56 protein-coding genes, 2 tRNA genes, 1 pseudogene and 1 riboswitch are annotated in these 49,211 nt (G+C 53.6%); of the genes and pseudogenes, 31 read left to right on the top strand and 28 right to left on the bottom strand.

Annotated features, from left to right (window positions below; translation table 11 throughout):
- Together ACK4HN_RS10600 and ACK4HN_RS10595 are read left to right on the top strand one after the other, a co-directional pair.
- A partial coding sequence (locus tag ACK4HN_RS10600; protein ID WP_409877612.1) for a helix-turn-helix domain-containing protein occupies window positions 1-210 on the top strand: 210 nt, incomplete at its 5' end.
- Window positions 211-221: 11 nt separating this feature from the next.
- Window positions 222-833 carry a hypothetical protein gene (locus ACK4HN_RS10595; protein ID WP_409877610.1) on the top strand — a complete coding sequence of 204 codons (612 nt, stop codon included), beginning with the start codon at window positions 222-224 and terminating at the stop codon, window positions 831-833.
- On the opposite strand, the gene thrC is transcribed toward ACK4HN_RS10595, so the two are convergent.
- On the bottom strand, window positions 830-1,918 hold the full coding sequence (gene thrC / locus ACK4HN_RS10590; RefSeq protein ID WP_409868497.1) for a threonine synthase: 1,089 nt from the start codon (window positions 1,916-1,918) through the stop codon (window positions 830-832). The two genes, ACK4HN_RS10595 and thrC, sit on opposite strands and share 4 nt — an antisense overlap.
- 123 nt (window positions 1,919-2,041) lie before the next feature.
- Between thrC and ACK4HN_RS10585 the strand changes: the two genes are divergently transcribed.
- Window positions 2,042-2,656, top strand: coding sequence for a histidine phosphatase family protein (locus ACK4HN_RS10585; protein WP_409868498.1), 615 nt, complete (start codon window positions 2,042-2,044; stop codon window positions 2,654-2,656).
- Window positions 2,657-3,020: 364 nt separating this feature from the next.
- Here the strand turns inward: ACK4HN_RS10585 and ACK4HN_RS10580 are convergent, their stop codons facing one another.
- Window positions 3,021-3,590 (bottom strand): hypothetical protein, encoded by a 570-nt coding sequence (locus ACK4HN_RS10580; protein ID WP_409868499.1) that lies wholly within the window; start codon window positions 3,588-3,590, stop codon window positions 3,021-3,023.
- A 156-nt stretch (window positions 3,591-3,746) separates the two neighbouring features.
- Here ACK4HN_RS10580 and ACK4HN_RS10575 point away from each other — a divergent pair, with 156 nt between their 5' ends.
- The 7 genes from ACK4HN_RS10575 to ACK4HN_RS10545 all read left to right on the top strand — a co-directional run bounded on the left by ACK4HN_RS10575 (window position 3,747) and on the right by ACK4HN_RS10545 (window position 10,073).
- The gene (locus tag ACK4HN_RS10575; RefSeq protein ID WP_409868500.1) at window positions 3,747-3,905 is read left to right on the top strand and encodes a hypothetical protein; all 159 of its coding nucleotides are present in this window, start codon (window positions 3,747-3,749) and stop codon (window positions 3,903-3,905) included.
- Entirely contained in the window at window positions 3,880-5,376 is a 1,497-nt protein-coding gene (locus ACK4HN_RS10570) for a cobyric acid synthase (protein WP_409868501.1), read from the top strand. The genes ACK4HN_RS10575 and ACK4HN_RS10570 overlap by 26 nt, the downstream gene beginning before the upstream one ends.
- Window positions 5,377-5,472: 96 nt before the next feature.
- Window positions 5,473-5,826, top strand: coding sequence for a hypothetical protein (locus ACK4HN_RS10565; RefSeq protein WP_181496244.1), 354 nt, complete (start codon window positions 5,473-5,475; stop codon window positions 5,824-5,826).
- Window positions 5,827-5,863: 37 nt separating this feature from the next.
- The gene (gene trpD / locus ACK4HN_RS10560; RefSeq protein ID WP_409868502.1) at window positions 5,864-6,883 is read left to right on the top strand and encodes an anthranilate phosphoribosyltransferase; all 1,020 of its coding nucleotides are present in this window, start codon (window positions 5,864-5,866) and stop codon (window positions 6,881-6,883) included.
- A complete protein-coding gene (nadC, locus tag ACK4HN_RS10555; RefSeq protein WP_409868503.1) occupies window positions 6,873-7,739 on the top strand; it encodes a carboxylating nicotinate-nucleotide diphosphorylase in 867 nt (288 codons plus the stop codon). Before trpD ends, nadC begins: the two co-directional genes overlap by 11 nt.
- A gap of 37 nt (window positions 7,740-7,776) precedes the next feature.
- The gene (locus ACK4HN_RS10550) at window positions 7,777-9,420 is read left to right on the top strand and encodes an ABC transporter permease (protein WP_409868504.1); all 1,644 of its coding nucleotides are present in this window, start codon (window positions 7,777-7,779) and stop codon (window positions 9,418-9,420) included.
- 71 nt (window positions 9,421-9,491) lie between these two features.
- A complete protein-coding gene (locus tag ACK4HN_RS10545; RefSeq protein WP_409868505.1) occupies window positions 9,492-10,073 on the top strand; it encodes a DUF1997 domain-containing protein in 582 nt (193 codons plus the stop codon).
- 7 nt (window positions 10,074-10,080) lie between these two features.
- Here the strand turns inward: ACK4HN_RS10545 and ACK4HN_RS10540 are convergent, their stop codons facing one another.
- Window positions 10,081-11,256 carry a hypothetical protein gene (locus tag ACK4HN_RS10540; RefSeq protein ID WP_409868506.1) on the bottom strand — a complete coding sequence of 392 codons (1,176 nt, stop codon included), beginning with the start codon at window positions 11,254-11,256 and terminating at the stop codon, window positions 10,081-10,083.
- A gap of 13 nt (window positions 11,257-11,269) precedes the next feature.
- A complete protein-coding gene (locus tag ACK4HN_RS10535; RefSeq protein WP_409849042.1) occupies window positions 11,270-11,689 on the bottom strand; it encodes a hypothetical protein in 420 nt (139 codons plus the stop codon).
- 203 nt (window positions 11,690-11,892) lie between these two features.
- Between ACK4HN_RS10535 and ACK4HN_RS10530 the strand changes: the two genes are divergently transcribed.
- On the top strand, window positions 11,893-12,795 hold the full coding sequence (locus ACK4HN_RS10530) for a polyphosphate kinase 2 family protein (protein ID WP_409868507.1): 903 nt from the start codon (window positions 11,893-11,895) through the stop codon (window positions 12,793-12,795).
- On the opposite strand, the gene radC is transcribed toward ACK4HN_RS10530, so the two are convergent.
- Complete coding sequence (gene radC / locus ACK4HN_RS10525; RefSeq protein ID WP_409868508.1) at window positions 12,792-13,541, bottom strand: RadC family protein; 750 nt, start codon at window positions 13,539-13,541, stop codon at window positions 12,792-12,794. The two genes, ACK4HN_RS10530 and radC, sit on opposite strands and share 4 nt — an antisense overlap.
- 182 nt (window positions 13,542-13,723) lie before the next feature.
- On the opposite strand from radC, the gene ACK4HN_RS10520 reads away from it, so the two are divergent.
- The 4 genes from ACK4HN_RS10520 to ACK4HN_RS10505 all read left to right on the top strand — a co-directional run bounded on the left by ACK4HN_RS10520 (window position 13,724) and on the right by ACK4HN_RS10505 (window position 17,539).
- The gene (locus ACK4HN_RS10520) at window positions 13,724-14,032 is read left to right on the top strand and encodes a hypothetical protein (RefSeq protein ID WP_409849038.1); all 309 of its coding nucleotides are present in this window, start codon (window positions 13,724-13,726) and stop codon (window positions 14,030-14,032) included.
- A complete protein-coding gene (gene rsmG, locus ACK4HN_RS10515; protein WP_409868546.1) occupies window positions 14,013-14,699 on the top strand; it encodes a 16S rRNA (guanine(527)-N(7))-methyltransferase RsmG in 687 nt (228 codons plus the stop codon). Before ACK4HN_RS10520 ends, rsmG begins: the two co-directional genes overlap by 20 nt.
- Window positions 14,700-14,873: 174 nt before the next feature.
- Window positions 14,874-15,164 carry a DUF1816 domain-containing protein gene (locus ACK4HN_RS10510; protein WP_409877609.1) on the top strand — a complete coding sequence of 97 codons (291 nt, stop codon included), beginning with the start codon at window positions 14,874-14,876 and terminating at the stop codon, window positions 15,162-15,164.
- Window positions 15,165-15,253: 89 nt separating this feature from the next.
- Window positions 15,254-17,539, top strand: a complete 2,286-nt coding sequence (locus tag ACK4HN_RS10505; protein WP_409877608.1) for a ComEC/Rec2 family competence protein — start codon at window positions 15,254-15,256, stop codon at window positions 17,537-17,539.
- A 102-nt stretch (window positions 17,540-17,641) separates the two neighbouring features.
- Here the strand turns inward: ACK4HN_RS10505 and ACK4HN_RS10500 are convergent, their stop codons facing one another.
- Both ACK4HN_RS10500 and ACK4HN_RS10495 read right to left on the bottom strand, forming a co-directional pair.
- Complete coding sequence (locus ACK4HN_RS10500) at window positions 17,642-17,917, bottom strand: DUF2973 domain-containing protein (RefSeq protein WP_409849030.1); 276 nt, start codon at window positions 17,915-17,917, stop codon at window positions 17,642-17,644.
- 36 nt (window positions 17,918-17,953) lie between these two features.
- Complete coding sequence (locus ACK4HN_RS10495) at window positions 17,954-18,277, bottom strand: DUF2605 domain-containing protein (protein WP_181496230.1); 324 nt, start codon at window positions 18,275-18,277, stop codon at window positions 17,954-17,956.
- A 185-nt stretch (window positions 18,278-18,462) separates the two neighbouring features.
- Here ACK4HN_RS10495 and ACK4HN_RS10490 point away from each other — a divergent pair, with 185 nt between their 5' ends.
- Window positions 18,463-18,999: a phycobiliprotein lyase gene (locus ACK4HN_RS10490; protein ID WP_409868510.1), complete on the top strand. Its 537-nt coding sequence runs from the start codon at window positions 18,463-18,465 to the stop codon at window positions 18,997-18,999.
- Window positions 18,999-19,352 (top strand): VOC family protein, encoded by a 354-nt coding sequence (locus ACK4HN_RS10485; protein ID WP_409877607.1) that lies wholly within the window; start codon window positions 18,999-19,001, stop codon window positions 19,350-19,352. Before ACK4HN_RS10490 ends, ACK4HN_RS10485 begins: the two co-directional genes overlap by 1 nt.
- On the opposite strand, the gene sfsA is transcribed toward ACK4HN_RS10485, so the two are convergent.
- A complete protein-coding gene (gene sfsA, locus ACK4HN_RS10480) occupies window positions 19,349-20,074 on the bottom strand; it encodes a DNA/RNA nuclease SfsA (RefSeq protein WP_409877615.1) in 726 nt (241 codons plus the stop codon). The two genes, ACK4HN_RS10485 and sfsA, sit on opposite strands and share 4 nt — an antisense overlap.
- Before the next feature lie 357 nt (window positions 20,075-20,431).
- Here sfsA and ACK4HN_RS10475 point away from each other — a divergent pair, with 357 nt between their 5' ends.
- From ACK4HN_RS10475 to ACK4HN_RS10455, 5 genes are all read left to right on the top strand, one after another.
- A complete protein-coding gene (locus tag ACK4HN_RS10475) occupies window positions 20,432-20,767 on the top strand; it encodes a rubredoxin (protein ID WP_409849023.1) in 336 nt (111 codons plus the stop codon).
- 25 nt (window positions 20,768-20,792) lie between these two features.
- Window positions 20,793-21,788 carry a photosynthesis system II assembly factor Ycf48 gene (locus ACK4HN_RS10470; RefSeq protein ID WP_409868512.1) on the top strand — a complete coding sequence of 332 codons (996 nt, stop codon included), beginning with the start codon at window positions 20,793-20,795 and terminating at the stop codon, window positions 21,786-21,788.
- Window positions 21,789-21,899: 111 nt separating this feature from the next.
- Window positions 21,900-22,973, top strand: coding sequence for a Rieske 2Fe-2S domain-containing protein (locus ACK4HN_RS10465; RefSeq protein WP_409868513.1), 1,074 nt, complete (start codon window positions 21,900-21,902; stop codon window positions 22,971-22,973).
- Between the two features lie 57 nt (window positions 22,974-23,030).
- Complete coding sequence (gene fabI / locus ACK4HN_RS10460; RefSeq protein ID WP_409868514.1) at window positions 23,031-23,810, top strand: enoyl-ACP reductase FabI; 780 nt, start codon at window positions 23,031-23,033, stop codon at window positions 23,808-23,810.
- A 46-nt stretch (window positions 23,811-23,856) separates the two neighbouring features.
- Window positions 23,857-24,702 carry a PspA/IM30 family protein gene (locus ACK4HN_RS10455; RefSeq protein ID WP_409868515.1) on the top strand — a complete coding sequence of 282 codons (846 nt, stop codon included), beginning with the start codon at window positions 23,857-23,859 and terminating at the stop codon, window positions 24,700-24,702.
- 6 nt (window positions 24,703-24,708) lie between these two features.
- Here the strand turns inward: ACK4HN_RS10455 and ACK4HN_RS10450 are convergent.
- The 8 genes from ACK4HN_RS10450 to ACK4HN_RS10415 form a co-directional block, all read right to left on the bottom strand.
- Window positions 24,709-24,780: transfer RNA gene (locus ACK4HN_RS10450), tRNA-Lys, on the bottom strand.
- A 54-nt stretch (window positions 24,781-24,834) separates the two neighbouring features.
- Window positions 24,835-25,617, bottom strand: coding sequence for an HAD family hydrolase (locus ACK4HN_RS10445; RefSeq protein WP_409868516.1), 783 nt, complete (start codon window positions 25,615-25,617; stop codon window positions 24,835-24,837).
- A gap of 17 nt (window positions 25,618-25,634) precedes the next feature.
- Window positions 25,635-25,706, bottom strand: a tRNA-Gln gene (locus ACK4HN_RS10440).
- A 70-nt stretch (window positions 25,707-25,776) separates the two neighbouring features.
- Entirely contained in the window at window positions 25,777-26,787 is a 1,011-nt protein-coding gene (locus tag ACK4HN_RS10435) for a sulfate/molybdate ABC transporter ATP-binding protein (RefSeq protein WP_409868517.1), read from the bottom strand.
- Window positions 26,788-27,080: 293 nt separating this feature from the next.
- Window positions 27,081-27,461, bottom strand: a complete 381-nt coding sequence (locus ACK4HN_RS10430) for a hypothetical protein (protein ID WP_409868518.1) — start codon at window positions 27,459-27,461, stop codon at window positions 27,081-27,083.
- A gap of 11 nt (window positions 27,462-27,472) precedes the next feature.
- Window positions 27,473-27,994: a hypothetical protein gene (locus ACK4HN_RS10425; protein WP_409868519.1), complete on the bottom strand. Its 522-nt coding sequence runs from the start codon at window positions 27,992-27,994 to the stop codon at window positions 27,473-27,475.
- A 93-nt stretch (window positions 27,995-28,087) separates the two neighbouring features.
- Window positions 28,088-28,783, bottom strand: a complete 696-nt coding sequence (locus ACK4HN_RS10420) for a ParA family protein (protein ID WP_409868520.1) — start codon at window positions 28,781-28,783, stop codon at window positions 28,088-28,090.
- On the bottom strand, window positions 28,677-29,480 hold the full coding sequence (locus ACK4HN_RS10415; protein ID WP_409868521.1) for an AAA family ATPase: 804 nt from the start codon (window positions 29,478-29,480) through the stop codon (window positions 28,677-28,679). The genes ACK4HN_RS10420 and ACK4HN_RS10415 overlap by 107 nt, the downstream gene beginning before the upstream one ends.
- A gap of 217 nt (window positions 29,481-29,697) precedes the next feature.
- Here ACK4HN_RS10415 and rpsB point away from each other — a divergent pair, with 217 nt between their 5' ends.
- Window positions 29,698-30,489 carry a 30S ribosomal protein S2 gene (gene rpsB, locus ACK4HN_RS10410; RefSeq protein WP_409868522.1) on the top strand — a complete coding sequence of 264 codons (792 nt, stop codon included), beginning with the start codon at window positions 29,698-29,700 and terminating at the stop codon, window positions 30,487-30,489.
- 17 nt (window positions 30,490-30,506) lie between these two features.
- Window positions 30,507-31,433 (top strand): translation elongation factor Ts, encoded by a 927-nt coding sequence (gene tsf, locus ACK4HN_RS10405; protein WP_409868523.1) that lies wholly within the window; start codon window positions 30,507-30,509, stop codon window positions 31,431-31,433.
- Between the two features lie 5 nt (window positions 31,434-31,438).
- Here tsf and ACK4HN_RS10400 read toward each other — a convergent pair whose 3' ends face one another.
- The 5 genes from ACK4HN_RS10400 to ACK4HN_RS10380 are packed head-to-tail and all read right to left on the bottom strand — an operon-like array spanning window position 31,439 to window position 38,255.
- The gene (locus ACK4HN_RS10400) at window positions 31,439-32,089 is read right to left on the bottom strand and encodes a riboflavin synthase (protein WP_409868524.1); all 651 of its coding nucleotides are present in this window, start codon (window positions 32,087-32,089) and stop codon (window positions 31,439-31,441) included.
- A gap of 6 nt (window positions 32,090-32,095) precedes the next feature.
- Window positions 32,096-33,946 carry a prolyl oligopeptidase family serine peptidase gene (locus tag ACK4HN_RS10395; protein WP_409868525.1) on the bottom strand — a complete coding sequence of 617 codons (1,851 nt, stop codon included), beginning with the start codon at window positions 33,944-33,946 and terminating at the stop codon, window positions 32,096-32,098.
- A complete protein-coding gene (gene purF, locus ACK4HN_RS10390; RefSeq protein ID WP_409868526.1) occupies window positions 33,943-35,391 on the bottom strand; it encodes an amidophosphoribosyltransferase in 1,449 nt (482 codons plus the stop codon). Before purF ends, ACK4HN_RS10395 begins: the two co-directional genes overlap by 4 nt.
- Entirely contained in the window at window positions 35,392-37,677 is a 2,286-nt protein-coding gene (purL, locus tag ACK4HN_RS10385; protein WP_409868548.1) for a phosphoribosylformylglycinamidine synthase subunit PurL, read from the bottom strand.
- Window positions 37,678-37,730: 53 nt separating this feature from the next.
- Complete coding sequence (locus tag ACK4HN_RS10380; RefSeq protein WP_409848996.1) at window positions 37,731-38,255, bottom strand: GNAT family N-acetyltransferase; 525 nt, start codon at window positions 38,253-38,255, stop codon at window positions 37,731-37,733.
- Window positions 38,256-38,327: 72 nt separating this feature from the next.
- On the opposite strand from ACK4HN_RS10380, the gene ACK4HN_RS10375 reads away from it, so the two are divergent.
- Entirely contained in the window at window positions 38,328-39,059 is a 732-nt protein-coding gene (locus ACK4HN_RS10375) for a hypothetical protein (RefSeq protein WP_409868527.1), read from the top strand.
- 93 nt (window positions 39,060-39,152) lie between these two features.
- A complete protein-coding gene (locus ACK4HN_RS10370; protein WP_409877606.1) occupies window positions 39,153-40,820 on the top strand; it encodes an HD domain-containing protein in 1,668 nt (555 codons plus the stop codon).
- A 25-nt stretch (window positions 40,821-40,845) separates the two neighbouring features.
- On the opposite strand, the gene ACK4HN_RS10365 is transcribed toward ACK4HN_RS10370, so the two are convergent.
- The 6 genes from ACK4HN_RS10365 to ACK4HN_RS10340 all read right to left on the bottom strand — a co-directional run bounded on the left by ACK4HN_RS10365 (window position 40,846) and on the right by ACK4HN_RS10340 (window position 43,845).
- Window positions 40,846-41,775, bottom strand: a complete 930-nt coding sequence (locus ACK4HN_RS10365) for a branched-chain amino acid ABC transporter permease (protein ID WP_409877605.1) — start codon at window positions 41,773-41,775, stop codon at window positions 40,846-40,848.
- A 6-nt stretch (window positions 41,776-41,781) separates the two neighbouring features.
- Complete coding sequence (gene gcvH, locus ACK4HN_RS10360) at window positions 41,782-42,165, bottom strand: glycine cleavage system protein GcvH (RefSeq protein WP_409848990.1); 384 nt, start codon at window positions 42,163-42,165, stop codon at window positions 41,782-41,784.
- Between the two features lie 17 nt (window positions 42,166-42,182).
- Window positions 42,183-42,395 carry a hypothetical protein gene (locus ACK4HN_RS10355; RefSeq protein WP_409848988.1) on the bottom strand — a complete coding sequence of 71 codons (213 nt, stop codon included), beginning with the start codon at window positions 42,393-42,395 and terminating at the stop codon, window positions 42,183-42,185.
- Window positions 42,396-42,401: 6 nt separating this feature from the next.
- Window positions 42,402-42,968, bottom strand: a complete 567-nt coding sequence (gene def / locus ACK4HN_RS10350) for a peptide deformylase (RefSeq protein ID WP_409848986.1) — start codon at window positions 42,966-42,968, stop codon at window positions 42,402-42,404.
- A gap of 73 nt (window positions 42,969-43,041) precedes the next feature.
- Window positions 43,042-43,383, bottom strand: a complete 342-nt coding sequence (locus ACK4HN_RS10345; protein WP_409868529.1) for a LapA family protein — start codon at window positions 43,381-43,383, stop codon at window positions 43,042-43,044.
- Window positions 43,384-43,479: 96 nt separating this feature from the next.
- Window positions 43,480-43,845 (bottom strand): hypothetical protein, encoded by a 366-nt coding sequence (locus ACK4HN_RS10340; RefSeq protein WP_409868530.1) that lies wholly within the window; start codon window positions 43,843-43,845, stop codon window positions 43,480-43,482.
- Window positions 43,846-43,929: 84 nt separating this feature from the next.
- Between ACK4HN_RS10340 and ACK4HN_RS10335 the strand changes: the two genes are divergently transcribed.
- The 4 genes from ACK4HN_RS10335 (at window position 43,930) to ACK4HN_RS10320 (ending at window position 47,782) form a co-directional block, all read left to right on the top strand.
- Complete coding sequence (locus tag ACK4HN_RS10335; protein ID WP_409868531.1) at window positions 43,930-44,751, top strand: aldose epimerase; 822 nt, start codon at window positions 43,930-43,932, stop codon at window positions 44,749-44,751.
- A gap of 33 nt (window positions 44,752-44,784) precedes the next feature.
- Complete coding sequence (trpE, locus tag ACK4HN_RS10330) at window positions 44,785-46,305, top strand: anthranilate synthase component I (RefSeq protein WP_409877604.1); 1,521 nt, start codon at window positions 44,785-44,787, stop codon at window positions 46,303-46,305.
- 166 nt (window positions 46,306-46,471) lie between these two features.
- Window positions 46,472-47,089, top strand: a complete 618-nt coding sequence (locus tag ACK4HN_RS10325; RefSeq protein WP_409877602.1) for a Crp/Fnr family transcriptional regulator — start codon at window positions 46,472-46,474, stop codon at window positions 47,087-47,089.
- A 117-nt stretch (window positions 47,090-47,206) separates the two neighbouring features.
- Window positions 47,207-47,288: riboswitch (Glutamine riboswitch) on the top strand.
- Between the two features lie 44 nt (window positions 47,289-47,332).
- Complete coding sequence (locus ACK4HN_RS10320; protein ID WP_409868534.1) at window positions 47,333-47,782, top strand: DUF4278 domain-containing protein; 450 nt, start codon at window positions 47,333-47,335, stop codon at window positions 47,780-47,782.
- A gap of 57 nt (window positions 47,783-47,839) precedes the next feature.
- Here the strand turns inward: ACK4HN_RS10320 and ACK4HN_RS10315 are convergent, their stop codons facing one another.
- On the bottom strand, window positions 47,840-48,364 hold the full coding sequence (locus tag ACK4HN_RS10315; protein WP_409877613.1) for a hypothetical protein: 525 nt from the start codon (window positions 48,362-48,364) through the stop codon (window positions 47,840-47,842).
- Window positions 48,365-49,081: 717 nt separating this feature from the next.
- Between ACK4HN_RS10315 and ACK4HN_RS10310 the strand changes: the two are divergent.
- Window positions 49,082-49,211, top strand: a pseudogene (locus ACK4HN_RS10310) (RNA-guided endonuclease TnpB family protein); the annotation flags it as partial.

Here is a 49,211-nt window from a genome sequence, read left to right as displayed (position 1 = left end):
CACGGGGTGATCGCGCTCTCCCCCAAGGAATGCCGGTGTTTGAGGTTTTTTCTACGCCAGCCGAGGCAAGTCAGTTGTCGGCAACAATTGGAACTGAACCTTTGGGAGTGGGACAATCAACCAAAGGGCACTGCCGTGATCAAGGCTCGCGACTCTGCCCCTAGCAGCCTAAAGTCCCTGTGGTTGCTATTCTTGGGGTATCGGCGCTAGAGGTGCAACCTATGCTTCGACAATACCGCTCTCTTTTAGGGGCAACCCTTGCTGCCTTTGTTTTGCCCTTGGCCGTGGCGCCCACCGTAACTGCCCGTCCTCGCTTTCCAGGGGCAGCGGTGATGGATCGTGAAGCGGAAAAAGCAATTCGCGATTTGTCCAAAGCCCAATATGAAAGGATGCGGGCAAAATCAACCCCCAATGCCGATGGCGAGCTTCTGCAGTTGGGCGATCGCCTACTCGCTTCAGCCCAGCAACTCCAGCAAAGCGGCAACCACTTCCAAGCTAAGGAAACGGCCAAGGCAGCCGCCCGCGTTTATGAAGCAGCCCGCAATCTGGGAGAAGCCCGCAGTGGCCAGGCGCTGCTCTCGCGCAGTTACTACGATGCCCCTTTCCAAGTGGAGCGGGAACGCAGTCGCACGCAGGCAGAAATTGCCTACTTTGGCAAGGAAAACGCCACCGTTCGCCAACTCTTTGACCGTGCCCAGCAACTGGTCCAGTCCGCTCCCCTCGCCACGCCTGTCGGTTCTGCTCCCAATGTTGCTACCCTAGCTACCCATCGCGCGGCTGTCCAACTCTTTAAGGCTAGTCGCCACCTGATGCGGGCTGAGCTGGGGTTTTAGAAGCCCATGGCCTTGGCAACCATTTGCTCAGTGGCTGGAATGTGGCGGTGGAAGCGATCGCTCTCCTGCTTGAGCGCCGTTTCTGGATCCTTGAGACCATTGCCGGTAAGTACACAAACCACCGTGGCACTACTGGGCACCTGATCGGCCAATTTTAGGAGGCCCGCCACTGAAGCGGCACTGGCGGGTTCACAGAAGATTCCTTCCTCGGAGGCTAGCAGACAATAGGCATTGAGGATTTCCTCATCGGTAACGGCATTAAAGGCACCTTGGCTGGCTTCTTTGACGGCGACTGCCCGTTGCCAGTTGGCAGGATTGCCAATACGAATGGCCGTGGCTATTGTTTCCGGATGGGTGACAACCTCACCCTTGACGAGGGGGGCAGAACCCGCCGCTTGAAAGCCCATCATGCGTGGTAGGCGATCGCAACGATTTTGCTCACGATATTGGCAAAAGCCCATCCAGTAGGCGGTAATGTTTCCTGCATTGCCCATGGGGATACACAGCCAATCGGGGGCGTTGCCCAAGCTATCCACCACCTCAAAGGCGGCTGTTTTCTGCCCTTCCAGCCGATAGGGATTGACGGAGTTCACCAAGGTCACAGGATAAGTTTCCGCCATTAGGCGCACAATCTCTAAAGCTTGATCAAAGTTGCCCTCAATGGAAATGACTTCGGCACCGTAGAGAAGCGCTTGGGCGAGTTTCCCTTGGGCAACATAGCCTTCGGGCACCAAGACATAGGCGCGCAGTCCAGCTCGTCGGGCATAGGCGGCAGCAGCGGCTGAGGTATTGCCTGTGCTGGCACAGATGACGGCTTCGGCGCCTGCTTCCTTGGCTTTAGAAATGGCCATTGTCATGCCGCGATCTTTGAAGCTCCCCGTCGGGTTGAGGCCATCGTACTTGACATAAACTGAAACATTGCGACCAATGCGCTCAGCAATCCGCGGTACAGGAATCAGGGGGGTATTGCCCTCATAGAGCGTGACCACGGGCGTGCGATCGCTCACGGGCAAAAAGTCGCCGTAGGCGTGAATCAGGCCATGCCAAGCCGGACGGATGGGGGGAGCAGAGAGGGTTACAGGCACAGGTACGCAGTCAAGAAATATGAATAAATTTGAGGCTGAGGATAGAGTGCAGCCACACAGTACGATAATTTTAGCGATCAGGGGTTACACTTGCCAATTGCCGCCCTAGGGGAGAGCTACACAATGCGCTTAATTTTGATCCGCCATGGTGAGGCTGTGGGTAATGCCTCAGGTGTCATGTTAGGACGGCAAGATGTACCCCTCACAGAACGGGGACGGCAGCAAGCCCTTGCCCTGCGGGAAAAACTCCCACCGCCGAATGCCATTTACACGAGTCCGCTGCAACGCTGCCGCGATACGGCTACGCTGATCAATCCCTGTCCCGAGTTAAAGATTCAGGAGCTAGCGGAGCTAATTGAAATTGATCAGGGGATTTTCACAGGACTGACTTGGGCGCAGGCACAGGCGCAGCATCCTGACCTCTGTAAAGAGCTAGAAGAAAGTGACTACCTGATTCCAGTCCCCGAAGCAGAGTCAATGGCCATGGCTTGGCAGCGAGCAAAACAGGCTTGGAAACAACTCCGCCGCCACAGCGATAAGGACTGCGTTTGGTGTATTAGTCACGGCGGCTTTTTGCAGTGCCTGATCAGCGTTGTTCTGGGGAGCGATCGCCTGTGGGGGATGGAAATTCCGCCGGCTGCTTGGTTTGACTTCTCAGTACGAGTGGATTTAGATGGCCGCTTTGAAGCAGAAAATATCCGCTGGTGGCGCATCAATGCCTTCAATCAGAACCTCTAGGCTGAAAACGCCATTGCCCGTTTACAAACCAACCCGACCTTCTGGAGGGAAGTCAGCGTGGTCACTGCGATTGCTCAGGCAATCATCAGCTTCCGAGATTTAGAGACCAAGTTAGGTCTCAACAAATCAACCAGCCCTCACTGTTTCCCTGAATGGCAATCCGAAACGCCATCGTTAACATCTAGGGAAATAGAAGCACTCAATCGCTGATGCCAAAGGTATTTGCTTTATCCAGAAGAGAGTAAACTTCCCACCGACTAAAGTCGGGGCTTTCAGCAGCCCTAGGCGATTTGGCAAGCCAAATAACCTGAACTTCCAGCAAGCGTTACGCACTCGCCCAATAAGGAAATCATGATTGCACCATTCAGATTCGAAGTTCATTTAGCAATTTCGCGTCGCTCCAAATCCACACCAACGACTGTGCTAGGTGCAGAAGGTTCAGGACCTCATGGGTGAATTGGATGTGGATAGAGTAGGAGCCGTCCCGATGTTGGCACAACTGGGCAGATGTTGGCTTTCGCCCTCTCAACCAGTTCTTTTGGTAATTACCAATATCGAGCTGAATGTTTTCCCGACCATCCAAAAGAGTCAGGCTAACCGACCACTCGTTTTCCTTAAAGGTAAGGACGCGAGCATCATAATCAGCTGAAGTCGGCTTGAATTCTTTGACAGCTTTACCTTTCAGTTTGGCGGTCTTGCGGTTGGCTCCCACTCTGGCACAAACCCGCACAGCTTGATTCGCACTCAACCCAAACCGAGAACGAAGTTCCTGATAAACCCTGTTTTGAATGGTTATCTTATTCGTTACTTTCGGTTGAACCGTTTTGTTGGCAAAGTTACAAGCATCTGCAAACGCTTTCAAGAATCTCTCGATGTTCAGAGACTGTTCAGGGGTTGGTCGGAGCTTGCAAACGACTGTTAGGGTTTGTTCCATGAATAAAACTGTATTATCTCTAACAACGACTAAAGTGGTCTTTGTCTTTCCGCCCGTACTAAAGTGACGGGGCTTCCAGACATAAATAATTCGGTGAAGCCTGTGCGCGACTACCTCGGCAATTTACTGAACAGCATCCCCAGGTTCCATGGAGCGATGTTGTTGGGTTTCGCAGTATTGCTGTGCACGAAGTATTTTGCCTTGAACTGGCGAATGGTCTGGGTAACAGCTACCCCAGAAGTACCGCTGTTGCGGGCACAGATTGTTCATGTTTTAGAGCAGTTGGGTGATGATCAACTCGACCTTGAATGCTAAATCCCTGATGGTAGTGGGAACCACCTCCCATGCAGGTAAATCCCTCCTCACAGCGGTGATTTGTCGTTGGCTGGCGCAGCAGGGCTACCGTGTCACCCCCTTTAAGGGACAGAATATGGCCTTGAATGCCTACGTCACCCGTGAGGGGGGCGAAATTGGCTATGCTCAAGCAATGCAGGCCTGGGCGGCAGGGATAGAACCCGAAGTGGCCATGAACCCGATTCTCCTCAAGCCCCAAGGCAATATGACCTCGCAAGTGATTCTTAAGGGGCAGGTGGCGGGGGTTACCCAAGCGGCAGACTACTATCGGGACTATTTTGAGCGGGGTTGGCAGGCGATTACCGAGGCCTTGGCGGATCTCCAACAGCGCTTTGACTGGATTGTGTGTGAAGGGGCAGGCTCCCCGGCGGAAATCAATCTTAAGCACCGCGATCTCACTAATATGCGGGTCGCAAAGTATCTGGGGGCACCAACGATTCTGGTGGCGGATATTGATCGGGGGGGCGTGTTTGCCCATATTGTCGGGACATTGATGCTGCTAGAGGCTGACGAGCGAGCACTGATTCAAGGGATTGTCATTAATAAATTTCGGGGCCAGCGATCGCTCCTTGACAGTGGTGTGCAATGGCTAGAGGAGACCACGGGGGTACCAGTCTTGGGTGTGATTCCATGGCTCGAGCGCCCCTACGCCGCTGAAGATTCCCTTGATCTATGGGATCCGCGTCCCCAACGCCAAGGGGCAGACTTGAAAATTAAAGTAATTCGCCTGCCGCGTATTGCCAACTTCACTGATGTGGATCCCCTGCTGGCGGAACCCAGTGTCTCCCTTGAGTTTCTGCCCCCCCATCGTCCCTTGGGGCAGCCCGATGCCGTGATCCTGCCGGGGACGAAAACGACGATTGCCGATCTCCACGTCCTGCGGGAAACGGGAATGGCAGCGCAACTGCAAGCTTATGCTGCCCAAGGGGGAACCATTCTCGGTATTTGCGGCGGTTGGCAGATTTTGGGTCAGACCATCAGCGATCCGCTGGGCTTAGAGGGCTGCTCCGGCACCTATGAAGGACTGGGACTCATGCCGCTGCACACCCAATTGAGGGCAACCAAATGCACTCGACAACAACAAACCCAATCGCTGTATTTTCCCTGTGCTGAGCCAATCGTGGGCTATGAAATTCACCAAGGCCAAAGTGAATACACCGGTGATCTCAGCGGTTGGCAACCCCTTTTTACTGCCTCAGAACTTGGCCTTGTTAACGCAGCGGGCACACTTTGGGGCACATATCTGCATGGGCTATTGGAAAATGGGGCTTGGCGTCGCCATTGGTTGAATGGGTTGCGATCGCGCCGACAATTGCCACCCCTACCCACAGCGATTCCCCACTATGCCGAGCAACGGGCGGTTGCCCTCGATCAACTTACAGAAGCCGTCATGGCTCACCTGAACCTAGAGCGCATTTGTAAATTATGTTGATGTAAAAATTTCAAATTGTTAGCAATTGTCATCCCTTGCAAATGACTCCCCTAGACTGAGGAACGATGTGCTGATGATAGGGAGTGCAAAAGGACAATGACAGTGGCTGCTTCTTGGTCAGTGGGAATCTTAATTGTTTCAGCGATCGCCGCTTTGGGTGGCTTAAGCTGGCTTTTATACACCGCCCATCAAGAGGAAAAACACTTTCCCCTGCGGGAGTATTCCCCCCAAGAGGCTTACGGTGAAACCCTTTGGCGCATGATCTTTGTCTATTGGCTGGTCTATTGTGGTGCGCGGGGTCTGCAAATCGCTGTACCATTAGAAGGCACGGATTTGGGTCAAATGTGCAAAATTACTGCACTCTTGGCCTTTTTGCTCACCACCTCTTCGCTGCTTTGCTTACCGATGCACTATTGGCAGGCACGCCAGCGCCAGCAACAACTCAATTAAGTCTAATTAAGTCTCGATTCTCTGCCTATAAAGTTCCATGTGGTCTGACCTGCTCCAACAACTCCTTGATCGCCAAGCCCTGACGCAAGAGCAGGCCACCCGGTTAATGGAAGGATGGCTGGCAGCAGAAATTCCCGATGCCCTCTCCGGTGCTATTCTCACGGCATTACAGTTCAAGGGGCTGACGGTTGAGGAACTCACGGGCATGGCCAATGTATTGTTGGCTCAGTCCGCAGGTGCGCCGCTGAATTTAGCCGAACCCCTCATTGATACCTGCGGCACGGGGGGCGATCGCGCCGGTACCTTTAATATCTCCACAGCGGTTGCCTTTGTTGTAGCGGCAGCGGGGGTCAAAGTGGCCAAGCATGGCAATCGTTCCGTCTCTAGCCGCGTCGGTTCGGCGGATGTTCTTGAGTGCCTAGGGGTCAATCTTGCCCACAGCGATCCCGCGTTTTTACTCAAAGAAGTGGGAATTACGTTCCTCTTTGCCCCCGGTTGGCATCCTGCCATGAAAGCCGTGGCTCCCCTACGCCGTACCCTGAAAATTCGCACTGTTTTTAATCTCCTCGGTCCTTTGGTGAATCCGCTCCATCCCACAGGGCAGGTGATTGGTGTTTTTAGCGATCGCTATCTGGAAGCCATGGCCGGTGCCCTGCAACGTCTCGGCCGCCAACGGGGCATTGTCCTCTATGGTCGCGAAGGGGTGGATGAAGCTACCCTCGGCAATATGACGGATTTGGTGATGTTTAGTAGCCCTGAGGAGTCACTGCGCCAAGAAGTCCTTGATCCCCAAGCCTTGGGACTCGCCAGTGCACCCCTGAGGGATCTGGCTGGGGGAGATGTCCAGACTAATGCCGAAATTCTTACCCAAGTTCTTCAGGGCAAAGGTACAACGGCTCAGCAGGAGGTGGTAGCGCTCAATGCGGCCTTAGCCCTCTACGTGGCAGCGGCAGTTCAGGATTGGTGGGAAGGGGTGGATCGGGCAAAGGCGATTCTGGCCAGTGGCGCAGCATGGGACAAGTTACAGGCCTTAGTGACGCTCTCCAATGAATCCTAGGGTGTCTGCCTATTTACCGCCGTGGTGTGTCTTGGATCCCCTGTTGGATCAATGGTTACAGGAGGACATTGGTCGGGGCGATCGCACCACCCAAGCCCTGCATCTCCAAGACCGCTGGGGAAAAGCCCACATTCGTCTCAAAAGCCAAGGCGTGATTGCCGGTCTGCCCATTGCGGAGCGGGTTTTTCAACGCCTCACACCAAGTGTCGTGTTCACCTACGAGCAGCCTGAGGGTGTCATCTGTCAAGAACCAACAATTGTCGCCCGAATTGAAGCGCCCCTAGAAACCTTACTCCTTGGTGAACGGCTGGCCCTCAACTGTTTGATGCGTCTCAGTGGCATTGCCACCCTCACCTATACCTATGCCCAAGCAATTGCCGATTTGCCGACGCAACTGGTGGATACTCGCAAAACCACACCGGGGCTGCGCCTGCTAGAAAAATATGCGGTGGCGGTGGGGGGTGGTGTCAACCATCGCTTTGGCCTTGACGATGCAATCATGATTAAGGACAACCACATTGCAGCAGCGGGGGGAATCACGGCTGCGGTTGAAAAAGTCCGCCAAGCTAGTCCCTTTCCCTTGGCCATTGAGGTGGAAACCGAGACGCTAGAGCAGGTACGCGAAGCTCTCTCCGTGGGGGTGGCAGTGATCATGCTCGACAATATGCCGATTCCAGAGATGAGCAAAGCAGTGGCAATGATCCGCGCCGCAGCCCCCCACATTAAAATTGAGGCCTCTGGCAACATCACCCTGGAAACCTTGCGAGCAGTAGCCTTGACAGGGGTGGATTACATTTCGACGAGTGCGATGATTACGCGATCGCCCTGGCTAGATTTTAGTTTGACGATTCTTTGAGTCTTTTTTTTGAGTGCCTGTTTGCGGAGGTTGTGCCGTGTCTAAGTCCCTTAGTTTCCCCCTAGGGATCCACCTCAAACCTTGGGAGCTGCTGGTGTGGCTGATTGCCCTTGTGATTGCTGTGCCCATTCTTGTCATTCTCAGCCAAGTCTTTGTGAATACGGGTGACACTTGGCAGCATCTGGCCACCACGGTTTTACCTGACTACTTGTTGAACTCCCTCTGGTTGATGTTGGGGGTGGGAATCGGGGTCATGGTTATTGGCGTGAGCACGGCATGGCTGGTGACCAACTGTCAATTTTGGGGCGTGGGCTGGTGGCAGTGGCTGCTGTTGACTCCTTTAGCGGCACCGGCCTATGTCTTGGCCTACACCTATACGGAGTTTTTTGCCTTTGAAGGTCCTGTTCAGACGTGGCTACGGAAACTGACAGGCTGGGGCTACGGTGACTACTGGTTTCCCAATATCCGCTCCCTAGGTGGGGCGATCGCCATGCTCACCCTCGTCCTCTATCCCTATGTCTTTCTCTTGGCGCGGGTAGCCTTCTTAGAGCAGGGCACCTGTAGCCTAGAGGCCAGTCGTTCCCTTGGCTGTGGGCCTTGGCGCAGTTTTTGGAGGGTGGCGTTGCCCCTTGCGCGACCAGCGATCGCTGCGGGTACGAGCCTTGCTCTGATGGAAACCCTCAATGATTTTGGTACTGTGCAGTACTTTGGTGTCGATACCTTCACTGTCGGCATTTACCGCACTTGGTTTGGCATGGGCGACAAGATTGCGGCGGCGCAGTTGGCCTCCGTGTTGGTGGGGATTGTTTTTGCTCTGCTGCTCATGGAGAAATGGTCTCGCGGCAAGGCGCGCTATTACAATCGCGGGGGCGATCGCCCCATTCCCTATGTGCTCAAAGGATGGCGAGCCGCTTTGGCGTGGCTGGTCTGTGCCCTGCCGGTGTTCTTTGGTCTGCTGCTCCCTGGCGGGCTACTCCTCTACTTGGCCATCAGCTACCAACAATTGCAGCTCAGCAGTGAATTTTTAGAGCATGCCAGCCATAGCCTGATTTTGGCGACCCTCTCTGCGGTTTTGGCGGTGGGTCTTGCCCTGCTGCTGGCCTATGGGCGGCGGTTGCTGCCAACGGTTTGGGTGCGCTGGGGAACTCAGATTGCGGCCATGGGCTACGCCATTCCGGGTACCGTGATTGCGGTGGGGATTCTCATCCCCTTGGGGTGGTTAGATAACCTAATCAATGATCTCAGCGCGCACCTGTGGGGCGTGGAGGTGGGCTTGATTTTCAGCGGCACGATCGTGGCACTGATCTATGCCTACTTAGTCCGCTTTTTGGCCGTTTCCCTCAGCAGTGTAGAGGCCAGCTTGCTGAAAATTCCCCCCTCCTTGGATGAGGCAGCGCGCACCTTGGGGCGATCGCCTTGGAATATTCTGCGCACAGTTCACTTCCCGCTGATGGTGCCGGGACTCTTCACCGCCGCCCTGATGATCTTTGTTGATGTCATGAAGGAATTGCCCGCTACGTTGGTGATTCGCCCCTTTAACTTTGATACCTTAGCAATACAGGTTTACCGCTTTGCTTCCGATGAGCGCCTTCCCGAAGCCGCCTTGAGTGCTTTGGCCTTAGTGGTTGTGGGTCTCATTCCGGTCATTTGGCTGGGACGGCAAACCCGCTGGGCAGATTAGGAAGTTCGGTTTACCCTTCACGGGCTTCTTAATAATTCGTTACATTGGAAATAGCGTTCGCTAGGTGTGCTATGTACTTAGAATTCAAGGCCAGCCAGTCTGTCCGCCTTAGTGTCGAAACACCCACGGCTTCCTTACAGCACTACCTACGCCAGCCCCAGCGCCTTGTCTATGCCCTCACCGATCCCAGCCGAGTGGAGTTTTTGGGGAGCGATCGCTTTCGCCTGAAGATGCGTCCCCTCAACTTTCTCATGGTCAGCTTGCAGCCCACTGTGGATCTGGCTGTCCATGCCAATAGCGATGGCTCTTTACAATTGCGCTCCCTTGGCTGCGAAATTCGCGGGGTGGACTACATTAATCGCCGCTTTCACCTTGCCCTCGAAGGTTACTTGTCTCCCCAAGCAACGGCAAATGGTACGGATTTGATTGGTCTAGCTGACCTACAAGTGGGCGTGGATATTCCGCCGCCTTTGGATCTCACACCGCATCCGATTCTCGAGGCCACCGGCAATGGCTTACTTAAAAGCGTTCTGTTAACAATTAAACAGCGCCTCAGTCAACAGCTTGTGGCCGATTATCAACGCTGGCTGACGGAAGTAGAAACCCATGGCAGTGGCGATTGGCTCACGGTTGTGCCTGTTAGCTCCAGTTAACACTTCTCTACAAATAAACCTGCTTAGTGCTCAGTAACTGCCCAAGGCCAAAGAGTCCCCGCTGAAAACCCCTTGCAGCAGCACCAATGACCAAGGCATCTAAGCGCTCGAGTTGGGGAGGGCGATTCACAAAGACAAGGGGCGTTTGCACCTGCTGATAAAAGGTGCGACAGTTTTCGTAACTGCTGGCTAGGATAGCACTGGCGGCGCTGCCATAGCGGTGAATCCAGTGAATTGCGGTGGTTAAGTCCTCCTCATAGTGCCATGCCAAGCGTTGATCCAGATAGGGGAGCGGCCACTCACTGGCATCCACGAGGGGAATTTCAGGATAGCTGCGGTGTAAGTGCTCATCCACTCCCTGCTTGTAGCCTGCTTGAGTGAGTTCATTGATGACAAATGCAAGATGGGAGGGATTGACATTACTCAGCACAATCACCTTTTCAATGGCAAGGGCGCGATCGGGATTGGCTTGATGGCTGTGCTGAATACAGTTGAGGACGCTCTCCGGTGACACCGAACCATCCCAAACGAGATAGGTATTACCAAGGGAAAGAGAGATCAAGGGACAGCGGGCAGCAGCGCGTTGCTCCGCCACAAAACGCGAACGACCATAGACAAGGGCAAGATCAACAGCAGTGGCATCCGCAAGCCAACTGGCTGGACTCAGGGAGAGGGTTTGAATGGCGGTTTGCGGCAGATGGCTTTTGCTGAGGGCGGCCTCGATCAGGCTGGCGATCGCCCCCGCAGTATAGCGGCTACTTTCACCACTCCAGAGCACAAGGGCATTTCCCGTTTTCAGTGCCATACCCGCCAGCATCAAACTTAAAGTGGGTAGCCCTTCATAGACGAGCGCCACCACCCCCAGAGGAACAGCATACTGGAACCGATCGGGTTGCGTGGGGCAGGGCTGCTGCCACGGGTCTGCTGCTTGGTAGAGGCGCTCGAGCCACTGCCGAATACGCTGCAGGCGCTCATGGGTCAGCCGCAACCAGCCAAGAACGATTTGAGACACTGCTAAATCGCGACTGGATTCAAGATCAAGGGTATTTTGCTCCAACAGGAGGGGTTCTGCGGTTGCCAACTCCTCAATCAATTGCCGAAGAGCTTCCTGACGCAGGGTATAGCTAACTTGGCTGAGGTGTGTACTGGCGGCTCGCGCTCCCCTCAGCGGCTCAGGCAACATAGCCGCAGCGCATTCAACGACGGGAGAGGGCAATCCAGACGAGAAATGCCGGTGTCAGTGCAATCAGCAGGGAGGCAATCATCCATAGCAGCCCTTCAGGTTTTAAGGACAATTGTAGAAGCAAGGGCAGCCAGAGGAGAATAGGCATCAATAAAAAAAAGCTCAGGCCAATCGCAAAATACCAATAGCTTTCTGAGAAGCCCCGCTGCAACTGGTTCCACTGCAGTCCTGTCCAATACCACGCTCGCTTGTAGGGATAGGTAGTGGCTAACTGCTCAATGGAAAAGCCATCGGGACGGACGACAAAAATTTGCTGACAGCGCCGACAGCCAAAGGCTTCCGTGAGGGTAATGGGAATGAGTTCCCCTTGACGACGACAGGGGCAGGGGTAACTTGCATCCAGATCCAGCTTGTGAGGTTTAATCGGAGCCACGGTGGCTGTCCACAACGCAAACGACGGGAAATGATTCGATTGAGGGCGATCGCTCGCCTACTGATACAGCATACAAAGAGAATTCTGTTTTGCCTGTGACTTATACAATTTGTTAAAGATAGACCGAAAAGCAACACATTTCGATTTTTATCTAATGAGAGAATCTAGGCTAGGATACAGCTCTGCTGCACCCTCTCTTGATCATGATTCCCCAAAATTTTCTCGACCAAATTAATCCCGATCGCTACATTGTTCCCGTGGGGGAGAAATTTCACTGGAAGGACTATGATCCTGCGGATACCGCTGGCCTCAAAAGCAAAGTCGAAGCCCAAGAACTCCTTGCCGCTGGCATTAAGAAGCTAGCCGCCTACCAAGATGTTCTCTATGCCCAGAATATCTATGCCCTACTGATTATTTTCCAAGCGATGGATGCAGCGGGCAAAGACAGCACCATCAAACACGTCATGAGTGGTATTAACCCCCAAGGCTGTCAGGTGTATAGCTTTAAGGCACCCAGTGCTGAGGAGTTGGATCATGACTTTTTGTGGCGAGCGAATCGCGCATTGCCAGAGCGGGGCTGCATTGGTATTTTTAATCGCTCCTATTACGAAGAAGTTCTTGTGGTGCGGGTACACCCCGATTTGCTCAATCGCCAGCAACTTCCCCCCGAAACCAAGACCAAGCACATCTGGAAAGAGCGCTTTGAGGACATTAATCACTACGAACGTTACTTAACCCGCAATGGCATTCTCATCCTCAAGTTTTTCCTGAATATCTCCAAAGCAGAGCAGAAAAAACGCTTTTTGGAGCGCATTGGTCGCCCGGAGAAGAACTGGAAATTTTCCATTGATGACGTGCGCGATCGCGCCCACTGGGATGACTATCGAGAAGCCTATGCCGATGTCTTTCGCCACACCAGTACCGAATGGGCACCGTGGCACATTATTCCCGCCAATCGCAAGTGGTTTGCGCGGCTGATGGTGGCTCACTTCATTTATCAAAAGTTGGCCAGCCTCAACCTACACTACCCGATTGTCAGTGAAGTCCACAAGCAGCAACTCCTAGAGGCAAAAGCGCTGCTGGAAAACGAACCCGATGAGGATTAGGCATTGCCCTCCCCTTGGGGCACGTCTTGCCAGAGGGAGGTGATCTCCCGCAGGCTTTGGTAATCGCCATTGCCGAGAATCAAATGATCCAGCACTGGAATCCCCATGACCTGTCCCGCTTGCAGAATTTGTTTGGTCAGGTCTAAATCCGCTTGACTGGGGGAGAGATTCCCTGAGGGATGGTTGTGGGCAATGATCAGGCGGCTAGCATTGCGGCGCACCGCCTCCCGAAAAATTTCGCGGGGATGGGCAAGGGTTTCGGTTGCCGTTCCCACCGTAATCACATGGGATCCCAAGAGGCGATGCCGCACATCCAGCAAGAGCACCGCAAACCGCTCTGTGGGTTGCCACATGAGATCAGCACTGAGGACAGCAGCAGCAAGGGCAGGATTGTCAATGATGGTCTGCTCCCCCGGTCGCGACTGAAAGACCCGCTTTCCCAGTTCGACTGCCGCCAGGATTGTGGTGGCTTTGGCAGGGCCAACACCGGGAATGGCCATCAATTCCTCTGGGGTAATGTCCCGTAAAACGCTCACTGCATCGGTACTGTCACCACTGCGCTCCCCCAACTGTTTGAGGATGAATTGTCCTAAACCTACCGCTGAGAGTTTGCCAGGCCCTTGTCCCGTCCCCAGTAAAATTGCCAACAATTCCGCCGAACTCAGGTAACGGGCGCCTTGGCTGAGGAGCTTCTCACGGGGGCGATCGCCAATGGGTAAGTCAGCAACACGGAGCGAGTAGGACATCACAGCAGCAGTCAACAGGATCGCTAAAAAGCATATCAAGATTCACCCAAGCCAGCGTTGGTTGGCCCCAGCAAAACTGTTGCTTCTAAGCACGCTTTGTGGGAATTGCACTTCTGCTATTGTAGGGGTAGCTGATCACAAATCCTCTAAAAATTCTCCTTGTATTCTTGCGAGCATACGACATGTCTGAAGAACAAGTTTCTACCCCAGCGCCCCCAACCCCTGAGCCTGAAACAGAAACCGTTAGTGCAGAGGAAGTGGCAGAGGCGGCAAAAGCTCTCCTTGCGGCTCTGCAACGGTTTGCAACTGCTCAACTCAAAGCCTTACCCGCGGATGTACAAAAAGCCCTTGAAACGGCGATCGCAGAGCTGAAATCGAATGCGGAGACCGTCTCTAGCCATGTCAAGGATTTTGAGGAGCGACTCAAAGCTGCGTGGGAGGTGCTAACGGCAAAGAAAGAGTTACCCAGTGGTGGTGATGGCGAGTCCTAGCCCGTTATTGCTTGCGCAATTCCCTTGGCAGGAGACCCTCCAGTGGCAACCCACACCCCAGCAGGAGGAACAGTTCCAACGCTTTTATAGGGCCATCCTCGCAGCCAACCAAGGGATCAACCTGACGCGGATTACAGCAGTCACGGATTTTTGGGAGAAGCACCTCTGGGATTCGCTACGCGGAATTTTGCCATGGCTTCAGTCCAGTGGGGAAGCGCCGTGGGGAACAAAGATTCAACAGGTCATTGATATAGGCAGTGGCGGTGGTTTTCCGGGGGTACCGGTGGCGATCGCCCGCCCCGATTGGTCAGTAACCCTCCTTGAAGCCACCCAAAAGAAAGTCAAGTTTTTGCACTCTCTCCCTGCAAGCGTTGGTTTGGCCAACATTCACCCCCAATGGGGACGGGCAGAAGCCCATGAGCACCGCTATGATTTGGCCTTGATTCGAGCCGTCGGCGATGTCGCGCGTTGTTGTGCCTATGGCTTGCCCCTATTGCGATCGGGGGGCATTTTAGTCCTGTACCGAGGCCAATGGAGTGACAAGGATACCCAGCATTTAGAGACCCTCCTGCCGCGATACCGCAGTCAACGACTGGATCTTCAGGCATTCACGACCCCCTTGACCCATGCCCAGCGCCACTGCGTTTACCTTCAGCGTCAAGCTTGAAGTAGCGATCTTGTCCTCAGAGAGACTCTTGATGTAAATAAATATGACAATTAATGGTTTGGAATTTTCGCCATACACATTTAGGGGGGGATCAGTTATACACAAATAGAGAGCAAACCAAGAGCTGTACTGATTGGTTGAGGCTATTTGGCAAGTCTTGGAGGAATACTGTCAATGTTTAACGATAATAATACAGGTTTTACAAGCTGGCTCGCCGATCTCGTCAATGGAATGGGTTTGGCATGGTGGGTCAAGATAGAAACGAAAACCCCCCCCTGCACCTACTACTTTGGCCCTTTTCTGACACAAGCGGAAGCGGAAAGAGAGAAGGATGGCTATATTGAGGACTTGAAGGCTGAGGGAGCAGAGGGACTTGAGGTCAGTGTAGTGCGCTGCCGTCCTGAGGAAGTGACCATTGATGCCGAAAAAAAGACACAGGTGCCCCTTAGTGTCGGCAGGACATAGATGATCTAAAAATTGGCTCTAAAACAAGTATGGTGCCGTCTTAAAGTTTCTCCTCAGTATCTCCACTGGACGCCAACCCCAACAAGGCTATGTTCAGGATCACCAAAGCGGATGGCATTCTCTGGGCGATCGCCTTTATTACCGGGTGTATTTTCAGTCTCTTGCAGTGGGGTTGGCTGGGGGTCTTGGCACTGGGAGGGATTCTCTACGGCGGGCGTCGTTGGGGCGGTAAGGTTTGGCTGCGCCTGCCTGCAAGTCAAAGTTTCGCGATCGCCACCGGGGTTTCCCTCTTGGCAATGGTCTATGTGGGGCTGCGCACGCCCCAGCCGGGGGTGAATGATATCAGTCACTTGGTGCCGCGGCTTGAGACGCTGAATCTACCGCCAACGGTGCTCGTCGAGGGGCGTGTTGAAACGACACCATTGCTCAACCGCGCTGGTCGATTACGCTTTTTCCTAGGGGTGGAGCGCTATCAAAATCTCAGTCCAGTCCCTGCCCAAAGTGGCGTACTCCAAGGGAGAGCCAGTGGCCGCCTCTATGTGACGCTGCCAGCAGAGGAAGGGGCAAAGCTACATCCCAGCCAACGGATCCAGATTTCGGGGCGACTCTATCGGCCCCGTGCTGCGGGCAATGAGTTTTTTCGTGCTTTTAACTTGCGGCGGCAGCTTCAATTGCAGCACACTTTTGCCGGCTTAGCAGCCAACAAGGTCACGATTTTGGATCAGGGATCACCTTGGGGACTGTGGGCACTGCGGCAGCGAATTGTCCAAGTTCATGCCCAAGGCTTGGGCGATCACTATGGTGCTGTGGTCTCGGCAATGGTGCTGGGGAGCCGGGCGGTGGCCATTCCCTTTGAGGTGCGCGACAGCTTTCGGCGCGTGGGGCTATCCCATGCCTTGGCAGCCTCAGGGTTTCATACGGCGATTCTGTTGGCGGTTGTCTTGGCACTGACACGTCCTCTGCCGCAGCAGTGGCGCTATGGTCTGGGGACTGCGGTCTTAGTGTTCTTTGCCTGTTTGAGTGGGTTTGCCCCCTCAGCAATTCGCGCGGTGCTGATGGGGTTGGCGGGGTTAGTGGCTCTTGTGAATGGCCAAAAGGGACAACCCCTTGTGATTCTGCTGGCGATCGCCACTGCCATGCTGATCTACAACCCCCTGTGGATTGAGGACATTGGCTTTCAGTTAAGCTTCTTGGCCACATTGGGTCTCATTGTCAGTGCTCAACCCATCAGCGATCGCCTCGATTGGTTGCCAACCCCCCTGCGCAACCTTGTCGCAGTGCCCCTCGCGGCCACCCTTTGGGTACTGCCCCTCTCTTTGGCAATCTTCGGTATTTTTCCGGTGTACGGTTTGCTGGCCAATATCATTGCCAATCTGCCCCTTGTCCTCTTGACGGTTGGCGGCTTCATCAGTGCAATGGTTGGCCTCCTCATTCCCCCTGTGGGATCCGCCATTGCGTGGCTTCTCTACTCTCCTACGGCCTTCCTCCTGTGGCTGATTCAAAACATCGGCCAGTGGCCCGGAGCAACGATCGCCCTTGGGAGTTTGGGTTGGCTGCAAGTCGTGGTTCTCTATGGCCTGATTTGCCTCGTTTGGTTGAGTCCGCGCTGGCGGCGACACTGGTTTGTGCTCTTTACTTTTGGCGTCACTCTGGTACTGGTGCCCTTTATTCTGCGGCAATATACCCTCTTTCAAGCCACCGTTCTTGCCACTACCCAAGTTCCGACGCTGGTAATTCAGCAACCAGGGGGGACAGTGGTGATCAATGGGGGAGATTCCCAAGGGCTAACGGCTTTCTTGGCTCAAGAGGGCATTAACCGCATTGATTGGGCAGTGGCCACCAGTCGCCAGTACCGCCAACAACGGGGCTGGCCTGAAATCCATGGCATTGCTCCCATTCGCCAATTTACGGAGGTGCCAACAGCCGAGAGTGATCCTGCCTATCGGAAAATGTTGACCAGCCTCAAGGTGCCCTATCAATCGCTACCCCTGCGACAGCCCGTCCAACTGGGTCAGGTGAAAATCACTGTCCTGCGGGTAGATCCAACCATCTTGACCTTGGAGATGGGCAACAGTCAGTGGCTCTTTGTCAGTGATCCGAGTCGCGATGCCGCTCAAACCGATTGGTTGGCCGTGACGCCCGTGGAGCCGCCGCAGGTTCTCTGGTGGTGGGGGCGCAAATTAACCCCTCGCCTCTTTGAGATTGTCAAGCCGCGCAGTGTCATTCTTAGTCGCAATAGGCTTGATCCCGCGATCGCTAGCTACCTAAAGCAAAACCAGATTCCCTATTTTGTAGTTGGAGAAGTCGGGGAAGTGCGCTGGCAGACCGATGATTCCCTGAAGGCCAATGCCCCTCAAACTGATGGCCTATTTTAGAACTGGCGTTTGAACAATTAACCCCTCATGGCAGCATGGGCGGTAACGGCCCCTCTACCTCTGCAAAACTCCCTGCCTTGCCATTGGCGCCAACACCTAGGCTTAGGTTTCTCCACGCGGGTCATCACCATAGCTAGGGGATTCGCGGTAGATCGCATCCAGTTGGGCACGAGCATCCTCCACACTGAGAGAGCGCATCACCAATAGGGGTTCATCAATCACATGGCCATCGCTATCTAAAAGTTCAGGATGGGTCACCCGTTGCGGTGAAAATTGGCGTTGCGATTCAATGCCGAGGGTCAACAAACTACGAAGCAAATTAGCCATGGCCAGTAGCGCCAAGACCGTAAAGGCAACAATATAGATCAACTGCAACATGAAGAGAGCACCTCCGAGCCAAGCGCCGAGAATGGTTTAACTGTCACAAGATTTGGATAAGCGATAGTGATGGGCCACCTGCCAGCACTCCATCAAGAGCGTATGCCACTGCATTAATACCTGTGTGTCAACCCCCACTTGGCCGTCCGTTGCCCGAAAGAGGCTTTGGGTAGCAATCACATCGTTGAGGGCTGTCTCCACCCGTTCAAGGAGTGCCTGCTGTTCCGCCACGTTCAAGAAGGGAATCACTTCTGTCTGCAAGAGCGATCGCGATCGCGTGAACCAGTACTGAAAATCTTCGAGTAGCGGCTCCAGCAAGACCTTAAGCAGTTGAGGTTCAGGTAAATTTGAGTGCAGCATAGGGGTTGATGAGGGCGACCTACTTCTATCTTAAATCTTAAACTCGTTTACATATTGTTACATTTTTAGTCTTTGACTGCATCTTTCCTCGGGGCGATCGTCTTGGAAGGAATTCGAGTAACGGTGTACCCTAAGAAAAGACTAAAAAATACCGATCTTCTCCCGATTAGCAGTGTGCATAGGTTATGGACATCCGCGACTTTTTTGCCCAAAGTGCTGGCCGCTGGTTTTCCCAACGTACCAGTCATCACTTGGCCTTTAAGCAAACCGAGTCAGGCAAGTCTCAGTTAACCATTGAATTACTGTCTGTGGATGATCCTGCGGTCATTGCCCTATGTCAGCAATATGACATGGATCCCGCTTGGGCAGTGTGCGGTGCACGGGTCAGCTGGGACGGCACGATGGAATGGGACAGCGAGAAGCACGAAGGCTCAACGGTACTAGTGCCGATCATGGATCAGGGGTCGCGGACAGAAGGCAAGCTCCTGCGGGAAATGGGCTATGCCGAAAAAGCACCGGTTGCCGGTCGCTTCAGTATGGGCAATGATGGCGCCCTGACACTGATTACCGAATACGAAACCATGTATTCCGAAGAGCGGCTCTGGTTTGCCAGCCCCAATTTACGCCTGCGCACCAGTATTCTCAAGCGCTTTGGTGGCTTTAGTATGGCTTCCTTCTGCTCAGAAATTCGCCTAGGGGTGACGCAACCTGCTAGTTCCTGATGGTCTTTCTGCACGTTGCCATTAACGTCACGGATGTGGAGCGAGCTGCGGCCTTCTATGAAGGGTTGCTGGGGCTTACCCCCGTTGATCGCCCCCTGAACTTTCCCGGCCGCTGGTATCAACTCGGTACGGTGCAAATTCATCTGATCCAAGCCGAGAAGGTGGTAGATACCCACCAAGATGAGCGGTGGGGGCATAACCCCCACTTTGCCCTTGGGGTAAGCGATTTGGCCAGCCTTGAGCAACGCCTAACTACAGCCCAAATTCCCTTTCAACGCAGTGCTTCAGGACGGGCAGCGATCTTTGTGGCCGATCCCGATGGCAATCTGATCGAACTTAGTCAGGTATCCTAGAGGACTAACTGAGCTGTGCCTAAAAACTGAATCCCTGTCGGCTCAACGGCAAAGCGGTAGGGCAAAATTTCCACCCCTTGGTGGTAGGCGGCGCGTAGGAGCTGTCCATAGGTGGGATCGGCACTGTCCCCCGGCGCAAAGCGATCGCAATCACCGCGATTGATGAAGTAGAGCATACACACCCGAGTGTCTGGCTGGGCTTGCCGTAGCCATTGCAGTTCCCGCAGATGCTTTTGGCCTCGGATCGTCACCGTATCAGGAAACAGGGCTAAGCCCCCCTGTGCCCAAGTGGTATTTTTCACCTCAACATAGGCAGGGGGCTGTTGGGGATGATCCGTCAGGTAAAAATCAATGCGGCTGCGCTCTTGGCCATAGGCCACCTCTCGCTGCTGAGTGCCATAGCCCGCCAGTTCCGGTAGAATTCCCGCTGCCAATGCCGAAGCAGTTACCCGATTGGGCAAACTCGTATTCACCCCCACCCAAGTGCCATCCACAAAGATCATCTCCCACGTATAGGCCAGCTTGCGCTTGGGGTCAGCATGGTAGGAGACTTGCACGGGGGCGCCCACTTGGCAAATTCCTGTCATGGGTCCTGTATTGGGACAGTGGGCTGTGATGCGATCGCCAGAGGTCAACTCAATCTCAGCAAAAAATCGCTGGTAGCGCCGACAGAGAATTCCCTCCTGTAGGGGCGGATAGTGCCAACACAATGTGGGAGTCACGGGCAACAAGTACAAAGTACAAGCCTCTATTCTACCCCCAAAAGTAAAATGCCAGCCTCCCTTTGTGATATGGAAGCCAGCATTCTACGGAATATTAAAGGAGATTTAAGGTTAAGGTCTATATGGGCTGACCTCAATTGAATACCCCTATCATGGCATCACTTCTTGGCAGGGCTGGCTTCCCTAATCTTTTCTTTATATTTATGTTGCAATTATGTTGCAAAGGTCTGACCTTTCGTTACATGTCTTAGAGTTTCGCCGTATTGTTCTGAAAACTGCCCTGTCCTCGTCACAAGAAACGCCCCTAAATCCCGTAGTATTAAGATGTATGTCGCAAATCTTAAAAATTTCTGAGGTATGACCGCCGAAACCCCTGATGTTGCGCCCTTAGATCGGTTTGAGTGCCGTGCCTGCGGCTACATCTATGAACCTTCCAAGGGAGACGAGAATCGCTTGATTCCGCCGGGGACAGCCTTTGCTGATCTGCCCGTCAACTGGCGGTGTCCAGTGTGCAGTGCTCCGAAAAAGCAATTTAGCAACATTGGCCCTGTGGGATCTCCCTCAGGCTTCAAGGAAAATCTCAACTACGGCTTGGGTGTGAATCGCCTCACCCCCGGCCAAAAAAATATCCTCATTTTTGGTGGTCTTGCCCTTGCCGTTCTTTTTCTACTGAGTTTCTATAATGTTCGCTAAACAAATTGACATCTATTGGCAAAAAATGAAAGGAATCAAGTTCCTGCATTGGCTACTGGTGACCGTTGCCCTCTGGATGAGCCTGAGTGCCTCTGCCTTTGCTATCCCGGCATTGGACTACAACCCTTGGGAAGCCATCCAACTACCAACCACCTCAACCATTCTCGATATGAGCTTTATTGACCGTAATCACGGTTGGCTGGTGGGTGCCAATGCCACACTGATGGAAACCCGCGACGGTGGTCAAACTTGGGAACCGCGCACCTTGGTTTTAGATAATCCCGACTACCGCTTCAACAGCGTGAGCTTCCAAGGCAACGAGGGCTGGATTGTCGGTGAGCCGCCAATTATGCTCCACACGACTGATGGCGGCCAGTCTTGGAGTCAAATTCCCCTCAATCCCAAGCTTCCCGGTTCACCTCGCTTCATTAAAGCGTTGGGTAACGGCGCTGCGGAAATGATGACCGATGTCGGTGCCATTTACCGTACCAAAGATAGCGGCAAAAACTGGCAAGCATTAGTCCAAGAAGCCATTGGTGTCATGCGCAACCTCAACCGGTCGCCCTCTGGTGAGTATGTGGCTGTCTCCTCGCGGGGGAGCTTTTACTCCACTTGGGAGCCGGGACAAAGGGCGTGGCAACCCCACAATCGCACCACCTCGCGCCGTGTCCACAATATGGGCTTTACTCCGGATGGTCGGCTTTGGATGATTGTTAATGGCGGTAAAATTGCCTTCTCTGATCCAGACAATTCTGAGAACTGGGGAGAACTGCTCAGTCCGCTGCGTCGCAATAGTGTGGGCTTTCTTGATCTGGCCTATCGCACACCCAATGAAATATGGCTGGCGGGGGGTGCCGGGGTACTGTTGTGCAGCCAAGATGGGGGTCAAACGTGGCAGCAGGATGTGGATGTGAAAAAAGTCCCCTCTAACTTTTATAAAATTCTCTTCTTTGGTCCCGATCAAGGGTTCATCATTGGTCAGAAGGGAATTCTGCTGCGCTATGTGACTGCGGCTACCTAAAACTAGAAACAAGCTATCTTCAAGTTTCTGGGGGGCGATCGCTAAAACCTCCAAGCGGTATGCCCCCTCTCCCTTTTGAATTTTCTGCCCAGCATCTGATAGGATTGCGCCATGAACTCCAGCAGCACAGCATTTTCGCTCCACGAGGGCAGTAACTTCTTACGCAACATCTGGTACTACGGCCTGCCAGCCGCTGACCTCAAGCCGGGTCGGTGTCAAGCCAAAGTACTTTTAGGGGAGCCTATTCTCTTTTGTCGTACCACCTCAGGGAAGCCCTTCGCGCTGCGCAATCTCTGTCCGCACCGGGGTATTCCCCTGCACTATGGTCGCTTTGATGGCGAAGAGGTGGAGTGTCCTTACCATGGTTGGCGCTTTAATGCCCATGGTCACTGTACGCTGATTCCTTCCCTGACCAGTGATAGTGATGTAGATCTCAAGCACTTTGGCGTCTTTAGCTATCCGGTGCGTGAGGTACAGGGGAATCTCTGGATATTTTTTCCTGCAAAGGAGCGTGACAGCAGTGAACCGAGTATAGAGGTGCCCTTGGTGCCCGGATTTAGTGCCGACACCCAACCCCAAGCAGTGCAAAAATTCATCTTTCCGGGACATCTTGACCAAGTCTTTATCAACTTTATGGATCCTTCCCATGCGCCCTTTGTGCATGGGGCGTGGTGGTGGCGCAAGCCGGGCAAACTCTTTGAGAAGGCAAAAACCTTTGATCCGTCGCCCTATGGCTTTACAATGCGCCGCCATCCCCTATTGCGCAAGTCTTGGGCACACCATATTTTGGGCGGTCATCCGGAGGTGGAAATTATCTATCGGCTGCCGGGGATTCGCATCGAAACCAACTATAGCGATCGCCACACCTTTTGTTTTCTGATTACCCTCACCCCCATCAACGATCAGGAAACTGAACTCACGGCCACTTATTACTGGACTTTTCCGTGGCTGGCTCCCCTCAAGCCGCTACTGGCTCCCTTGGCACGGGAATTTCTCAACCAAGATTTACGCATCATTGCTAAGCAGAGTGAAGGCCTAAAGTACAAGCCACCCTTGACACTCATCAAAGAAGCCGATTATCAAGCCAAGTGGTATTACCAGATTAAGCGCGAGTACGAAAAAGCCACCCAAGAGGGACGGGAATTCATCAACCCCCTAAAAACCCAAGTCCTGCGCTGGCGCTAAAGGCAGCAGCCCCTCTGGTACGATCAGAGGGTTAGATCATTCACATTGGCTGTACCTATGCTCCTAGACCTATCGGGAAAACGCGCCCTTGTGACCGGCATTGCCAATAATCGCTCCATTGCTTGGGGGATTGCCCAACAGCTCCATGCCGCAGGTGCCGAACTGGCCGTGACCTACCTTCCCGATGAGCGAGGCAAGATCAAGCAAAAAGTCGAGGAACTCACAGCGCCCCTTGCCCCCAAATTGCTTCTCCCTTTGGATGTGCAGCAACCCCAACAAATTGACGAGGCCTTTGCAGCGATTCAATCCACTTGGGGGGGCTTAGAGATTTTGATCCACTGTTTGGCCTTTGCGCAAAAAGAAGATTTGAGTGGTGACTTTTCCGCCGTCTCCCTAGAGGGCTTCAATCTTGCCCTCGACATTAGTGCCTACTCCCTCATTTCCCTCAGCCGTGCCGCTAAACCATTGATGACCAACGGGGGATCCATCATTACCCTCACCTATTTAGGGGGTGTGCGGGTTGTGCCGAACTACAATGTGATGGGGATTGCTAAGGCAGCCCTCGAAATGAATGTACGCTACCTAGCAGCAGAACTGGGGCCTCAGAATATCCGCGTCAATGGTATCTCCGCTGGCCCCATTCGTACCTTGGCCTCCTCAGCAGTGGGGGGCATTCTCGATATGATCCACCATGTGGAAGCTACGGCTCCACTGCGGCGCACGGTCACCCAAATAGAAGTGGGCAATACAGCAGCCTTTCTTGCCAGTGATCTGGCCAGTGGGATCACTGGTCAAATTCTTTACGTGGATTCGGGCTACTGCATCATGGGGATGTAGAGGGCATGCGCTAGAGTAGAGTCAGCGAGTTATTGAGAGGCAAAGCATGGGTTTACTTGATCGCGTGGGCATGGTGATTCGCTCTAACCTCAATGCCCTTGTGAGTGCTGCCGAAGATCCAGAAAAAATTCTGGAGCAAACGATTATTGATATGAATGCCGACTTGGTGAAGTTACGCCAAGCGGTTGCTCAAGCCATTGCCGCCCAAAAACGACTCGAACAGCAGTACAGCCAAAATCTCAAGGATGCCCAGCAATGGGAGCAGCGGGCGCGCCTTGCCCTCAGTAAAGGGGATGAAGCCCTGGCATTGGAGGCCTTGAACCGCAAGAAAACCGCTGAAGATACGGCTGCTGCCCTCAAAGCCCAAGTGGATCAAATGGCAGTGCAGGTGAAAACCCTCAAGGACAACTTGACCGCCCTTGAAAGCAAAATTTCTGAGGCTAAAACGAAGAAAGAAATGCTCAAGGCACGCGCCCGTGCCGCCAAAGCCTCAGAGCAGATTCATCAAGCCGTCAGCAAGGTGGGCACCTCCAATGCCATGGCCGCATTTGAACGCATGGAAGACAAGATTCTACAAATGGAAGCCCGCTCCCAAGCGATCGCGGAACTGAGTGGCGATACGCTCGAAAGTAAATTCCAAGCCCTTCAAAGCAGCGCCCATAAACAAGATGTGGAATTTGAACTGCTGGAAATGAAGCGGCAAATGGGCTTGTTGTCCGATGCTCCCTCTGCGGGGACGCTCCCCCACACCGCCAGTGGCAGCAGCCAGTTGAATATTAATATCAACGTCTCGACTCCTGAAGTGCAGGATGCCCCACGCTCCAGTGCATCGTCTCAGAGTAAATCTATTGAGGACGATATGGCAGAATTGCGTCGCCTACTGGATGGTTAACCTAAATGGGTCGCCTGGGATTCGAACCCAAGACCAATCGGTTAAAAGCCGAGTGCTCTACCGCTGAGCTAGCGACCCGCGCTGTTTTGCAGCTTTTTCAGTATAGAGAAAACCGCCTTGAAAGACAAGGGGTTAGGGGGAAAGCCAGTGGGGAAATTCGCAAAATTGTTCTCGACCGAGGAGATGGATGCGCGGATGTGCATCGGCTTGGGCGCGATCGCCAGCGGTGGTGTAGCCCCATGTGGCCAAGAAGAGTTCTGTTTCCCTTAGCGCCGGTGTGGCCGCAACCTCTAACAGTGCCCCAAGACGATCCTCAACAAACCACAGGGGAGCACCATAGGTTGACTGAAGTGCCTGAAGAATCACAGGTTTTGGCTGCTGTTGCTCTTTGCCATAGATAGCCTCTGGGCGCAAGGAGATGCCCGCTTGCGCCAGCAAATAGGTAACAAAGCGCTGCTCTTTGGTGGTGACAATGGCGAGGGGTTGACCTTGGGCTTGCCAGCGTTGCAGAGCGGCCACGACACCGTCATAAAAGTCATGGAGGGCCAACCAGCTTTGCCAGTCCGTGGCAATCCAGCGATCGCGCAGGCTGTCCACCCTCTCTCCTAAATCGCTGGCAGTGAGATGGTAGGTAGCAAGTAGGCGATCGCGCACCTTTGGCCAGTCTTGGAGAATTTCTTGAGTAGAGTTGCCTTCAACAATTGCCCGCAACAATAGGGGCATTTCCCACCCCACTGTAATCACAGGGCGCAATTGACCAAATTGCCTTTCTAGTGCCTCTAGGGAAAGCGCAAGAGGTTGATCAGGCCACACCTGCTGATACACCCGCCAACTGGTTTGAAAATATTCCCGCAGGCCATTGCAGAGGACGCCATCAAAATCTAAGGCCAGTAATGAGGGTAGTATTTGTGTCATTGATGCCTAAAACTTAACTGGGGCGGGAGGATTCGAACCCCCGAATGGCGGGACCAAAACCCGCTGCCTTACCGCTTGGCGACACCCCATTGCGTTGCTTTGTTAGCATAGCAAGTTTGGCTTGGTTTGTTCAAGGGATAAACGGATTTTTTTTCGCGCCTAAATGCTGTAGTAGAGGGGAAAGGATTTTGCCTCCCGTGGCTTGATAAAAACTTGCTGTTGGGGTTCAAGGCGCAGCTCCTCAAATCGTTCCCGCGATAGGTGTGCCATCAATTCCTGCCCATCGTCTAGGCGCAGTTCCACCTGAATTTCCCAGCCAAGGTGAATAATGCGGTGAATGCGAGCTGAGACGGTGTTGCCATTGGGGCTGGTTTCGATAATGATGTCGCGCGGGCGCAGAAAAATATCGCAGTGGGGGGGCGTGCCTTCGCTTTGCTGAAAGACGCGGGAGCGCAGGACATTCACAGGGCCAATAAAGCTCATCACAAAAGGGCTGGCGGGATGGTCGTAAATTTCAGCGGGGGTGCCCACCTGCTCCACTCGACCCTTGTTCATGACCACAATCTGATCCGCCACTTCCATCGCTTCCTCTTGGTCGTGGGTCACGAAGACCGTTGTGACGTGGACATCATCGTGGAGGTGACGCAGCCATGCTCGCAGTTCTTTGCGCACCTTGGCATCGAGGGCACCAAAGGGTTCATCTAGCAACAGCACCTTGGGTTCGACCGCAAGGGCACGGGCAAGAGCCACCCGCTGGCGTTGTCCTCCAGAGAGCTGAGAGGGGTAGCGATCGCCCAACCCCGTTAACTGCACCAACTCGAGCAATTCCTCAACGCGAGCTTTGATCTTGGCGCGGGGCACCTTGCGCAGCTCTAGGCCAAAGGCGATATTTTGGCGCACCGTCATGTGCTTGAAAAGGGCATAGTGCTGAAAGACAAAACCGATATTACGCTCTTGGACACTTTGATAGGTAGCATCCTTGCCTGTCAGCAGAATGCGGCCGCTGTCGGGCATCTCTAGACCCGCAATTAGTCGGAGTAGGGTTGATTTACCCGAACCCGAAGGCCCCAACAGCGCCACCAAAGAGCCACTGGCAATATCCAAATCCACCTGCTTGACTGCTTGAAAGGAGCCAAAGGACTTAGAAACGTTTTCAATAGTGATGCCCATAGCACTGCCAGCAATACTCTAGTTTCTCTATAAGATTACCGTAGTTTTGCAGCCCTTTATCTTTGCCCCTAGACGCATACTCAGACAGCGACAATAAGACGAGCCGGGTAGTCAAAGCCCCATCCAGCACCCAGTCCACTTGGTTTTCAATCCCCCAATCGCAACGCACCGCCTGGGCAAACCGCTCTACCCCACTGTCAAGACTCAGCAGAATACAGATGCCGTGGATTGCCCTTGAGACTCAAAAATGTTACCAAGCGCTGGTATGACAGGTTCACTCATGGGTTTCTCCTCTAAACTTTGTCAAACAGTGTAATCTTGGCCAAAAGTCCTGCCACCATCAAAAACAGTGCCACTAGCAGTGCCCAAAGGCGATTATCCGTTGAACTTTGGCGTTTCCCTAGCTCTACTAACTGTTCGCGATTGTTCTGCACTTCTAGGCGCACAGCCTCGATTTTGGCCTCCATGGTGTTGAATTTTTCATCAAATCTTGCTTCCATAGCATTCAGTTTTTCATCCACTATCTGAAACTTTTGATCGACAGTGTTAAATTTCTCGCGGATTTCCGCTTGTCCTACCTTGATCTCAAGGGTGAGTTCCGCCAGTTGCGACTGCATCGCCTTGACAGTTTCCAGCACTTCGGCTAGTTGGGATTGGGTGACAGGTTCACTCATGAGTTTCTCCTCTAAACTTTGTCAAACAGTGTAATCTTGGCCAAAAGTCCTGCCACCATCAAAAACAGTGCCACCAGCAATGCCCAAAGGCGATTATCCGTTGAACTTTGGCGTTTCCCTAGCTCTACTAACTGTTCGCGATTGTTCTGCACTTCTAGGCGCACAGCCTCAATTTTGGTCTCCATGGTGTTGAATTTTTCGTCAATAGTCTTGAATTTTTCGTTAATGGTGGCTTCCATTGCATTGAACTTCTCATCAATAGCCTTGAATCGTTCGTTAATGGTCGCTTCCATCGAATTGAACTTTGCATCAAATTTGACTTCGATTGCATTCAGTCTTTCTTCAAACTTGGTCTCCATTGCTTGGAGCTTCTGATCGACGATATTGAATTTTTGATCAATCGTGTTAAATTTCTCGCGGATTTCCGCTTGCCCCACCTTCACTTCAAGGGTGAGTTCTGTTAACTGCGACTGGATTGCCTTCACGGTTTCCAGAACTTCAGTCAGTTGGGATTCGGTGACAGGTTCGGTCATGACGGCTGCTCAGGGAGGGGTAATTTCATTTTAGGGGGAGCAAGCAATTTCCGTTTTCAGATTTTTTATAAATCCTGTTAGGAAGGTTGTCGGTTAGGTAAGGTCATTGGCAGAAGCTAAGGGGCGAAGATAGGTCTGCACCAATGTCTGATAGAAGCCCAAGACGCGCTTATCTTTGAAGACCGCAGGCACACGGGCAAAGGCGGCACGGGAAATGATGGCATATTCAGGAATGGCGAATACGCTTGTGTCATTGGCTTGATACTGCGGCCAAAAGTAGGGGGTGAGATGGGGGAGCTTCTGGAGAATCCGTTCAATTTCTGCTTGGGCAATGGCCATCGCCTTGTCGGTTGTGGGAGCACCATTAAAGAAAATAGGCAAAGGAAGGGGCCCGCCTTCGCGGCGCAATGTGTGAATTTCATTGAAGAGAAATTGGTGAATCACCTGAGCGGCATTGTTGAGGGAGGAGAGATCGGTGTGGCGGGTGGGAATCAAAACGGCGTCACTGGCATACACGGCGCTCTTACTTAAAAAGAGCCAAGCACTGGGGCAGTCAATGAGGATGTAGTCGTAGCGATCGCGCAAAGGAGCGAGGCGTTCCCGCAGGCGGGTAATGGGTGGATGTTGGGTTTGCAGCGCTTGAATGAGAAGGCTTTGCAGTTGTGGGCTGGCGGGAATGACATCAAAGATGTGGGCAGACTGAATGCTGCTGCTGGTGCGGATGTGCAGGTGAAAGGGGCGAATCGTGGCTGTAATTGGCTCCTCGGGGTTTTTGCAGGCAAGCGGCAAGGGAGGTACTGGTGGGGGTTAGCTCAAGGGCGCGGCTAAGATCCCCTTGGGGGTCGCAATCTATGAGCAACACGGCGGCATTCGCCACCGCAAGGGTGGCTCCCAAGTTAATAGCGGTGGTGGTTTTGCCCACGCCTCCCTTGTGGTTATAGAGACAGAGGGTGGTGGCACGGGGGCGCGATCGCAAGCAGGTTTTGAGGTCTTCGACAATGGCCTCAAGGCGATCGCCCGTCAGTTCATAGTTGGGCGTCACTGGATAGACCAAGTGGCCATGGCGTTGAAAAAGTTGCAAGTGTCGGGCATTGGTGATCAGCCCCCAAGCGGTTTCTTGGCAATGGCAACCACTGAGAAGTTGGCGGAGTTGTTGCAGAGCGCGGCTATGGTGGGCAGACCCATTTTCAAGGTTCAAGGCCACGGTTTGACTGGGGGTATTACGGGAGCGACGGGCCGGGGGTTTAATCTCAACAATTAAATCAGGGTCAACTGGAGTTTGACAAAAGGGAGGCTGATGCTCCCGAGGAAACCGAGCTGCCACATCGGCAATCCCTGCACCGGTATCAAAGGAAGAAAGACGATCGCGATCGCCAAAGCCCAACACACTCAGGAGCGGTCGGACAAAGTGCTTCTCAATAACAGCTTCAGAGGTTTCGTCACCGTGAATTTGTTGCCATTGCGATCGCAAGCGAGAAATATCCAATGTCGAGCACCACCCAGCCGTCTTGAATCTTTCAGGATAGGTTGGCCACCCCTGAGCGTCAAGATAACAACGCTACCAAATCGCTGCGGATTGGGCTTTCCAAAGGCCTTGTTCATTAGTTATGATAATAAATCTGCAAATCTTTCACATTCGTCCCCTTGGGTGTCCTCACCGGATGATGGACGGATGGTTGTTTAACCCATAGGAGTACAACTCAATGGCAGTTCTGAGCCTTGCCCAAATGCTAGAGGCAGGGGTTCACTTTGGTCACCAAGCCCGCCGCTGGAACCCCCGCATGGCACCCTACATCTTCACCGTTCGCAATGGGGTGCACATCATTGACCTTGTCCAGACCGCCCAACTGCTGGATGAAGCCTACAACTACATCCGCAACGCTGCTGAAAAAGGCAAACGCTTTTTGTTTATTGGTACCAAGCGTCAAGCCGCCGGCATCGTCGAGCAGGAAGCACTGCGCTGCGGCAGTTACTACGTGAACCAGCGCTGGCTGGGGGGGATGCTCACCAACTGGAGCACCATTAAAACCCGTGTGGAGCGCCTCAAAGAATTGGAAAGCATGGAGGGAAGTGGCCTCATTGATCTGCGCCCCAAAAAGGAGGCTTCGACCCTACGGCGAGAGCTGGCACGGCTGCAAAAATACCTTGGTGGGATCAAGCAGATGCGGCGACTCCCCGATGTGGCGATTATCGTTGATGTAAAGCGGGAATACAACGCCGTTGCTGAGTGTCACAAATTAGGCATTCCCATCGTCGCCCTGCTGGATACCAACTGCGACCCCACCCAAGTGGATCTTCCCATTCCGGCTAACGATGACGCCATTCGTTCGATTAAGCTGATTGTGGGGAAACTAGCCGATGCCATTTACGAAGGCCGCCATGGTCAGTTGGAGGAACCCGAAACGGATCTCGCTGATGAGGACGACGATGGGATGACCGCCAGCGACGATGGTGATGCTGAAGCCCTAGATATTCCAGATGACTCTGATGCTTAATCCTTGAGGAACAGATCATGGCAGAGATTTCAGCCAAACTAGTTAAAGAACTGCGGGAAAAGACCGGTGCCGGCATGATGGACTGCAAGAAAGCCTTGCAGGAATCCAACGGCGATATGGAAGCCGCTATTGCCTGGTTGCGCCAGAAGGGTCTGGCCTCCGCCGGCAAAAAAGCCGGGCGGGTCACCGCTGAAGGTCTAGTGGATAGCTACATTCACACCGGCGGGCGCATTGGTGTGCTGGTGGAAGTCAACTGCGAAACCGACTTTGTGGCTCGCAACGAGAAATTCAAAGCCCTTGTCCAGGACATTGCCAAGCAAATTGCCGCTTGCCCCAATGTAGAATTTGTCTCAATGGACGATATTCCCCCTGAGTACAAGGAAAAAGAACGCCAAATTGCCCTTGGCTCCGATGCACTGAAGGGGAAGCCGCCCGAAGTCAAAGAGAAAATCGTTGCTGGCAAACTGGAGAAAACCCTCAAAGAGCTGTGCTTGCTTAATCAGCCTTTTATCCGTGATCAGTCCAAGACCGTTGAAGAGTTGGTCAAAGAGCACATTGCCGAGCTGGGGGAAAATATCCGCATTCGCCGCTTTCAACGCTTTATCCTCGGTGAGGGGATTGAGAAGAAAGAAACCAATCTTGCTGAAGAAGTGGCTGCCCAAACCCAAGCCATGGGTGCTGCCGCCAAAGTTGCCGAGGCACCAGCGGAGGTGACTGAAACCGCAACCCCTGAAGTGAGCGCCCCTGAGCCAGCAGTGGAAACAAGGACTGAAGAGCCAACTCCAGACCCTGTCGCAGTTTCTGAGCAGACAGCGGAAACCGTCGCTGAGCCTGCTGCCGAAAGTCCTGAACCTGTAGCTGAACCTGCGGCTGAAAGCAAGGGATTTGGTGCCGCTGCTAAAAAATCCAGTGGCAAGTCCCGCAGCAGCAAGAAGAAAAAATAATGCCCCTAGGCGTAGCCATGGGCTTGGAGAAACGCGAGATCAATGTCCTGGAGGGTGGAGGAATCTAGGAGGCGGAGAAACTTACGGGTATATTTGCCCAACAGGTCCGCCTCGAGATTCACCCCTTCCCCAACCCTCAGGAATTGCAACGTCGTTGCTGCATAGGTATGGGGGATGATAGCCACACTGAATTCATCCCCTTTTTCATTGCAATGGGCAACGGTGAGACTGATGCCATCAATGGCAATGCTTCCTTTGGGAATGATGTACGGCGCCACTGCTGCAGGGGCAGAGAAGGTAAATTCCCAACTCGTACCTGTGGAGGCGATCGCCAGTACGGTGCCCACCCCATCCACATGGCCGGTGACAAAATGTCCTCCCACCTTATCCCCGACGCGGAGGGCAGGTTCGAGGTTCACCATTGCTCCTGCTGCCGCTTTGGCCGCCAATGTCGTGCGTTGCAGTGTTTCCGGCGAGACACTGACCGCAAAACCGGTGGCATCAAAGGTTTCCACTGTGAGGCAGACGCCATCCACGGCAATACTATCGCCAACGGCCACGTCCTTAAGAAAAGGGGCATCGGTAGCGGTAATTGCCAACTGGGACTCAGAGCGTTGCTGGAGGACACCCATAGCCTGAATAATGCCCGTAAACATTGTTGTCTAACCTTTGAGTAAATGCCTTTGATAAAACTTCAATTCTGCCTCAAGGGCGGTGGCGATCGTGCTGCTTTGGCGGAAGCCGTGCCCCTCCTCAGGAAACGTGTAGTATTCTACAGGAATCCCCTTTGCCTGCAGGGCGGCCACCATCTCTGCCGCTTGGCGGGGGGGGACCACGACATCCTTGAGTCCTTGGAAGAAAATCACCGGACAGGTCAGAAGCTCCACATGGTAAAGGGGCGATCGCTGGCGGTAGAGGTCTGCCCCTGCGGGATAGGGGGCAATCAGTTGGTCAAAATAATGGGCTTCAAAGGCATGGGTCTCCTTAAGTAGGCTAATGAGATCGCCAATGCCGTAGTAACTCGCCCCCCCATGGAAGGTTGTGGTAAAGGTGAGGGCACAAAGGGCAGTATAGCCCCCGGCACTACTCCCTCGAATCGCCAAAGCCTGACCATTGACGCGCCCTTGAGCCACTAGATACTGCGCTGCGGCAGCACAGTCTGCCACATCCACGACGCCCCACTGTCCCCGCAGGGCATTGCGATAGGCGCGACCATAGCCCGTACTGCCACGATAGTTGACATCCAACACCGCAAAGCCACGACTGGTCCAAAACTGGATGCGCAAATCGAGACCTGTGCCACTGGCTGCCGTCGGTCCCCCATGACATCTCACAATTAAGGGGGGGCGTGAGTTTGGCGGGGGTTGCACTTGAGGATTTTTTGGGGGGTAGAAAAAGCCATAGGCGGTTGCCCCCTCAGTTGTGGGAAATTCAAGGACTTCGGGCTGGGAAATCCACGCCGATGGCAGGGGAGAAGCAATGGGTTGCAGCGGTGTCGTGGTGCTGTCATCCAGATTGAACTGCACAATATGGGGGGTCAACAGGGGCGAACTGCCAATAAAAGCAGCGGCGCGATCGCTGAGACGAACGAGGGAATGGATTTCTGTATAGTCCGTCGGCACCGTTTGCCATTCCCCAGTGGTTAAGGAAACCACTGCCAGCTGCCACAGCCCGCGATCGCTATAGGTTAAAACTGCCGTTTCAGCGTTCACGAGAGCATAGGTGGATTGGCCAAAGACCCACAGGGGCACACCCGCATCATAGGGAGCTTGCCAAAGAGCCTCATGGTAACCGTTATGGTAACGGTAGAGATTCCACCAGCCAGAGCGATCGCTAATGTAGTAGAGGGCCTCGCCCTGCCATTGGGGTTGCTGCACAGATTCCTCACTACTGCCAGCAATGCGATAGGGTGTCCCAAGGGAACCGTCGCTATTGACCGTGGCTGCCCACAGTTCACAGCCATCCCAAGGCATCTGCGGTGCTGACCATTGCAGCCAGACAAGGGTATTGCCCTCTGGACTTAAGCGCGGTGCAGCGTAGAAACCAGCCCCCGTAACAAGGGAAGTCCGTTCCCCCGCTAGGGAAATAGCCACCAAGGACTGCTGCGATCCCCCCCCTGGAGGATGCACCTCTTCGACACACAGCAGGCGTTCGCGCCAAGGATCAACGCAACCATCGGCAAAACGAGTATTCGTGGCTTGGTAGATTAACTGCGGGCTGGATTCCCCAAGGGCATAGAGACTCTGGTCGGCATCATTGACAAAGTAAATCTGATCACCATGGCACCAGTAGGCACCACCGCCGTACTCATTCACGCGCGATCGCACACTCCAAGGGGCTGCCAACAGGTCTTGCCCTTGACGCATCAAGACGACTCGCCCCTTTTCTTGGGGACGCCGCTCTAACCAAGCTAGGCCAAGGGGAGTCGAGCGCAATTCGCTGATACTTGTGGTTACTGCACTAACTGGGTCAGCAGAGAGGAGGGAAGGCCAGTGACCGTAGTCCAGACTCATTGGGAAATTTGCTCAAGCACCAGCTTTTGCCGTTTCACTGGCTCCGGGATACTAATGGGATACTTGCCTGTAAAACAGGCAGAACAAAAGCGATCGCCCGTATCGTAAGTGGCGGCAATCATGCCCTGCCAACTGAGGTAACTTAGAGAATCTACGCCAATCTGAGCGGCAATCTCCGCCACAGACTTGGTGGCAGCAATCAGTTGGTCTTGGCTATCGGTGTCAATGCCATAAAAGCAGGGGTGGGTGACAGGGGGCGAAGAAATGCGCATGTGAACTTCCACGGCACCGGCATCCCGCAGGGCTTTGACAATTTTGCGGCTAGTGGTGCCCCGCACAATTGAGTCATCCACAATCACCACCCGCTGTCCCATGAGCACATCCCGCAGTGGATTCAGCTTCATGCGAATTCCCGACTCGCGCATGGATTGGGTGGGCTGGATAAACGTGCGCCCCACATAGCGATTTTTAATCAGGCCTTCAGCATAGGGCACCCCCGTTGCTTGGGAAAAGCCAATGGCCGCTGGAACCCCCGAATCGGGGACGGCAATCACGACATCAGCATCGGCGGGCGCTTCGCGACCCAACTGCTGCCCTAGGCGCTGGCGGTAGCTGTAGAGACTTTCTCCCTGCATGACACTGTCGGGACGGGCAAAGTAAATCATCTCAAAGATGCACAGCTTCCGCTGGGACTCTGCCCATCGCACACTGTCAATCCCCTCGGCAGTAATGTGGACGAGTTCCCCCGGCTCCACATCCCGCACATAGTCCGCACCAATAATATCGAGGGCGCAGGTCTCCGAAGCCAGAACATAGTGGGGCGTCCCTTCGATCATCAGGCGGCCAATCACTAGGGGACGAATGCCGTGGGCATCCCGCAGTCCAAACAATCCCGCTGGGGTACCCATCACTAGGCTAAAAGCCCCTTGGCACTGTTGAGCCGCAGTAATCATCCCCTCTGACCAGGATTGGCCAGTGGCTACCGCTTGAGCGATCGCCCAGGCAATGAGTTCGGAATCCGTTGTACTCGCTAGCACCGCTGGCGGGGTATCGCAGGCCAACACCTGTTCCCGCAGGGCGTAGGTATTCACCAAATTGCCGTTGTGGGCCAAGGCCAAAGGCCCTAAGCGAGTTTCCACCACGACGGGTTGGGCGTTGACAATGCGACTAGACCCCGTGGTTGAGTAGCGGTTGTGACCGACTGCCCAGTCTCCCACCAGCCGTCCCAGAATCTCTTCATCAAAGACTTGGGAGACAAGACCCATGTCCTTGTAACAATGGACGGTGTCACCGGCAAATGTGGCAATGCCCGCGGATTCCTGACCGCGATGTTGTAGGGCATAGAGACCAAAGTAGGCAAGGCGAGCCACATCGACCCCAGGGGCATAGACCCCAAACACACCACAGGCTTCTTCTGGCTTGTCTGTAAACTGTTGTTCTGTCATTTAGTCCAAATACTTCGGCAGGGGCGATCGCCACGCAAGAGCTAACTCTTCCATCGTAACCCTGATGAGCGGAGAATGGTCACAGGTGTCAATACACAGTTCTGTATCTTCACCATTTACAATCCCTAGGCGTGTCCAAGCATTGGGTAATTGCGCCTGTACATAGGCCTCCCACACTGTCTGTTCCGTTGGCGGCACCGACACCAGAATTCGCGCTCCTCCCTCCGCAAACAGCAGCGCATCCCACCGCGGATAGGTGCCCGCCGGCAATTGAATCCTTGCCCCCCGCTGGCCACTGAGACAGCTTTCCGCCAAAGCCACGGCTAAGCCCCCCTCACTCAAATCGTGGGCACTAGCAATCCACCCCTGCTGAATGCCATAGCGGCACACTGATTGCACCCGCTGCTCTAGGTCTAAATCAATTTGGGGCGGACGACCCGCCACCAAGCCATGGATCTGGGCAAGGTATTCCGACCCGCCTAGGCTGATACGCGGATCACTTAGAGGGGTCGTCAGAGGCAAGCCCAATAGGTAAATGGCATCTCCTGCTGCCCGAAAGCCCTGACCGACCACCCGCTGCACACTGGGAACCAACCCCACCATCCCCACCACCGGCGTGGGATAGATGGGTCGCGGCTGGCCGTTGCTATCGATGGTCTCGTTGTAGAGGGAGACATTGCCGCCGGTGACCGGCGTTTGCAGAGCACGACAAGCCTCAGCTAGGCCGCGGCAGGCATGGGCTAACTGCCAGTAACCCACGGGCGTTTCTGGGCTGCCAAAGTTGAGGTTATCGGTGACAGCCAGCGGCTCTGCCCCGACACAACTCAGATTGCGGGCGGCCTCCGCCACTGCTGCTTTACCCCCTTCATAGGGATCTAGATACACGTAGCGGCTGGGGCAATCTACGGTCGCGGCAATCCCCTTTTGAGTGCCCCGCAGGCGAATCACAGCGGCATCGGCATCACCGGGAAAGACAAGGGTATTGTTTTGTACTTCGTGATCGTACTGACGATAGACCCATGCCTTGGAGGCAATAGTGGGGGTGGCCAAGAGGGTGAGCAAGATCTCCGAGGGAGATTGGCAGGGGAGAGCCAATTCCTCCACTGACCATTGCCGCGCCTGTTGGACGTAGGCTGGCGGCTCACTGGGACACTGCTGTTCATACACAGGCGTGTCTTCGGCAAGGGCACGGGCAGGCACCTCTGCGGCTACCTCACCCCGGTACAGGACCCGTACGACAGGTTCAGCAATGACGCGCCCCACCACCACCGCCTGCAAGCCCCAACGGTGGAAAATCTCAATTAGTTCTGCTTCCCGCCCTTGAGCGGCCACAAAGAGCATCCGTTCTTGGGACTCCGAGAGGAGAAACTCGTAGGGCACCATGCCCGCTTCGCGCACGGGCACTTTGTCAAGGTCCAGTTCAATGCCAACGCCGCCTTTGGCCGCCATTTCCGAAGTTGAACAGGTTAAGCCCGCTGCCCCCATGTCTTGGGCGGCCACCACTGCCCCCGTTTGAAAGGCTTCAAGACAGGCCTCAATGAGGCATTTTTCCATGAAGGGATCCCCCACTTGAACAGCAGGGCGATCGCGCACGGATTCATCAGTGAGTTCGGCACTGGCAAAGCTCGCCCCCCCCATGCCGTCACGGCCTGTCGTCGATCCCACATACAGCACCGGATTGCCAATGCCACTCGCTGCCGACTTGACAATTTCTGGGGTTTCCATGAGGCCCAAGGCCATGGCATTCACCAAGGGGTTACCGGCATAGCAGGGGTCAAAATAAACCTCCCCCCCCACCGTAGGCACCCCCACACAGTTGCCATAGTGGGCAATCCCCGCCACGACTCCTTTCACCAATTGTTGGGTCTTTGCCTCCTTAAGATCGCCAAAGCGCAGGGCGTTCAGCAGGGCAATGGGACGTGCCCCCATCGTGAAAATATCCCGCAGAATTCCCCCCACGCCAGTTGCTGCCCCCTGAAAGGGTTCAACAGCCGAGGGATGGTTGTGGGACTCAATCTTAAAAGCCAAGCGTAGCCCATCCCCTAAGTCCACCACCCCGGCATTTTCACCGGGGCCGACGAGTACCCGTGGCCCTTGGGTGGGAAACTGCTTGAGCAGGGGACGGGAATTTTTGTAGCAGCAGTGCTCTGACCACATCACGCCAAACATGCCCAATTCCGCGCGGTTGGGATGGCGACCAAGGCGGCGGACAATTTCAGCATATTCTTGGGGCTTGAGGCCTACAGCAGCAATCTCAGCCTCAGTGACGAAGGGCGTTTGGCTCATGGCACAGAACGTGTGGGCGACATTACCGTGGGCAACATTACTGATTATCGGGCCTAGCGGGAATTGGGGTACCAAAACATCCCCTTAATCCCCTCTGGATCGGGGCGGAAGCCCAACTGACGGTAAAAGTCCACCACATGGGGATCGGCAAAGAGGGTAATGTTGCTGATGTCTTCACTGCGCAATTCTTTGATAATTTGCCGCATTAATTCTTTACCTAGTCCCCGCCCCTGAAACTCGGGATGCACCACCACGTCCCAGATCGTGGCATTGAACGCATGGTCGGAGGTGGCACGGGAAAAGCCAATGAGACGACGATAGGCACCCCGCTGCTCCCACATCGAGATCACAAGGAAACTGTGCTGAATGGCTTTTTTCACCTTGCGAATGGGACGGCGCGCCCAGCCCACCGCATCACAGAGTTCTTCTAATTCATAAACGTCAATGTCTTTATCTTTGCTGAAAATAATTTTGCTTTCGCTGCCATTGTCCTGCTCGACCTGAGAACCTAAACTAGGGGACGTGGTGGTGGTGCTGGCAGTCGATTGTGAATTGAACAGTGATTTCCAGAAGCTCATGCCAGTATGCTGGAGATGGGACAATGACCAAGTCTTGGGCCGGCCTAGGCTATAGTATAGCGACTCTCACCCATGGTTTCCGATTTTCAAGTGCGCAACCTTGCTGTCCTGAAGCGGTTTAATCGCTCCTTTCCGGAGTTTTATGAGCAATTTGTGGGTCGGGATGTCCAATTGCAGAACTTGAAACTGGCCTTTCAAATTCACAAAACCAATCAGGCAGTGATTCAGATTGTCCCTGAGGGCGATCGCTCGGTTCTCCATTTTGCCCACCGCAACCACTCCTATCTGCTCAGTGATCTCTTTGGGGTGATGGCTGCCTACAAGCTGACGATTCACAATGTCTCGCTCTATGGCCATGTGCGACCGCCAATGCTGGTCTTTGTCAAACTGATCCTCTCAGAGCAGGGCAAGCCCCTGACAAAAAAACGCAGTGAAAGTGTGCGCCGTGCCTTGCAACAGACCCTCAGTGGGGAGTTTGCCGTTGAGGAAATGCTAGCCATGGAGTTCAACCTCAACGAAGGTCTGCCCCAAATTAGCACCAGTTTTTATCAGGATCAGGTCTTTCATCTGCCGGCTCTGTTGGTGGAGTCCACGAATCATCCCGCCTTGCTTTACAAAGTGATGCACGCTGTTTGGCAAGAGGAGTTGCTGGTGGTGAATATCAACTTTATGCTTTGGCAGGGTCGGGTGCGATTGTTGCTCTATTTGCTAGGCCCCAATGGCAATGTCATTCCCGATTATTTAGGCTCACGGATTGCTGCCAAAATTAAGGATCATCTAACGGGAAATGCAGCCCTTTTCTGAAATAGGCGATAGCTGCTTTCAGCGTGTTGAGTCTGTTCTATCCTCGTGAAAAGGTTTGGCGTTAGGGTACCATAGGGGATGTTTGTCCCCTTGATGACAAGTCCAATGACGGCTGAACAACATCTCCACCTGTGGCGAGCGGTGAACCTCAGCGATCGCATTCTGGCGGCAATTGATGTCGGGACAAACTCAATTCACATGGTGGTGGTACAAATTCAGCCCAGTTTACCCAGCTTCAAAATCATTGCTGCCGAAAAGGACATGGTGCGTTTAGGGGAACGCTGCCAAATTACGGGACAACTGACGGAAGAGGCCATGAAGCGGGCGATCGCCACCCTGCGCCGCTGTCGCGAATTGGCCATGGGTCTCAAGGCGGAAGAAATTATTGGCGTTGCCACCAGTGCCGTGCGCGAAGCCCCCAACGGTCGCGAATTCCTAGAGCGGGTCAAGGCAGAAACAGGTCTTACGATCGACTTAATCTCCGGCGAAGAGGAGGCGCGGCGCATCTACTTGGGAGTCTTGTCCGGCCTAGAATTTGACGGCAAGCCCCACATCATTATTGACATTGGCGGTGGCTCCACAGAGTTAATTCTTGGGGATGGCCATGAACCCCGCTACCTCAGCAGTACCAAAGTGGGGGCAGTGCGCCTGACGGACTTATTTGTCAAGAGTGACCCCATTAGTGACCAGGACTATGCCGCCCTACGCGCCTATGTGCGGGGAATGTTGGATCGGGCCGTAGAAGAGCTGCGACAGCACCTTGACCCCCATGAGAAGCCCCAATTGGTCGGCACCTCAGGCACAATTGAAAGCTTGATGATGATTCACACCTGCGATCGCCTTGGGGCTTGTCCTCCCTCCCTGCGGGGCTATGAACTCACACTGACGGACTTAAAGGCGCTGGTGGCGAAATTGCGGCGGCTCAACTTTAACCAGCGTTGTCAACTCCTGGGGATGTCGGAGCGTCGCGCAGAAATTATTGTGGCGGGAGCGATCATTCTTGCTGAAGCCATGGAGATGCTGGGGCAAAGCAGTCTCATCACCTGCGATCGCGCCCTACGAGAAGGCATCATTGTGGACTGGATGCTCACCCACGGCCTGATTGAAGACCGCCTTCGCTATCAAAGTTCCGTTCGCCAGCGCAGTACCTACAGTTTGGCGCAAAAATTCCATGTTAATCTGGCCAGCAGTGAACGGGTGGCTAATTTTGCCCTGACGCTCTTTGATCGCACCCAAGGGATTCTCCACCACTGGAGGGAGGCAGAACGCGAACTGCTCTGGGCAGCGGCCATCCTCCACAATGCTGGTCACTACGTCAGCCATTCTGCCCACCACAAACATTCCTACTACCTTGTGCGCCACGGTGGCTTACTCGGCTACACCGATACAGAAATCGAAATCATTGCCAACCTGTGTCGCTATCATCGCAAGAGTCCCCCCAAGAAAAAGCATGAAAACTTCCGCCAATTGATGGGACGACGCGAACGGCAAATCGTTGAGCAACTGAGTGCAATTCTACGGCTAGCTTCGGCCTTGGATCGGCGGCAAATCGGAGCCGTAGATCACATTAGCTGTGAGTGGCATGCCCCCCAGCGGGAGTTTTGTATCTACGTGCATCCAGCGGATCCCAGCGATCGCTGTGAGTTGGAAATTTGGGGTGTCAACTACAAAAAAGAACCCTTTGAAACTCAATTTAGCGTCAGTGTGAAGGTGGAATTAGCCACTGCCCGTTCTAGTGTCCTAGCCACCACAGCGAACTAACTACTTAAAGCCTTAGCCTCTTTTCTTAGACTCTTTCGACAGGGGGCTGACCCAATAGCCCTTGGGGTCGCACGAGCAGCACAAGAAAGAGAATTCCAAAGGCAGCAGCATCCCGCAGGCCCGAAGCAGCCGCAGGCACCATTGCCTCCACCAGTCCTAGCAAGAAGCCCGCTAACATGGTTCCTGGTAAACTCCCTAGGCCACCGAGAACAATCACCGCTAACCCCTTGAGACCAAAGATCACCCCAAACTGCGGTCCCGTAATTCCGACACTCAAGGCAACGAGGGTGCCAGCCACCGCAGCCAAGGCACTGCTGACAAAAAAAGTCACTTGGATAATGCGATCGCCATCAATCCCCAGTAATGTAGCGGCGGTGGGATTTTCGGCCACTGCTTGCAATCCCTTGCCCATGCGCGTCCCTTTCACCCAATAGGTCAGGGCGATCATCAAGACCATGGCCACGGTAAAGATGACAAATTGGCTGGTGCGCACCGTAACCTCTCCAAGTTGCAGGGTATGGGGCAACCCACCCCAGAGTTGATCGGGATAGGTATAGACTTCGGCACCCACCAAATACTGGATCAAATTGGTGAGGAGAACCGCAGCCCCTAGGCTTGCCACCACCGTCAAGAGGGTATCGGTGCGCTGCTGTCGTAAGGGTCGGAAGACCGCCCAATCAATAGCCATCCCCAATAGACCACAGCCAAGAGCACTCAGAACTAAAGCCGGCACAAAGGGCAAGGCCACGGGAAGCTGTGCATTGGCCAACAGACCATTGAAGCCAAAGCGTCCTCCCAAGAGGGCATAGGTGAGGTAGGCACCCGTAGCAAAAACAGCACCGTGGGCAAAGTTGATGATGCCCAAAATTGAGAAGACAAGGGTATAGCCGAGGGCAAAAATGGCATAAACACTACCTGTGGCCAGTCCATCCACAAGGACTTGCAGGGCGTTCATTGCCACCTAAGCGCCTTCCACAAGGGCACGATAATCCGCTGCTGAGAGGAGTCCTGTGGGGGGGGTATTGACCTGTACTTTTACCAACCACCCTTCACCGTAGGGATCGGCAGCAATTTGCTCGGGGTTGTCAATGACCGCCTGATTGACGGCAATCACAGTTCCTGCTAGGGGCGCATAGAGATCCTCAACGGCCTTGACGGATTCAATCGTGCCAAAGCGCTCACCCGGTGTGAGAGTGTCACCAACGGCTGGTAACTCCACAAAGACAATATCCCCCAGTTGATCCACTGCAAAGGCACTAATCCCCAAAGTGGCCGTATCGCCCTCAAGGCGCAGATACTCATGGCTGTCGAGATATTGCAGATCCTCAGGGTAGGTGAGTGTCATAAGGAAACTCCAATCCATCAGGGGCGATCGCTGGCACGGGCAAGGCGCACAGCCGTCACAAAGGCCGCTAAACCTAGGGGCACGCTGAGAAGCAGAATCACGGTAGTGGGTATGGTTCCCAACTGGGCGTTCCCCGAACTGAGTTCAAAAATACAGCCAACACTGGCGATCGCTGCCACACAGGCCCCTAGTAAGTATAGATAACTCTTGAGCACAGACAACGCCCCCACGAATTCCTAGGCAGCAATGGGACGCACGGCACTGGCTGCAAACCCATGCTCCTTGAGTTCGTGGCGCAGCAGCGCTTGGTTTTCCACGCGATCTACGAACATGACGCCCATCAGGTGATCAATCTCGTGCTGGATGGCACGGGCCAGCAGTCCACCTGCCATGAGGACCTGGGGGCGCCCCCACTCATCTTTGTAGGCCACCTCCACCATGGCTGGACGGCGCACCTCTAGATACACCCCTGGAATACTCAGGCATCCCTCTTGGCATACCTCCAGCTCTTCACTGAAGTCCCTAATGACGGGATTGATCATCACCAGCGGCTCTGCTTCGGGATCGTCGGGATGAATGTCAATGACGAGAATCTGCTTATTGATGCCCACCTGGGGTGCTGCCAAGCCAATGCCATCGGCACTGTACATGGTTTGCAACATTTTTCGCACAATATCACGGACAGCGTCATCTACTTTGCTCACCCGTTTGGCGGGTTGGCGCAGCACACGATCGCCCAAGTAGTGCAATTGCAGGGGCGGATTTTTTAACTTTTTCTTCTCAACAGCTAGGGATGCAGCCATAGGATATGCCAAGTCAACACAAAATAACAAAAGTGAACTACTTTCTAGCCTAACGAACTTTCAAGGCTCTAGGCTACTTTTCCGTTGAGGCACTGCTGACACTGGGCAAGAGGCGCTGTTGCTCCTCAAGGGCAGCTTTGTAGCGTTCCACATCCTCCTCAAGGTGGGCAATTTGCTCATCGCGGGCTTCCATTTCCACCCGAATGGTAAAGATGCGCTGCACCTGTACCCAGACATTAAAGACCCAAGCAAAGACGGCACCAATACCCATGGCCACAATGAGTTCAATGCACAATGGCGCTTGAATCACCTTTCCTTCAAAGAACTTAATACTAACAGGTTCAGTATTTTGAATACTAAAGAGAACTAAGCCCAAGCCAATGACAAATATCATGACAAAGTTCAGTTGTCGCATAGGGCATCCTGTAACCGATCTAATCTATAGACAGGGGTTGTCGCATCCAGCATCTTGCCAGCAACCAACCACCTTGGGCTAATCATACCACTGCGATTAGTCCTCAATCACTGCGTGACTCACTTCTACAGCTTGGACATCAACGGTGCCGGGGGGAGCCAATCGCTGAAACTGGCGATCGCGCACCCTCAAGACTTCAGCACAGGCAGGGCATTGGGTTTGGGTATTATTCAAACTGCTAAATTCAAAGCCACACACGGGGCAGGCCGCCGTCACCAGCTTCCAGCGCAACCAAAGTTGCAACCCCGCAAAAAGGAGCACAGGGGTCAACATCAAGATGAAAAACAGCACCAGAAAAGATTGCACTAACCAGCCTAGCCCCAGTAGCCCCAGTAACCAAGTTACCAGCAACACACTGAACCAAAAACGTAGGGTGGGGTTTAGGGTAAATCGTAGGGACACTGGCTTCTCTCCAAGGGCATTGTCGCTATTCTAGCGTAGTCACGGGTGTATGCTAAAAAGCAAGCGCACCATCGAGCTATGGTCATGCCCTATACTCTCCACGCCGAACGTACTCGCATTGAAGTAATCCCAGAGCGCGGTGGCCTGATTAGTCGTTGGCAGTGGCGGGGGCATGAGTTGCTGTACTTGGATCGGGAGCGCTTTGCCAGCCCACAGTTAAGTGTGCGCGGCGGTATTCCGCTTCTCTTTCCCATTTGTGGCAGTTTGCCCGAGGATACCTTTCACTACCATGGCCAAACCTATCACCTCAAGCAACATGGCTTTGCACGGGATTTGCCGTGGCAGGTGCTAGATCAGCAGGAACATCTCTTGAAGCTGGGGTTGCAGGATACGCCAGCCACACGCCAAGTCTATCCCTTTGCTTTTCATCTGACCTTGACCTACACCCTCGCTGCTGATGCTCTGGCGATCGCCCTTGAGGTGGCTAACCCCGGTGACACGCCCTTGCCTTTTAGCTTTGGCTTGCATCCCTACTTTACCGTTGCTGACAAGCACCAATTGCAGTTTGACTTGCCGATCCATGCCATGGTGGATCAAAAAACGCAACAACCCCTCACCTTTAGCGGCACGTTTGACTGGCATGCAGCAGAACTGGATTTGGCCTGTCGTCCCCTCACGGGGCAAGTGGCTCGCATCTGTGACCTGCAACAACAGTACTGCCTAACGTTGCGCTACGCTACAGCCTTTACAACCCTCGTTTTTTGGACTGTTCAGGGCAAGCCCTACTATTGTCTAGAGCCTTGGACAGCCCCCCGCAATGCCTTGAATACAGGGGTGGATCTACTGCATGTACCGCCCCAGAAACACCTCACCCTTGGCGCCGAGATTGCTGTTGCCCCCCTTTAGGGAGAAAATAAGAAAGTTTTCACGCACGCGACGATGTACCCAGATTTTCAGACCTTTTCTCAGCTTGCCGAGCAGGGTAACTTCATCCCCATTTATCAGGAGTGGGTGGCGGATATGGATACACCCGTATCAGCTTGGTATCGGGTCTGTCGCGATCGCCCCTACAACTTTTTGCTGGAGTCCGTCGAGGGGGGTGAACAACTGGCTCGTTACAGCCTTCTTAGTTGTGATCCGCTGTGGGTACTGGAAACGCGGGGCAACCAAACCACCCAAACCCACCGCGATGGCTCGGTCACCACATTTACAGGCAATCCCTTCACAATTTTGGCCAACTGCTTAGCCCCTTATCAGCCCGTGAAGCTGCCCCAACTGCCGGGGGGCATTGGCGGTCTTTTTGGCTTTTGGGGCTATGAACTGATTCAGTGGATTGAGCCACGGGTGCCCATTCATCCTGCCACCGCAACGGATTTACCCGATGGCATCTGGATGCAGGTGGATCAAATCCTCATTTTTGATCAGGTGAAGCGGAAAATTTGGGCGGTGGTCTATGCCGATACCCGCGAGACGGACTTGAAAACGGCCTATACCCACGCCAGCGATCGCCTAGAGCAGCTTTTGAGCAAACTGCAAACGCCGATTCCTGCTGAAGCCACCCAACTCCACTGGCAAGCCAGTCGTCAACCCCCCAGTTACACCAGCAACATCACTCCCGCAGCCTTCTGTGCCAATGTGGAGCGCGCCAAGGACTACATTCGGGCAGGTGATATTTTCCAAGTTGTGCTCTCCCAACGCCTCAGTGCCACCTACAGCGGCGATCCCTTTGCCCTCTATCGCTCCTTGCGCCTGATTAACCCTTCTCCCTACATGGCCTACTTTCAATTTGGCACGTGGCAGATCATCGGCTCTAGCCCAGAAGTGATGGTCAAAGCGGAGCACCCCCCTGCAAAAACTGACTCTCTCCTTGCCACCGTGCGTCCCATTGCCGGCACTCGCAAGCGGGGGCATACCTACGCCGAAGATCAGCAGCTTGCCGCCGAACTCCTTGCCGACACCAAAGAAGTGGCCGAACACGTCATGTTAGTAGATTTGGGGCGTAATGATTTGGGGCGTGTCTGTCGTCAGGGAACTGTTACCGTCGAAGAGTTTATGGTGATTGAGCGCTACTCCCATGTCATGCACATTGTCAGTAATGTGGTGGGCGAACTATTGCCCGATAAAACCGCATGGGACTTACTGCAAGCCTGTTTCCCCGCTGGCACCGTCAGTGGTGCCCCCAAAATCCGAGCCATGGAAATCATCTATGAATTGGAGGGCTGCCGCCGTGGCCCCTACTCCGGTGCCTATGGCTACTATGACTTTGAAGGTCAACTTAATACCGCGATCGCCATTCGCACAATGGTGGTGCAACCCCTCACCGATCAGCAACATCTGATTCACGTGCAAGCGGGCGCCGGCATTGTGGCTGACTCGGATCCCCAGCGGGAATACGAAGAAACCCTCAACAAAGCACGCGGCCTGTTGGAAGCAATTTCTGCCCTAGGGAGAAAACCTTAACCCAATCTTGAGCTAAGGATTATCTCATCTTTACGTTTGCCCCCTAGCCTAGTAGGCAGTTTTGGCTAACGTTACCCAGAACACAGGCACTGGGAATGTTGGAGAAACCGCCCATCTCTCAGGCACACACCTAAGGGCTGGTTCCTTTGCTTGAGGTTCTACTGCCATGGCACATGCCTCCACTGCTGCAATCACTCCCCCTGTGGATGGACGCTGGCGTTCTTCGTCGCGAGTCCACACCTTTAGCGTCGGGGACAGCATCTGGATGGAGCCAGAACGCATTTGGCTAGTAAGCCGCGGTGTCGTCCTCTTGAATCTTTTGCACCCCGATGGTGAAGAAGTAGTGGTGGGACTAGCCACACCCGGTACTGCGTTTGGTTTACCCTTGACCAGTTTAACGGCCTACCAAGCCAAGGCACTTTGCAAAGCAGAACTGATGCTCTTTTCGCTGGTGGAGGTAGAATCCTCGCCCAACTTGACCCAAAGTCTTGTGCGCGGTCTCGCCCGTCGCCTACGGCAAGCGGAAGGTCTGCTGGGAATTACCAGCCATCGCCGCATTGAGGAGCGATTACGCCATTTACTCCTGCTGTTGAAGCAAGAAATTGGTCAGCCCCATCCCCTAGGTACGCGCTACAGTGTCCGCCTCACCCATCAGCAACTGGCAACAGCGATTGGTACGAGTCGGGTGACGATGACCCGCCTCTTGGGCAAGCTCAAAGAGGAGCAGTGGCTCACCTACGATCGCGATCGCCACATCATTCTCACCAACACCGCTGAGATTTGAGCGCACTTCCACCTGAATCAAGATTCCCCTAGAACAATCAGGGGAGGTTTTTAGTGTAAATTTTTGTAAACACTTGCGCTCATAGTGGCAAAACTGTTAAATTAGATACAGAAATAAATCGTTCATCTTTGCTGAGAGATACCCAAATTTGGGTAGCAGCGAAGACGGAAGTAGGGCAGTTGGCCCGAAGGAACGCGCCTCAGTTCAAAGAAACCACCGAGCAAACAATTTGGGGCGACAACTATGACTACTCTCACCTATCGCGGCGTTCAATACGACTACATTCCTCCAGCAGTACGCACCGAAGCTACCGATGTGGTTGCAAAATACCGAGGCTGGAATTACCACTGCACCCGAGCAGTGAATCCACCGGCTCAACCGGTGCGGGACTTAATCTATCGCGGTGTTGCCTACCGTACAGGTCAAGGAGAAGCCGTGAACACAACGGCAACCACGGCTGCTAACACAGCCAAGGAAGTGAATATGCCAGCGCTGGATCTCAATCAACTTTCGCGGGTCATTCTCACCCACCACCACCAAGTGATCAAAAACCGCGAACAATCCCTCCTCACACGGATGATTGCCCAAATGGGCTTACCTGCGGCCGCAGGTTACTACTGGAACCAAATTCAGGGCAAAATTAAGCCCCACGTCTGGACAAGCTACGATCGCAGTCATGCCACAATGAGCTAACGCAGGGACGTGAGTGTCCTCTCTCAAAAGTGATTTATAAGTATTCTCGCATCGGATTCACCTCCGGTGCGAGTTTTTTACTTGCCCCCGCTGTGGTGTTTTTGCCCAAGTTAACCACTGGTTCTCATCAAAGTGAAGGTCGAATTCTGCTAAGTCCTCTGGATCGATCAGGTCCTGCTTTAATTGCTCACGGACTAGTTTGCATGGCGGAAATCGAAAGCGCGATGTTGATTCCCATTCATTGCGCTTCAATGCTCTTTCGATACGAGTGCTTTCTTGGAGAGCAGTGGGGTTAATGTATTCGAGAAAAAAGTTCACCGTTTCCTGTTTTATCCAGCCATTGAGAACAGCCAAAGACCCAAAGCGATAGCTAGTTTGCCACTGTTGCTTCAGGATTTGCTGGACTTGTTCCTCAGTCAATAAACTGGCCTTTTTGAGATAAAAACCAATAGGATACTTTTCTTTGTTTTGAATCAGCTTAGGCCATTCTTCAACAAAAAAATCAATAGTTTCTTGGGGGAGCCAACCATGGAGGACAAGAATTTCGCCGAAGCGCAGGTGAGTGTAGATGTCCTTTTCCATCAAGGCCACCTGAAGCTGACCAGCGTTGATTAGGGCTGCTTTTAGGAGCAATTCACCAATTTTCATAATCTCTTCTACTGCAAGAAAATACTTCGACTTTCAACAACAGAGGGACATTAATTGATGAATTTTTAATGCCTAACTTTTTGAGGGAACAAGATACAGCAATTTTCTGAAATGTGACTTATTTAATTGTCCCATAAGAGTTTTGAACATGGTCAATTCCTGCAAGAGAGACTGTAAGGAACACATCGATCCATTTTTAAGTATACCCCTAGCGATCGCTAAATTTACTCGCAATTACTGCTTGTTAAGTAATAAATCCTTGTAGTGTGAATTCGCTTAGACGTGAGCCGCCCCAACCCATAGGCTGATGGGGAATTCTGCGAAATATGAAATACATTGGCAAATATGTTAATACTTATATCGGTTCTTTGCAATGCTGAGCCTAATAAGCAAGTCTCAAGGGGGACGGAAAGTGGAGTGCTCGGTTTTCGGAGCAACTAGTCATTCACTAGCCAGCATTTATTAGTGCCATCGTCAAATTTAGTTGGTATAAGCACTCATTGAGATATTGTTTAGCTAATCGGCGGGAAGCCCCGCGCTTTCCCGAAGGGGAGCGTCAGGATGAGAGCTAGGGGCGCTGAGGGGGTTCGCTGCCCCCGAAGTACCCGAGCGAGGGGAGTCTTGCTGTGCAATAAGTGTGTGCTATAATCATTGCCCAACGGTCAGACGGCAAAGTCTGGCCTGAACAAAAGTTTTGCCGATGTGGGGAGAGCAGGGTTCCTAAACAACATCCTGCCGTACAAAGCTGCAAACGCTGGGCGGTGGGTCGTGAAGGTTAACC

It is taken from the genome of Thermosynechococcus sp. (assembly GCF_046299655.1).
Taxonomy (GTDB): Bacteria; Cyanobacteriota; Cyanobacteriia; order Thermosynechococcales; family Thermosynechococcaceae; genus Thermosynechococcus.
Note: the sequence above shows the minus strand (reverse complement) of the source record. Positions and strands in the feature narration are given on the sequence as shown.

Bases quoted from the DNA above. Each gene is read 5' to 3' on its own strand.
- ACK4HN_RS10500 (WP_409849030.1), bottom strand. From the start codon at position 17,917: ATGTTGCAGTTGATCTATATTGTTGCCTTTACGGTCTTGGCGCTACTG.
- ACK4HN_RS10445 (WP_409868516.1), bottom strand. From the start codon at position 25,617: ATGACACAAATACTACCCTCATTACTGGCCTTAGATTTTGATGGCGTC.
- ACK4HN_RS10545 (WP_409868505.1), top strand. From the start codon at position 9,492: ATGTACTTAGAATTCAAGGCCAGCCAGTCTGTCCGCCTTAGTGTCGAA.
- ACK4HN_RS10465 (WP_409868513.1), top strand. From the start codon at position 21,900: ATGAACTCCAGCAGCACAGCATTTTCGCTCCACGAGGGCAGTAACTTC.
- trpE (WP_409877604.1), top strand. From the start codon at position 44,785: ATGTACCCAGATTTTCAGACCTTTTCTCAGCTTGCCGAGCAGGGTAAC.
- ACK4HN_RS10485 (WP_409877607.1), top strand. From the start codon at position 18,999: ATGGTCTTTCTGCACGTTGCCATTAACGTCACGGATGTGGAGCGAGCT.
- ACK4HN_RS10325 (WP_409877602.1), top strand. From the start codon at position 46,472: ATGGCACATGCCTCCACTGCTGCAATCACTCCCCCTGTGGATGGACGC.
- def (WP_409848986.1), bottom strand. From the start codon at position 42,968: ATGGCTGCATCCCTAGCTGTTGAGAAGAAAAAGTTAAAAAATCCGCCC.
- ACK4HN_RS10395 (WP_409868525.1), bottom strand. From the start codon at position 33,946: ATGAGTCTGGACTACGGTCACTGGCCTTCCCTCCTCTCTGCTGACCCA.
- trpD (WP_409868502.1), top strand. From the start codon at position 5,864: ATGTGGTCTGACCTGCTCCAACAACTCCTTGATCGCCAAGCCCTGACG.
- ACK4HN_RS10455 (WP_409868515.1), top strand. From the start codon at position 23,857: ATGGGTTTACTTGATCGCGTGGGCATGGTGATTCGCTCTAACCTCAAT.
- ACK4HN_RS10320 (WP_409868534.1), top strand. From the start codon at position 47,333: ATGACTACTCTCACCTATCGCGGCGTTCAATACGACTACATTCCTCCA.
- ACK4HN_RS10365 (WP_409877605.1), bottom strand. From the start codon at position 41,775: ATGAACGCCCTGCAAGTCCTTGTGGATGGACTGGCCACAGGTAGTGTT.
- ACK4HN_RS10505 (WP_409877608.1), top strand. From the start codon at position 15,254: ATGTTCAGGATCACCAAAGCGGATGGCATTCTCTGGGCGATCGCCTTT.
- ACK4HN_RS10335 (WP_409868531.1), top strand. From the start codon at position 43,930: ATGCCCTATACTCTCCACGCCGAACGTACTCGCATTGAAGTAATCCCA.
- ACK4HN_RS10375 (WP_409868527.1), top strand. From the start codon at position 38,328: ATGGTTTCCGATTTTCAAGTGCGCAACCTTGCTGTCCTGAAGCGGTTT.
- purF (WP_409868526.1), bottom strand. From the start codon at position 35,391: ATGACAGAACAACAGTTTACAGACAAGCCAGAAGAAGCCTGTGGTGTG.
- tsf (WP_409868523.1), top strand. From the start codon at position 30,507: ATGGCAGAGATTTCAGCCAAACTAGTTAAAGAACTGCGGGAAAAGACC.
- radC (WP_409868508.1), bottom strand. From the start codon at position 13,541: ATGTCCTACTCGCTCCGTGTTGCTGACTTACCCATTGGCGATCGCCCC.
- ACK4HN_RS10370 (WP_409877606.1), top strand. From the start codon at position 39,153: ATGACAAGTCCAATGACGGCTGAACAACATCTCCACCTGTGGCGAGCG.
- purL (WP_409868548.1), bottom strand. From the start codon at position 37,677: ATGAGCCAAACGCCCTTCGTCACTGAGGCTGAGATTGCTGCTGTAGGC.
- ACK4HN_RS10315 (WP_409877613.1), bottom strand. From the start codon at position 48,364: ATGGAAAAGGACATCTACACTCACCTGCGCTTCGGCGAAATTCTTGTC.
- gcvH (WP_409848990.1), bottom strand. From the start codon at position 42,165: ATGACACTCACCTACCCTGAGGATCTGCAATATCTCGACAGCCATGAG.
- ACK4HN_RS10425 (WP_409868519.1), bottom strand. From the start codon at position 27,994: ATGACCGAACCTGTCACCGAATCCCAACTGACTGAAGTTCTGGAAACC.
- ACK4HN_RS10380 (WP_409848996.1), bottom strand. From the start codon at position 38,255: ATGAGCTTCTGGAAATCACTGTTCAATTCACAATCGACTGCCAGCACC.
- ACK4HN_RS10400 (WP_409868524.1), bottom strand. From the start codon at position 32,089: ATGTTTACGGGCATTATTCAGGCTATGGGTGTCCTCCAGCAACGCTCT.
- ACK4HN_RS10470 (WP_409868512.1), top strand. From the start codon at position 20,793: ATGAAAGGAATCAAGTTCCTGCATTGGCTACTGGTGACCGTTGCCCTC.
- ACK4HN_RS10580 (WP_409868499.1), bottom strand. From the start codon at position 3,590: ATGGAACAAACCCTAACAGTCGTTTGCAAGCTCCGACCAACCCCTGAA.
- ACK4HN_RS10510 (WP_409877609.1), top strand. From the start codon at position 14,874: ATGTTTAACGATAATAATACAGGTTTTACAAGCTGGCTCGCCGATCTC.
- ACK4HN_RS10475 (WP_409849023.1), top strand. From the start codon at position 20,432: ATGACCGCCGAAACCCCTGATGTTGCGCCCTTAGATCGGTTTGAGTGC.
- ACK4HN_RS10520 (WP_409849038.1), top strand. From the start codon at position 13,724: ATGTCTGAAGAACAAGTTTCTACCCCAGCGCCCCCAACCCCTGAGCCT.
- fabI (WP_409868514.1), top strand. From the start codon at position 23,031: ATGCTCCTAGACCTATCGGGAAAACGCGCCCTTGTGACCGGCATTGCC.
- ACK4HN_RS10540 (WP_409868506.1), bottom strand. From the start codon at position 11,256: ATGTTGCCTGAGCCGCTGAGGGGAGCGCGAGCCGCCAGTACACACCTC.
- ACK4HN_RS10430 (WP_409868518.1), bottom strand. From the start codon at position 27,461: ATGAGTGAACCTGTCACCCAATCCCAACTAGCCGAAGTGCTGGAAACT.
- ACK4HN_RS10570 (WP_409868501.1), top strand. From the start codon at position 3,880: ATGATCAACTCGACCTTGAATGCTAAATCCCTGATGGTAGTGGGAACC.
- ACK4HN_RS10575 (WP_409868500.1), top strand. From the start codon at position 3,747: ATGTTGTTGGGTTTCGCAGTATTGCTGTGCACGAAGTATTTTGCCTTG.
- ACK4HN_RS10585 (WP_409868498.1), top strand. From the start codon at position 2,042: ATGCGCTTAATTTTGATCCGCCATGGTGAGGCTGTGGGTAATGCCTCA.
- ACK4HN_RS10495 (WP_181496230.1), bottom strand. From the start codon at position 18,277: ATGCTGCACTCAAATTTACCTGAACCTCAACTGCTTAAGGTCTTGCTG.
- ACK4HN_RS10345 (WP_409868529.1), bottom strand. From the start codon at position 43,383: ATGCGACAACTGAACTTTGTCATGATATTTGTCATTGGCTTGGGCTTA.
- ACK4HN_RS10565 (WP_181496244.1), top strand. From the start codon at position 5,473: ATGACAGTGGCTGCTTCTTGGTCAGTGGGAATCTTAATTGTTTCAGCG.
- nadC (WP_409868503.1), top strand. From the start codon at position 6,873: ATGAATCCTAGGGTGTCTGCCTATTTACCGCCGTGGTGTGTCTTGGAT.
- ACK4HN_RS10435 (WP_409868517.1), bottom strand. From the start codon at position 26,787: ATGGGCATCACTATTGAAAACGTTTCTAAGTCCTTTGGCTCCTTTCAA.
- ACK4HN_RS10490 (WP_409868510.1), top strand. From the start codon at position 18,463: ATGGACATCCGCGACTTTTTTGCCCAAAGTGCTGGCCGCTGGTTTTCC.
- ACK4HN_RS10595 (WP_409877610.1), top strand. From the start codon at position 222: ATGCTTCGACAATACCGCTCTCTTTTAGGGGCAACCCTTGCTGCCTTT.
- rpsB (WP_409868522.1), top strand. From the start codon at position 29,698: ATGGCAGTTCTGAGCCTTGCCCAAATGCTAGAGGCAGGGGTTCACTTT.
- ACK4HN_RS10530 (WP_409868507.1), top strand. From the start codon at position 11,893: ATGATTCCCCAAAATTTTCTCGACCAAATTAATCCCGATCGCTACATT.